We start from the raw sequence: 55,426 nt of genomic DNA, 5'->3' as shown, positions 1-55,426 counted from the left end.
CGGGCATCAATCCGACCGGGACCGGGTCCCTGGGTCGGGTTGCCGACCTGAACTGGGAAATCGTGGCGACGGGCGACTTCAGCGGCGACGGCAGGAGCGACCTCTTCTGGCGCAACAAGGTCAGCGGCGGCAATATCGTCTGGACCATCGACGGGACGAGCGTCAGTTCAATCGCGCAGTCCAGCGTAGTGCCGGAGACCAGCTGGAAGGTGGTGTCCAGCGGTGACTACAACGGGGATGGTCGTGACGACATCTTCTGGCGCCACAGCGGGAACGGATCGAACTACATCCACCTGCTCAACGGCGCGACGCTGCTTGCGGGCAGTGGCGGCACCTCGGGCGTGCCGAACACCAACTGGCAGGTGGCCGGTGGTGCCACCAGCCACTGATTTCCGATCAAGGGCAACCCCAAGGCGGCCGGCTTCATGCCGGCCGCTTTTTTTGCGGGACCTCATTCGCGATCGTATCGTTGCCGGTACGAAAGAGGGGCCACGGCCCGTCACCCTTTGACCACTCAACGGCAGGATGGCGCCCCGAGCCGGGCGAATCTCCAGGACGAGGGCGTGACCATTTCCTTCGGAGATGGCATTTCCCTGTCCGGCTTCCGCTGCTTCATGCGACTGGCATCTGCGGGGCAAACCGATGATCGGTCCCGTCCGTCTCCCTTGTTCAGGCACTGCCTCATCGGCCCCTGTCCATGTCTCCGATCCGTGATTCCCGTCCTGTTTCACGGTGCAGGCATGCCAGATCGTCATGTCCGGCTTTGTCCTCTCGACAGTTCCCGGGTTTAGGATAGGTTCGGGGAAAGACCGTCAGGGACGATGCATACCGGGGGCCAGGGACCCGCCTGGCCGCCACGCCCCGTTCGATGTCCATCTCCACTTCCAGCAGACCGCCATGTCCTTCCATCTCAGAAACACCGTCATCGGCACCGCGTTGCTGACGACCGTCATCGCCGGCACGCTGTTCGCAGCCACGCCGTCCTCCGAGCCCAACGCGCAGTCCCGTGCGCAGCCCCGGGTCAAGAAAGTCAAGGATGGCGATGACCCGGGTGCCCGGGCCCGCTGGATGGACGAGTGGTACAACGAGAACTACCAGCGCACCGGCACGAAGATCAACCGCAACGCCGCCCACCGCGGCGTGTGGTCGCTGCAGTACCAGCGCTACATCATGGATGCCGCGCAGCGCGAGCGCCTGCGCCATGCCGGCAAGATGCCGCTGGCCTCCTCGAAGGCGATGCTGGGCGACGCACCGCTGCTCGCCCGGGCTCCCGGTGACGCTCTCAGCCGCGACCTGCGCTGGACGAACATCGGCCCGACCCGAGCGAACTTCATCCGCAACGGCGTGACCCTGAACGTCACCGATTCCGGCCGCATCAACGAGATCCTCACGCACCCGACCAACCCGAACATCATCTACATCGCGCCTTCGGGCGGCGGCCTGTGGAAGACGACGGACGGCGGTGCTTCCTGGCAGGCGAAGACCGAGACCCTCGGCTCGCTGTCGGTTGGCGCGGTCGCGATGGACCCGAACAACCCCGAGACGCTGTATCTGGGCCTCGGCGACCCCTTCGACGGCACCGGCCTGGGCATCGTCAAGATGACCGCCGGTGGCGACAAGTGGGAGGCGCCGAAATTTCTCGGCATTTCGACTTCGATCCGCGACATCATCGTCGCGCCGAACAATTCGAACATCGTCCTGGTCGCGACCGACCGGAGCCTGTTCCGTTCGACCGACGCCGGCGCCACCTACACGCAGGTCACGATCCCGACCGGGCTGGGTGAGATTCCCTCGCTCTGGTCGATCGCCTGGGGCGGCGGCAATACCATGGTCCTGTCGCTGGAAGGCACGCCGAGTGCTTCGACCAGCGCCCCTGCCTTCCGGCAAGGCCAGATCTGGCGCTCGACCGACAACGGCGCCACCTGGACCCGTGCGAACGGCGTGAACCACAACGCCGGCGTGAACCGCATGGTGCTGGCTTCGGCACCGTCGAACCGCTCGGTCATGTACGCGCTGGCGGCCAAGCCGCGTCCGGCATCGCCGAACTCGACCAAGGACTTCGCGGACATCTTCAAGTCGACCGACGGCGGCGCCAACTGGAGCAGCGTCGGTCGCACTGCCGTGGGCGATGCCAAGCCCTACACGAATCCGAACAGCGACTCCGGCACCCTCGAGGGCATCTTCAACGGCCAGGGCTGGTACGACCTGATGGCGGTCGTCGATCGCGCCAATCCCGATGTCGCCTACTTCGGTGGCGCGCTGCTGTCGGCCAAGACCAGCGATGGCGGCAACACCTACACCATCATCAGCGACTGGCTGGCCGATTTCGGCCTGCCCTACGTCCACGCCGACTTCCACAGCGCGCACATGGCCAGCGACGGCAAGCTCTATTTCGGCACCGACGGCGGCATCTTCATGAGCGCCAACGGCGGCACCAGTTTCACCCACACGCTGAATGAAGGCATCGTCTCGCACCTGGTCTACAACGTCTGTTCGTCGCCGGCCAACACCGACCGCGTGCTGATCGGCCTGCAGGACAACGGCACTCGCCTGCGCGAAACCAACACCAGCGTGTTCAACCAGGTGATCGGCGGCGACGGCTTCGGCTGCAACGTCAACCGCAGCAATGCCAACCAGATGATCGGCACGGTGCAGTATCTCCGGATCCGCCGCAGCGTCGATGGCGGGAACTCGTTCATCAACGCATGCACCGGGCTCCCGGGCTGCGGCGACAGCAGCCCGCATGCGGATGCGCCCTTCCGCGTCTACATCGCGCCCTGGGAGGGCGATGCCACCGGCAATACCTTGTTCACCTTCAACAACAAGGGCGTCTACCGGACGACGGACTATGCCGCCAACTGGACGGCACTGGGGACGACCGGGCTGCCTGCCGACCTGTTCATCCGCGGCGTCGGCGTCGCCAAGACCGGCGTGGGTACGCCCAACAGCAGCAACGTGGTGGGCATCGTCGCCAACAGCGGGCGCGTGTTCCTCACCAGCGATGGCGGTGCGAACTGGGCGCAGGCCGGCGCGCTGCCGAACAACGGTCTGTCGACCAGCTCGATCGCCTTCGACCCGGTCGATCGCAACATCGTCTACGTGACCTCGGTGGCACCGGACTCGACCCGCAGCCACATCTGGCGCAGCACCAACTTCGGCCAGACCTGGGCGGCGATCGACGTCAGCAACGGCTTCCCCTTCGGCATCCCGGTGAACATGGTCACCGTCGATCCGGTGGTGCGCACCACGTTGTATGCGGCAACGCACCTCGGCGTGTACCGCTCCCTCGACAGCGGTTCGAATTGGGAACGCCTCGGCGCCTTCATGCCGCTGGTGAACGTCATGGACATCACCGTCTCGGCCAACGGCAACCAGGTTCGCGCGGCGACCTACGGCCGCGGCGTCTGGGAACTGTCGGCCGTGGGCAACAACGCCGTGCCGACGGCGAACTTCACCACCTCCACCAGCCAGTCGACCGCCAGCTTCACCGACACCTCGACCGACAGCGACGGCACCATCGTCCGCCGCCTCTGGAACTTCGGCGACGGGGTCAGCGCTTCCAGCACCAACCCGACCCACACCTATGCGACACCGGGCACGTACACGGTCACCCTGACGGTCACCGACAATGGCGGCTACAGCCATACCAAGACGGCGCAGGTGGTGGTGGGTGGCGGCAAGGTCCGGAACGATTTCAACGGTGACGGCTTGTCGGAGATCTACTGGCGCGAGAACAGCACGGGCGAGAGCTACATCTGGACCCTGAACGGAACGGCGGTCACTGCGGCTGCCAGTGCGCATCGGGAAGCCGATCTCGGTTGGCGCGTGGTGGGTACCGGTGATTTCAACGCCGACGGCAGGACGGATGTGTTCTGGCGTCACAGCACCACCGGTGCGACCTACATCCACCTCATGAACGGCACGGTCAAGCTGCCCGGCTCCGGAGGCTCACAGACGGTTCCCGACCAGACCTGGCAGATCGTCATGTTCGGTGACTTCGACGGCAACGGGAATTCCGACGTCTACTGGCGCAACACAACCACTGGCCAGTGCCTGGTGTGGTACATGCAGGGATTGCTGCCGTCGCGCACGGCCGTCGTGTACACGGCGCCCGCAGAGTGGAAGACCATCGGCGCCGGCGACTTCAATGCAGACGGCATATCCGACGTGCTGTGGCACAACAGCACGACCGGCGAGGTCTACGTGCACCGGATGTCGAGCACGGGCATCAATCCGACCGGGACCGGCTCCCTGGGTCGGGTTGCCGACCTGAACTGGGAAATCGTGGCGACGGGCGACTTCAGCGGCGACGGCAGGAGCGACCTCTTCTGGCGCAACAAGGTCAGCGGCGGCAATATCGTCTGGACCATCGACGGGACGAGCGTCAGTTCGATCGCGCAGTCCAGCGTGGTGCCGGAGACCAGCTGGAAGGTGGTGTCCAGCGGTGACTACAACGGGGATGGTCGTGACGACATCTTCTGGCGCCACAGCGGGAACGGATCGAACTACATCCACCTGCTCAACGGCGCGACGCTGCTTGCGGGCAGTGGCGGCACCTCGGGCGTGCCGAACACCAACTGGCAGGTGGCCGGTGGTGCCACCAGCCACTGATTTCCGATCAAGGGCAACCCCAAGGCGGCCGGCTTCATGCCGGCCGCTTTTTTGTGGAGTCCTCACTGGAGCCGAACACGGCCATACGCTCTGCACGAAAATGAATGCAGGGCAAACCGGCTGGCAGTCCTCGCTGAGGTGCTCAGGCGGGCGGAGTGGCGTCAGACATGCCTTCCCGACCAGCGATGAGAGGACCATCCCACTGCGACGGAGAAGCGGTTCACCGTGTCCGACGGGCAGGTCTGGCGCCGGCTGCTGACGCTGACGCTGAAGCGCAGACCTTTTGCTGCGACAATGGCATCTGGGCGTGCGCGCGGCGAAAGCGCCACTGCGTACCTGCCCGAGACAGGATCCCCCACACGACATGACTGCACAAACCGCCAATCCGCTGGAAGCTTTCCGCACGGCCATCAAGCATCGCTACCTCATACAACAGCTTGTGGCCAAGGAACTTCGCAGCAAATACCGCAAGTCCACATTGGGCTTGGCATGGCTCATCATGAACCCGCTGCTCCTTGTAGGCGCCTATACGCTGGTATTCGGGGTGTTGCTGAAGGTGCGATGGGGTGGCGCCAGTTCGACGCTGGAGTTCTCGCTGATTCTCCACGCTGGCGTCATGTTCTACATGTTCTTCTACGAAGTCGTCTCGAGGTCGGCCACGCTGATCGCGAACAACCAATCGTTCGTGACGAAGATGGTCTTCCCCCTGGAAGTCTTCCCGTGGGTTGTCGTCATCGTGGCCGCGATCAACTTCCTTGTCACGCTTGCGGTCTGGATAGGCCTCAGCTGGGCGATTCGGGGAACATTTCCTGCAGGAATCATCTGGGTTCCCGTTGTCTTCATTCCCTTCGCGCTTTTTTGCGCGGGCTCTTGCTGGTTCCTTTCTTCACTCGCCGCGTACAAGCCGGATATCGAGCATGCACTGCCGGTGATCCTCCTGATGCTGATGTACATGTCTCCGCTGTTGTTTCCGGTTGAAAAGGCGTCCGACACGTTCAGGATGGTCATCGCACTCAACCCGCTGACCTGGGTACTCGAGAGCGCGAGGAGCGCCCTGATTTCGGGACAGCCGCCCAGCTTGGCTTATGCCTTGGTCGCTCCTGCGATCGGAATGGCTGCCATGTGGCTTGGGTATGCATCCTTCATCGGAAACAAGCGGGGGTTCGCCGATGTCTTCTGACGACATTGAGCCCCAAGCGAACATCACCCCGCCCATCCTGATCGCGACCAGGATCAGCAAGCGGTACAGCTTCAGTCATCGGCACGAATGGAGCATGTTCGGGGCGAACGAGGCCAAGCAGGAAGATCATGACAGTTACCTCGCACTTGACGACATTAGTTTCGATATCCGTCGCGGGGAAACGGTGGGAATCCTGGGTCGCAACGGCGCAGGAAAGAGTACGCTGCTGCAGATTCTGACCGGCGTTCTGCGGCCGACAACAGGCACCGTAACGACCAGCGGACGCGTCGGTGCACTCCTGGAACTCGGCTCGGGGTTCAACCCGGAGCTCAGCGGCCGTGAAAACATGAACCTGTCTGCGGCAGTGCTCGGCATGTCGCGGAAGGAAGCCGAGTCCAAGGCGGCGAGCATCGAAGCATTCGCGGACATAGGAACTTTCATCGACAAACCTGTGAAGACCTACTCCAGCGGCATGCTGGTAAGACTTGCATTCTCGATCCAGGTGCACCTGGAACCGGACATCCTGATCGTTGACGAGGCACTGAGCGTTGGCGACATGTTCTTCCAACAGAAGTGCATCGCCAAGATCCGGGACATCATTTCACAGGGTGTCACCCTGCTGTTCGTCTCTCACTCGATCAACGCCGTGAAAAGCATCTGCAGACGAGCGATCTTCCTCGACAAGGGCAGGATCGCGCTGGACGGACCATCGGAATTGGTCTGCGAAACCTACCAGAACTCGATGTCCAGCACCTCGGACATTGACCTGAGGCATGCCGTCGAGCGTTTTTCGGAGACGGCGGCGAGCGAAGGGGTCCTCCGTCTGGAAGATCATCATGCCAGCCAGACTTTGGATCAATCACAATTCGATGCGATCCTGTCGAACCGCTCAGGAGGCGGAGAAGTCCGCTTCACGGGGTTTGACATCAGCCACGACGGAAAAACACGGGTAACGGGCATCCAGAAGGCAGCAAGAATCACATTGACCCTCCAGTTCGAGGCGAGACAGGACATCGCCGAGGGCGCTGTGATCGGCCTCCTGGTAAGGGACGCCCATGGCGTCGACCTCGTCGCGTACAACATGAATTTCTATGGAAAGCATCTCCCCAACCTCGAGGCTGGCCGCACGTACCATCTCGAGTTGGATGTGGAATTCCCGTTCGCGAAGGGACGTTATTCGTTTCACTGCGGGATCAAGCCCGCGCATGACAGTACTTATTTCTACGACCGCTGTTTCAATACGGCCGTACTGGACATCGAAGAGAATCCCATCCAGTGGGGAGAGTACGGCGGAAGACTTCTCGCCACTCCGCACGCGATGCGTCTTTCAATGAAAAGATAACTCCATATGTATCTGTCATTCCTGATGCCTTACGTCGATCGAGGGTCGGGGCCGCTGTTCCGCTGGGTCATGCTTGCCCAGATGGCCGCCTTCGAGCCCCATGAGATCGCCTTCATTGCTGACGAAAGATACTTCGCCGAAGAAGGAATTCCTTTTGGCGAGAATCTGAGCGTCTCGGGCTATTCGTTTGTCTGCCCCTCCTTGTCGAGATTCCGCTCTTACGCAAGGCACTCGTTGCCGGAAGACGCAAGATCGCAAGTCCATAACGAATCTCACATTGAAACCTTCCATCGGTTGCTGACAACGGAAGACATCGCGCTTTCATCCGCGATACGGGAGGGATCACAGGCGCTCCTCAAGGGCGGGAAGGGGAAGGCATTCCTGACCTGGTGCAATTGCCCCAGCCTGGGCCTTGCGGCCAGAGACCTCGGCTTGCCTGTGATACACAACGAATTCGGCCCACTCAGAGCGCCTCTGTTCTCGAACACGATCTACTTCGACTTCAGGGGCGTGAATGGGAACACCACTCCGGCAAACTGGCGCGAAGAAGCCGAAATACGCAGCCTGATGCAAGGCGCCGAACTGATCGGCCCGGATGCCGTTCGCGAACTGCTCTTCCACGGCGAATTTTCTCCCAGACGATCGGCGGACCGCCGTATCGGCGTTGCCCTACAGGTGGAAGACGACTCCAACGTCATCGCTTATTCCAATGGCGTGGATTCACTTCGACTGCTGCACAAGGCGAGAATGGCAGCTCTCGGCTCCCCGCTTCTCGTCAGGAACCATCCAGGCGCACACTTCGAATACAAAGGATTTCTCGGGGCAAGGGACACATCACCTGATTCTGTTGCATTCCTCGAGAAGGTATGCGAAGTGCACTCGATCAATTCGAGCGTGCTCTGCGAAGCATTCCTGCTCGACTTGCCCTACAGGAGCTACGGGGACTCGGCCATTTCGGCATTCTCCCCCGGAGGCCGTCTTCATTCGCTGGCATGCAGCGATCGAACGCTCGCACTGAATGCTTTTTTTATCGGATATCTTGTCCCCTCGGAGCTACTGTTCAACAAGGACTACTATGAATGGCGCCTCAGCAAGGACAGGACACTTGCAGAATGCCACGAGTACCACTTGACCATACTGCGCGGGCAAAAGCATGAGCTGGAACGCATTCAGTCCGCTCGCCATGACCCTACGATCCGCGCCCCTGATGAGGAAGAAAGCCGGTGCGATGGCGAATGGCTGTCGAACCGACGTCTGGACCTGCAGATGCAGGCCATGAGCAACGAACTCGCCTGGCGAAGAAAATCCGTCGCCTCCCTGGAAGGACAGATCTCGGACCTTTCGACGAGAATCCGCACCCTGGAAGATGAACTATCGATACGTACTGATGCAGTGTCTTGGCTTGAAGCTGCACTGGAGAGGTCGAACCGGTGTCTCGATCAAAGAGACGCCACGATCGTGGAACTCAGGACCCATATCGACGAGAGGAACGATGCGGCGACATGGCTGGAGTCGCAACTGGAGGCGCATCGATCAGAACTTGACGCCAACCGGGAGTCATTATCCGAATTGAGAGCCTACCTCGCCGACAGGCTTGAGGCCATCGAGTGGATTGACTCGCAAAGAAGATCCTTGGCTGAGGCCTGCTCATTAGCGGAAAGACAGCACATGGAGCTGCGCTCCGAAATCGAACGGATGACAGAGACCATCAAGGATTCCGATTCGAAATGCGCTGAGCTTGCAGCAGAGAAAGAAGACCTCCAGAGTGAGCTGCTCCGATTGTCGAAGAATATTTCAGATTTCCGCCTGCAACGAATCGTACGCCTCTCCGAGTCGCTTCGTTTGGCGAAATGGATGGACACCCATGAAAACGAATGACGCCCCTGTTCTGAGCGCCATCATCACTCTCCACCGAGAGGGACGGCTCGCACACACTTCTATCATGTCCTTCGCGGCAGCCAGGGAAATCACCGAGAGGACTCATGGCAAGATCGAATTCGTCTTCGTACTTGATCGCGCCGACGCCATCACGCGCGGAGTCGTGATGGCGCATCCAGCGCGGAGGCCAGATGACATCGTCATTGAAGTCGACCACGGCGACCCAGGGGAAGGAAGAAATGCCGGCATAGCCGCATCCCGTGGCGAATTCGCGTGCATACTCGATGCAGATGATCTCGTGTCGAGCAAGTATTTCTCGTGCCACCTCGATGCACACTCCGGGCGCGGCGAAGACATCATTCTTCATCCGGAGATCGTCGTCTGTTTCGGCATGTACAACACATTCGGCTGGCAAGTCCATCAGCCTGGAAATTTCTTCGACAAGCATGGCTTGTTCAGCGTGAATCCGTGGATATCCGCAGCATCCGCGAGGCGCTCCGTATTCGAGTCGACACCATATGTCTCGCATCACACGCAGGCGACCGGATTCGGCTATGAAGACTGGCACTGGAATTGCGAGACCTACGCCCGTGGACTCATACATGAACTGGCATGGGGAAGCGCATATTTCTATCGAAGGAAGCACTGGGGGTCTCGCAACGAGTCTGCGCATGGCCAGCGAGCCTTGATTTCTCCTTCGGCGTATTTCGAAGCCCTGCACGATCATTACGGCGCAGGCATCCGCCCGGAGACGGCAGAATGAGCAGATCAATCGTCAACTTCGCCGCGCGAGCGCTGCGACATGTCGCCCGGCGCCTCGAAAGCGGCGCGCCCGAAGCCATGAATAACGCGTCCGTGCCTGCAATGCCGGATTGGCTGATCGATGAGATGCATCATGCCGCAAGGTACGACGCCCGACTCGCGCCGGATCATGAAGGATTTTCCAGATTCGCCTTCTATGCAGTGCCTGATCGACCGCAGGCAGGAATCGCCTACGCAGCGCTTGAGAAATCGATCGGTCCGGTCGATTTCAGCCATGTCGTCATCGTGCCGTGGCTGAAGCGCGGCGGTGCCGACCTGGGGGCGCTTCATCACATCAAACTACTGGCATCTCACTCATTCTCGAATGTACTTGTCATAGCGACCGAAGCCTCGGACTCACCATGGTCATCAAGGGTTCCCGATGGCGTGCGTTTCGTTGAATTCGGTTCGATCTGCGGCCAGCTCGCCTTCGACGACCAGGTCCATGTCCTGGCACGACTGCTCATTCAGCGTGCTCCGCGCGTCATTCATATCATCAATTCGCGGGCCGCCTGGGAGGCGGTAAGGCGGCACGGCGTTTCGATTCGGACAGGCAGTCGCCTGTTTGCATCCCTGTACTGTGACGACTATTCGCCATCAGGAATACCTGTCGGATATGCGCGCGAGTACCTTGTCGACTGCGCCGACATGCTCGACAGGCTGATCTGCGACAACGCCGTCTACCCAAGGCTGTGGGAGGCGCAGTTGGGCGTGCCTGCTTCCCGCTTCCTCGCTGTCTATTTTCCGACGGATTTCGCTCACGGCCTAGAATATCGCGCGACCACAGCCGGCAAGGTTCTCTGGGCGGGCAGAATGGATCGGCAGAAACGTCCAGACCTGCTAGCCAACATCGCCCGGCGAATGCCGCATCTCACTTTCGATGTCTACGGCGCCTCCCTGCTCGACGACAGCGCCAAAGCGCATCGCTTCCCAGAGAATGTGCGTCTTCTTGGAGCCTATGACGGGTTCTCGAGCCTGCCTCATTCGCAGTACTGCTGCTTCCTCAACACGTCCGAATGGGATGGGCTTCCCAATGTCCTGCTTGAGGCGACTGCAGCGGGCTTGCCCATTGCGAGTACGGCCGTCGGCGGCATCACGGATTTCCTGAGCGATGAGAACGCCTACCTTGCACCGTTCGATAGCGATGGCGCCGTTCTGTCCTCCATGATTCAATCCATCATTGATGACCCTGAGACAGCTCAATCGCGCTGGCGCGCTGCGGCGGAACTGATCCGGCAGCGCCATACATACGATGCGATGAAAGGCAGTCTCGCCGAACTTCCAGGCTATCTCTCCGATTGATTGGTCGCATACAGACGCCAGGCGACGCGCCAATGAACTCCGCATCGACACAGGTTTCCCTGATCGTGACATTTCACGGCGAGGGAAAGATCGCATCGAAATCGTTGATGGGAATTGCGCGCTGCAGGCAGCATGCGCGCCGTTCCGGGGTACGCTGCGAGATCATCGCGGTTGCCGATCGTGCCGACCGGGCGACGCTGTCGAGTCTCGAAGAAGCCGATGTTCTCGAGGACTCCGACCAGCTGATCGAGGTGAGCGTCGGCGATGTCGGGCTGGCCAGAAACGCCGGCGTTTCGATGTCGCGAGGAGAGTGGATCTCCATCAGTGACGGCGACGATTACCTTGGGGCAGACTGGATCACACGCACGTTAGCCAAGGCAGCAGAGAAAGGCAGGAACCATGTGTTCCATCCGGAATGGGTCGCATATTTCGGCCAGCAGCAAGCCATCTGGAGACAGATCGGCAGCGATCATCCGGATTTCGATCCAGGCATCCTGCTCGTCGCGAACCCATGGAACGCCTGTTCGTTCGCGCATGCAACGATCAGGGACAAGCATCCCTACATCGGCACATCGCGATTGCCCGAGGGATTCGGCTTCGAGGACTGGCACTGGCACTGCCAGACACTGTCGAAGGGTTGCGCGCATTTCACGGTCGACGATACGCTCCACCTGGTGAGGATCAAATCCGAGGGCTCTCTCAACGAATCACACCGACGCAGGAGCGCGATCATACCGAGAACAGATTTTTTCCTTCCTCGCCCGGATCGCATCGCAAATGATTAGGCGCATCCTGCGATCACTGGACGTACACCTCATTTCCCGACTGCCTGCTCGAATGCAGTTGTTGATCAAGCGCACCTTGATCGATTCCGCACGACTGCTCGTTCCGGGATCGGTTCCGGAGCATGTGCCGAATGGCGCATTGGTCAGATATCGCCAACCTCATCGCAAGCCGTATCGATTGCCGGAATCGGCCATCGAGGAAATCGCGAACATTTCTTCGGACTGCGGAGAAGAACTGCACGCAGAAGCTTATCGCCTCCGCAGCATCGAGTGCCATCACACGCCATTCCACAGGGCGACAGCAGGCCACGCATACCGCAGGATCATAGATTCGATGCCGCCGCGGGCGGATGCCATGCTCATATGCGGGGATCTCGGCGATCCACGCAATGTTGCGCAATGGCATGCCAGAGCGCTGTCCGAAGCACATGGCCGATCGCTGGTCGTTATGATGACCGAAGGTCGTCGTGAATACCTGGAGAGACTGGGAGAGCACCTTGATCTGACTATCATAGACATGGAGACAGCCACTTCCGTGCTGCATCATGCTCCACACGACAGGTTGATGGTACTGACACACCTGATCCTGCACATGAGGCCTGCGATGGCGCATGTGATCGGCTCCAGGCTGGGGTACGACATGGTCCAGCACTACGCAGGCCAGCTTTCGACCCATACCAAGCTATTTCTCAGCCTGCCCACGCGGGAATGGGACGAATCACTGGCGCCGGCGGTTCCCCTTCAGATCGAAACGGCAAGCTTCATTTGCCATTCGCCTTCCACTGCCGATCTGCTTGGTTTGGGCCTGGGTGACCAGCAGGAGCGATTGCACATCGTTCCATCGCCTCCTCACGGGGAGAAGGCCTGGATTCCCTTTTTGCAAGATGGCGAGGAATGGCAGATGTTCAAGGATGGGCTCGCGCGCATCGCCGGATACCTCGAACAGCACGGCGTGGGCGAAGCCGTGCCGCCTCCCTGACGGAGGCCCCAGGAGGGGAGGAAGACCGGGGTGAAGTATACTGACGGGATCGCAACATGATCCCAGGCGGCCTGGAATGACTCCGATCCCACTGAACGACCTCGGGCGGCGCACGAGCCCATTTCGCGAACAACTCGCAGCGGCCTCCGACGCCGTCGTGCGCAGCGGCTATTTCGTTCTCGGGCCGGCTGTCGCCAACTTCGAGCGTGAGTTTGCCGGGTATTGCGGCGTGGAACACTGCATCGGCGTGGCGAATGGTACGGATGCACTCGAGATCGCGCTCAAGTCGGCGGGCGTTTCCCCAGGAGACCGGGTCGCGCTCTGCGCGAACGCAGCGATGTATGGCACCAGCGCGGTAATCGCTTCGGGGGCCATTCCATGTTACGTGGATATCGAACCAGGCCGCTCGACGATGGATCCTGCCGAACTCGAACGCATCGCCTCCGGCCCCGACAGCCTGCGGGCAGTCATCGTCACGCATCTCTACGGGCAGATGGCCGACATGGACGCAGTGTCAGCCTGCGCCGCCAGACACGGGCTCTCCGTGATCGAGGACTGCGCACAGGCGCACGGCGCGATCGATCAGAAAGGGCGCCGGGCTGGCAGCATCGGTGATGCTGCCGCCTTCAGTTTCTATCCCACCAAGAACCTGGGCGCGATCGGAGACGCCGGTGCAGTGGTGACCCGTAGTGAGCGGGTCGCGAATCTCGCGCGCCAGTATCGCCAGTACGGCTGGGCAGGCAAGTACGACAACAGGCTGCCAGGAGGCCGCAACAGCCGGCTGGACGAAATCCAGGCGAGCTTTCTTTCCATCATGCTGCCCTCTCTCGACGCTTGGAACCAGAGACGCAGGCATATCGCCATGCGCTACTCGCGGGAGATCCTCAACTCCAGAATAGACATTCACCCCTGCGAGGGCAGCGATTATGTTGCACATCTCTACGTGGTGCGGTCCCGGCATCGCGACGCCTTGAAAGCACATCTCGCATCCCATGGTATCGCCTCCGATATTCACTATCCGATCCCCGACCATCGCCAAGCGTGTCATGCAGGTCGTTTCGACGACGTGATCCTGCACGTCACCGATCGCGACTCGGAAACGGTGCTTACCCTGCCTTGCTTCCCGGAGCTGACTGACGATGAAGTCAGTCATGTCATCGACGCATGCAACCTGTTCTGACAGAAGACCACGATCTTCCACGACACAGTCTCGTCGTACCGATTTACGCAAACGAATCCGGCATTCCTGCCCTGATCGATGCGATAGCATTCATTGCGCGCGAGCTCGGCGGCGATTTCGAAGCCGTCTTCGTCGTCGATGGCAGTCCGGACCAAAGTTACGCACGCCTCAGGGAACGACTCCCGGATGCCTCGTTCGATTCGCAGCTCGTCGCGCTCAACAGGAATTTCGGGGCGTTCGCAGCGATACGGGCGGGGCTTGGCCTCGCAAGAGGCGCGCATATCGCAGTGATGGCGGCCGACCTCCAGGAACCGCCGGAACTGGCATTGACGTTTTTCCGGGAACTCGCGAAGGGAGAGCACGACGTCGCTTTCGGCGTTCGACTTTCGAGAGATGACCCTTGGCATTCGAAATTGATGTCATCGCTTTTCTGGTCGGCTTACCGTCGATTGGTCATGCCAGACATTCCTCCTGGCGGTGTGGACATCTTCGCGCTTCAATCGCACTTCCGCGATGACCTGCTTTCGCTCCGGGAGTCGAACTCGAGCCTGCTCGCCCAATTGTTCTGGCTCGGCGGCCGCAGGCTGAATGTCGGATATCAGCGAGTCAAACGCCAGCACGGCAAGAGCGCCTGGACCCTGAAGAAGAGATTCCGCTATCTCACCGACAGCATTTTCTCTTTCACGAACCTGCCGATCCGTGTCATGACCATCGTCGGCGCATTCGGCATGATCGCCGCATCGATTCTCGGATGCATCACCCTGATAGCGAAAGTCACCGGGACCATCGATGTCCCCGGCTATGCGGGGATCGTCATCGCCGTGCTTTTTTTCGGCGCGCTCAACAGCCTGGGCATCGGCATCGTCGGAACATACGCTTGGCGAGCCTTTGAAAACACCAAAGCGCGCCCACTCGCCATCATCCAGACGAAAACCTCCTTCAAGGCAAAGTCATGAACCCTCCATTCATCCACGAGAAGGCCATCTGCGAATCGACGGACATCGGCGAGGGGACGCGTGTCTGGGCATTCGCCCATGTGCTGCCCAAAGCCAAGATCGGCAAGGACTGCAACATCTGCGACGGCGTGTTCATCGAGAATGACGTCGTCATTGGAAGCCGCGTCACGATCAAGTGCGGTGTGCAGATCTGGGATGGCCTGCGCATTGAAGACGACGTTTTCATCGGACCGAACGCGACTTTCACGAACGACAGGTTCCCGAGAAGCAAACAGTATCCCGCCGAGTTTCCCATTACCCGTATCGGAAAGGGCGCCTCGATCGGCGCCAATGCGACAATCCTTCCGGGATTGACTGTCGGAGCAGGCGCCATGATCGGCGCAGGCTCGGTCGTCACGCGATCTGTCCCCCCGAATGCCATCGTGGTCGGCAATCCTGCACGGATCACGGGTTACGTGACCGACAGCGCCGATGGCAAACGACAGTCGGCTGTTGGGCAGGAGCGGGCTTCACTCACCGACATCCATTGCCGAGGCGTGTCGCTGATGAGGATGCCCCGCTACAACGATATTCGAGGATCACTGAGCGTAGGTCAGTTCCAGCAAGACTTGCCGTTCATGCCTGCCCGCTATTTTCTCGTTTTCGATGTCCCATCGCAGGAAACGAGGGGCGAGCACGCCCACAAGGCATGCCATCAGTTCCTCATGTGCGTGAGCGGTTCGGTCCGCGTACTGGCCGATGATGGTGCCCACAGGGATGAGTTCACCCTCGACTCCCCGGATTGCGGCCTCCATCTGCCGCCGATGATCTGGGGAACTCAGTATCGCTATTCTGCCGACGCGGTACTGCTCGTCTTCGCTTCGCACGAGTACGATCCGGACGACTACATTCGCGACTACGGCGAGTTCCAGCGCCTCGCCTCGCAGAGACCTGAATGAAACCGCTTCTTCGCCAGCTCGTCGATGGCAGAAGATCCGAATTCGTTCGATTCCTGATCGGCGGAATCGCGAACACCGCTTTCAGCTATGCGATCTATCTGCTGTTGCTGATCCTCCTGCCGGCGATGCACGCCTACGTCATCAGTTTCATCATCGGAATCGTCTCCGGTTATCTGATCAACAGCATTTTCGTTTTCCCCTCGAAACTCGACCTGAAACGATTCGCTGCCTTTCCGCTCGTGCACCTGGTGAACCTATCCGCAGGCAGCGCGATACTATGGCTCGCAATCCATGTATTCGGATGCGACGCCAGGATTGCGCCGCTACTCTCGATTGCGGCCACGATCCCGATCAACTTCGTCCTGTCCAGAATCGTCGTCAAGCATTGACATGCCTGCCCACACTGCACGCCGCACACTTCCGGAAGACCAGTCGCCGTGAACTTGAATACCCTTCGCCCTGATGCTGTCGCAGACGACTGGCAGCGCGTTTTCAGATGCATGCTTTTCGTCGGAGTCGCATCTTTGGCGCTGAGAGTGCCGTTCTGGGTCGATCCGGGCTTTTCCGTGGATTCATACACGAATGCAAATGGCTTCCCGCCGCTCGCTTTCTTCATTGCTCAAGGCAGGGTCGGGCAATTCCTGATGATCCATGCAGTCGAGTCCATCGGAATCAACTACCAGGCGTCGTCCCTGCTGCTGCAGGCAACTGGAATCTTCATGCTCGGCGCCGCTTCCGTACTGTCGATCTCGGCCTTTTTCCGGGTCGACGCCAGCACGCAGAAGGCGATTTGCCTCGCGTGCTTGCTGTTCGTCGCACACCCTTTCAATGCCGAGATCCTGACATTCCCCGAAGCGTCGTTCTACCCAAACTTCGCGACCTTCGTGTCTTCGCTTGCCCTGTTCCTTGCGGCCAGGCGGATCATTCCCCTTGTATTGGCCATCGCTGCGATCGCATTTTCCCTGTCGATCTACCAGATCAGCATCAACATCCTCCTCGTCGCATCGACGCTGGGCCTCATCGGCGTTCTATGCCGTCTGCCTGCATGCGTTGTCGACGAGCGAAACATCATCAGGATCGGCGGGGTCGTCTTCATCGCAGCCCTGACCTATCTTCTTGCCGCCAAGGCATTGGCGTACGCGTTGGGCAACGGCATGGAAGGCCGCGGGACCATGCTGAGCCTGGACGCGATCCCTCGTCGCCTCGACGAACTCCATCAACTCGGATTGCAGCTGCTCGATCGTTTCTATGTGTTGAAGCGCCCGCTCCTGGCGATTCTCGCCGCAAGCCTGATCGCAGCAGGATACGCTTGCGCCTTCATGCGCTCAGGCAAAGCGTTTTTGCGGCAGGCAGCACTGGCTGGATCCTATCTTGCATTCGCTGCATGCGGCATCGGGATTGTCGCGATCGCGAATGTCTGGTGGCCCGTCCCCCGCGTGCTGATCGGCCTGCCCTTCGCCATGGCCGCCGCCGCGCTGCCAGCACTGATGCATCCGGGACGATTGACGCACGCCTATGCTGTCTGCTGTTCCATTCTCCTGATTCTGGGCGGCACATCGGTCGGACTCGGTATTCATGCAGACCAGAAGCGCATCAATGCATGGGACGACGATCTCGCCGAACGCCTTTACGAAGACGCCAGCGCGCTCGCGGGCACGAGCACCCCTCGAATCGAAATCGCGAACGTCCACATGAAGTGGACACATGCGGTGGGCGTCGAATCCCTCTGGGGCGACATGAACATGTCGGCATTCGCAGTACCCGGCGCATTGCCGGGGCTATTCCAGGAAAGCCTTGGCGCCAAAGTCGAGATCATCGAGACGACACCGGCGTGGATGACGACCTGCAACACGCTGCCGGGCTGGCCGGACAAACGATCGATGCGACTTCAGAACGAGGTCGTGCAGATCTGCATCTGAGAATCAGAGGCATGCCGTTCGCATGCCCTGATTTCCTCGCCATCAATCGAATGTGCTGTTGAGCGAATCGAAATCGCCCAGTTCAAGCGAGCGCGACAGCCAGATCCCGCCGCAGATCCTCCACCGACTCCACCCCCACGCTCAGGCGCACGAGGTCATCGTGGATGCCGAGCGCGGCGCGGCGTTCGACCGGCACGGAGGCGTGGGTCATGACGGCGGGATGGTTGACCAGGCTTTCGACGCCGCCGAGGGATTCGGCGAGGGTGAACAGTTCGGTGCGTTCGCAGAAGCGCTGGGCACCGGCGTAGCCGCCCTTGATGCGGACCGAGACGATGCCGCCGAAGCCGTCCATCTGCCGCGCGGCGAGCGCGTGGTGCGGGTGGGTCTTCAGGCCGGGATAGATCACCTGCTCGACGCCGTGATGGGTCTGCAGCCATTCGGCCAGCGCGAGGGCGTTCTCGCAGTGGGCCTTCATGCGCAGGTGCAGGGTCTTCAGCCCGCGCAGGGCGAGGAAGCTGTCGAACGGGCCCTGCACGGCGCCGACGGAGTTCTGCAGGAAGGCCATCTGCTCGGCGAGTTCGGCGTCATCGCCGACCACCGCCATGCCGCCGACCATGTCGGAGTGGCCGTTGAGGTACTTGGTCGCCGAGTGCATGACGATGTCGGCGCCGTGCTCCAGCGGGCGCTGCAGGATCGGCGAGGCGAAGGTGTTGTCGACGACCATGCGAAGGCCGTGCTTCTTCGCGACGGCGGACACGGCCTGCAGGTCGACGATCTTCAGCATCGGGTTGGTCGGGGTTTCGACCCACACCATCCGCGTGTTCGGACGGATCGAGGCCTCGAAGGCAGCGGTGTCGGTCAGGTCGACGAAGCTGAAGTCGAGGCCGGCCGAGCGACGGCGGACGCGCTCGAACAGACGGAAGGTACCGCCGTAGACATCGTCCATGCAGACGACGTGACTGCCGCTGTCGAGCAGCTCCAGGATCGTCGACGTGGCCGCGAGCCCCGAGGCGAAAGCGAAGCCCCGACGACCGCCTTCCAGGCCGGCGACGCAGCGCTCATAGGCGAAGCGCGTCGGGTTGTGGGTCCGGGAATACTCGAAGCCCTGGTGCACGCCCGGGCTGCTCTGGGCGTAGGTCGAGGTGGCGTAGATCGGCGGCATCACCGCCCCGGTGGACGGGTCCGGCGATTGCCCGGCATGGATGGCCCGGGTGCCGAGTCCCCATTCTTCCGGGACGTCGGGGGTCTGCGCGGGAGCATGCTCGGTCATGGGGAACTCCTTGGACGACCGGCGATTTTACACCGACCCTCCGCCCCCCCCTAGCGCACCCGGTCGCGATTACTGAACGCGGCGGCGCAACCAGTTCAGCAAGTCGATCCGGGTGATCAGGCCGAGGAAGCGGTCGCCGTCCATCACGATGGCCACGTGGCCGCGGTCGAAGACCGGCAGCAGGGCCTCGACCGGCGAGCGCACGTCGAGGATGTCGAGCTTGCTGACCATCGCAGTGGACACCGGGTCGCGGAACCGCGCCTCGTCGCCGTAGACGTGCAGCAGCACGTCGCTCTCGTCGAGGATGCCGACGATGCGGTCGCCGTCCATCACCGGCACCTGCGAGATCTCGTACAGCTTCATGCGCGCGTAGGCGGTGACCAGCAGGTCGCGCGGGCCGACGACGACGGTATCGCGCTGGGTGTAGGGGCGCAGGATCAGGTCGCGCAGGTCGCCGTGGCTGTCGCGCTCGATGAAGCCGTTGTCGAGCATCCAGTAGTCGTTGTACTGCTTCGACAGGTACTTGTTGCCGGTGTCGCAGACGAAGACCAGCACGTTCTTCGGCGTGGTCTGCTCGCGGCAGTATTTCAGGGCCGCGGCGAGCAGCGTGCCGCTGGAGGAACCGCCAAGCACGCCCTCGCTGCGCAGCAGTTCGCGCGCGGCCAGGAAGCTTTCCTTGTCGGTAATGGCGTAGGCCTTCTTCACCCGGGTGAAGTCGGAGATCGACGGCAGAAAATCCTCGCCGATGCCCTCGACCATCCAGCTGCCCGACTTCTCGCTCAGCGTGCCTTCGTTGATGTACTCGGTGAGGATCGAACCGACCGGATCGGCCAGGATCAGCTCGGTGTGCGGCGAATGTTCGGCGAAGCAGCGCGACAGGCCGGTCATGGTGCCGGAGCTGCCGCAGCCGAAGACGATGGCGTCCAGGCCGCCGGCTTCGGCCATCTGGCGCAGGATCTCCGGGCCAGTGCCGAACTCGTGGGCAGCCGGGTTGTCGGGGTTGCCGAACTGGTTGATGAAGTACGCACCCGGGGTTTCCTCCGCGATGCGCTTGGCCATGTCCTGGTAGTAGTCCGGGTGACCCTTGGCCACGTCGGAGCGGGTCAGCACGACCTCGGCGCCCATTGCCTTGAGGTTGAAGATCTTCTCGCGGCTCATCTTGTCGGGCACGACCAGGATCAGCTTGTAGCCCTTCTGCTGCGCGACCAGGGCCAGGCCGATGCCGGTGTTGCCGGCGGTGCCTTCGACCAGCGTGGCGCCGGGCTGGATATCGCCGCGCTGCTCGGCGGCTTCGATCATGCGCAGGCCGATGCGGTCCTTGATCGAGCCGCCGGGATTCTGGCTTTCCAGCTTCAGGAACAGCCGGCAGACGCCGGTGTCGAGTCGCTGCGCACGGACGATCGGGGAGTCGCCGATCAGGTCGAGGACGGAGTCATGGATCGAAGGTGCGTTCGACGAGGGCGAATGCGACGAGGGCTGCGACATGCCGGCTTCCGGTGCGTGGGACAGGCCGGGATTATGGCATCGAACGGGGAATCGCCCTCGCGTGCGGGGCGTGGCCACACCGATCGGCGGGATGCGCATACCGTATGCGCGAGGGTGCTGCGGACGACGGCGGTCTGACGAGGACGCCGCCGCCGTCCGCAGGGAAAACGCGTCCGGACGATCCGGGCGTCAGTGGTGCAGCGCGTCGTACATGCGGGTCAGTCGATCCTTCGCCGCAAGCTTCTCGCGCTTCATCTTGTTCAGACGGACATCGTCCACCGGCAGGACGCCGAGCTCGGCGTCGAGCACCTGCTTGTCGAGCTCCTTGTGTCGATGGTAAAGCTGACGGAACTCGGCGTTCGCCTTCATCAGCGCTTCGACTTCGGACTGGGGTTGCCCTTCGAACATGGAGACCTCCTCACACGGGTGATGATGGGTCCGGCGCAGCGCACCGGCCCCGGGGATCGGGCGTGTCGACGACCCCGCACCGGCCACGCACGAGCCGTGCCGCACACGAAAGCGCCCCGGCCGGCAGGCACGGGGCGCAGTGGTGTTGGACCGGGTTGGCGGGACTTGCGCGAAGCGGGCGCTCCATCGCGGAGGCCCGCAAGCCCCTGGCTTGCGGCGGCAGTCTCCGGGGACGGATCGGGCTTGACGGTCATCGGCTCCGCTCTTGCGCCGGCGAGCACGACGCGCGCCGGTTGAATTCGACCCTACTCCTGTCCCCCCGGCCCCGGCAAGCGTCCAGCACGGGCACTGCGCGAATCGACGACGAGCGGACAGGTCCCTGAACAGAGAGTCGCCCACAACCCGATGATTTTCATCGGAAAAACGAAAAAATCACGGCTGCCTTCGTTCAGCGGGCGGGCGGCTTGGGCTTGGCTTTCGGCTTGGTCCTGGGTTTGGGCGCGGGCTTGGGTTTGGGCGGCGTGGCGGTGCCCATCAGCTCGGCCTCGCGGCGTGCCAGTTCGGCCTCGCGCTCGCGGGCCTGGCGGAGTTTTTCGGCCTCGCTGCCGGCGACCGTGTCGAGCAGGCCCTCGGCCTCCTCGCGGCTGCGGGCCTCGGCGGCGATGGCCTCGCGCAGGCGCGCGGCCTCCTCGGCCTGGATCTTCGCTTCGAGGCGGACACGCTCGGCCTCGGCGCGCGCGCGCTCGGCATCGCGGCGACTGGCTTCGACCAGCAGCTCGCTGCGTTCGGTCTCCAGGCGCTGCAGTTCGGCGCGGCGGGCCTCTGTCGCGGAGGCGATCTCGGCGGTCTCGACCCGGATCCGGGCAATGCGCAGCGCCATCGGCCGCTGCTTGCGCTTGGCCGACACCAGCGCCTGCACGGCCTGGCGGGCCTGCAGGCGCTCGTAGGCGGCATGGGCGTTGCGCGCGGGGTCGGTGTCGATGGCCTGCAGACGCTGCGCCAGCGGCGCGGCATCGGGGTCGGGGTTGGCGGCCTGCGTCGTCCAGACGACGAGCAACAGCGCGGTGGCGGCGATCAGGCGCAGCCTCATGGCGCAGCCTCCACGCCGAGACGCTGGCGCAGCTCGGCGATCTCGCCCTTGCGCTGCTGCAGGTCGCTGGCCAGACGCACGTCCAGGCTGCGCGCATGCGCGTAGTCGGCTTCGGCGGCGGCCAGCTGCGCCTGGGCGATGGCATCGGCGGTCTTCTTCGCGGCGAGCAGGGCCTGCGCCTGGGTCAGGGCCATGCGCGCGCGGAGCAGGCCCTCGGCGGCGTACTGGTCGGCATCGGCACGTTCGGCCCGCAGCACGGCGGCCTGCGCGGTGTCGATCTCCTGCGCGGGAAGCGGGCCGCGGGCGGCAGCGAAGGAGGAAAGCGTGAGAAGGGTCACGAAGGCCATCGCTGCGGAACAGCGCGTCCCCCGCGCGGGGTGCTGCGTGACGCAACGAAGATATGCGAAGCTTGCAGGCATGGGGTCCGTGTCCGGTGATCGCGATGCGCGTGATCGGTCGCAGGCCATTGTCATCACCCTGTGGGGCATGCGCAACGCCGGCGGCGGGCGTGCGCCGCGCGGGCATTCAGCAATCGCATCCTGTACCCGGGGAGGTACGCAATGGACATCGGCTATTTCCTCAAGCTGATGACGGACAAGAACGCCTCGGACATGTTCCTGACCACCGGCGCGCCGGTGCATATCAAGGTCGAAGGCAAGCTCTACCCGCTCGGCAACACCGGCCTGCCGCCCGGCATGGTCAAGAAGATCGCCTACTCGCTGATGGACGAAGGCCAGGTGCCGGAGTTCGAGCGCGACCTGGAACTGAACATGGCGATCTCGCTGGCCGACGCCGGCCGTTTCCGCGTGAACGTGTTCAAGCAGCGCGGCGAAGTGGGCATGGTCATCCGCGCCATCCGCAGCGTGATCCCGACCATCGAGGAACTGCAGCTGCCGCAGGTGCTGAAGAACGTGATCATGGCGCCGCGCGGCCTGGTGCTGATCGTCGGCTCCACCGGTTCGGGCAAGTCGACCTCGCTGGCCGCGATGATCGACTACCGCAACAGCACCGCCGCCGGCCACATCCTCACCATCGAGGATCCGATCGAATACCTGCACAAGCACAAGAAGTCGATCGTGAACCAGCGCGAGGTCGGCCTGGACACGCACGCCTTCCACAACGCGCTGAAGAACGCGATGCGCGAAGCGCCGGACGTGATCCTGATCGGCGAAATCCTCGACGCGACGACGATGGAGGCGGCGATCGCCTTCGCCGAAACCGGCCACCTGTGCCTGGCGACCCTGCACTCGAACAACGCCGACCAGACCATCGAGCGCATCCTCAACTTCTTCCCGGAAAGCGCGCACAAGAACGTGCTGATGAACCTCGCCCTGAACCTCAAGGCCGTCATCAGCCAGCGCCTGGTGGTCGGCACCGACGGCCGCCGCATCCCGGCGGTGGAAGTGCTGATCAACACGCCGATGATCCGCGACCTGCTGCGTCGCGGTCAGGTGCACGAGATCAAGGCGGCGATGGAGGAAACGCTGGAGGAAGGCATGGAGTCCTTCGACCAGTGCCTGTTCCGCCTCACCAAGGAAGGCAAGATCGACATGGAGCAGGCGCTGCGCGCCGCGGACTCCCGCGACGGCCTGGCACTCAAGTTCCGCCTGTCCGAAGGCGGCAGCAACGAGCACGACCCGTACGCGGTCGCGTTCGACGGCGGGGACGGCACGTCGTCGTTCTCGCACTGATCGCCTCGTCCTGCCCGCAACCGCGCGGGAAACGAAGACGCCCCGGTCGAAAGCCGGGGCGTCCTGCATTTCGGGATCGATCGGAATCGACCGGCGCTCAGTCGTTGCGGGGCGCGTCGGGCTGCACTTCCGGCCGGGCGGCGTCGAACTCGGGGCGGGCGAGACAGGCGGCCTCGATCTGCCGGATGTTCGGGAACGGCGCCAGGTCCACGCCGAAGCGGCGGGCGTTGTAGACCTGCGGGATCAGGCAGCAGTCGGCGATGCTCGGGAGGTCGCCTTCGCAGAATTCGCCGCGTCCCAGGTCCTCGACCAGCATCGCCTCGAACGCGGTGAAGCCCTCGACGATCCAGTGCCGGACCCAGGCATCGCGTTCGCTCTGCGGCGCGTTCCATTCGCGCTCCAGGTACTGCAGGACGCGCAGGTTGTTGAGCGGATGGATGTCGCAGGCGACCAGTTGCGCCAGGGCCCGGGTGCGCGCGCGGTCGCGCGGCGTGACCGGCAGCAGGGCCGGCTCGGGCCAGAGTTCTTCGAGGTATTCGAGGATCGCCATCGACTGGCGGATCTTGCGCTCGCCATGCACGAGCACCGGCACCAGCTTCTGCGGATTGGTGGCCGCGTAGTCCGGCGCGTGCTGCTCGCCGCCGTCGCGGACCAGATGCACGGGCACCTGCTCGTAGGGCAGGCCCTTCAGGTTCAGGCCGATCCTCACCCGGTACGCGGCGCTGGACCGCCAGTAACCGTAGAGCTTCAGGGTTTCGTTCATGGCCTTGCCCTCGCCTGCAGGTTGCGCCCGGATGGCAGGCACGATACGCCCCCCGCGCCCGCGCTGGAAGCGGTCAGCGCCTCGATGCCTGCCAGCGCAGCAGCGCACCGGTCGCGAGGTAGGCCAGCAGCAGGACCGTTGCGTTCGCGAGGACACGCGGATACCCCAGCGTCGCGACATCGATGAAGGGATACGGATACAGCGCCAGCCATTCTCCGCGCACCAGGGCATACGCGAAGTAGGCAAGGGGATACAGCGACCACATCAACGGCGCCCGGACCGGTAGCGGCTCGCGCGGCCGGAACCACAGCCAGTGCGCCAGCGCGGCGATCGGCACGGCGTAATGCAGGAGGTTGTCGGCGACGCGCTGCCATCCCTGCGGGTCCCAGATCTCGCGCAGCAGCAGGTGGTAGCCCAGCCCGACGAGCACGATCGCGGTGGTCGCGCAGCCGCGCAGCGATGCACCGGCCAGGCGCGATCGCGGCACCCATGCCTGCGCGCTGGCGCAGAGGGCGACGAAGAGATTGGTCAGGATGGTGAAGAACCCGGTGTAGAGCACCAGCGCTTCGCCGGTAGTGCCGCCCCGCGCAAGGGTGGCGTCGAGGGTCAGGCGCAGTTGCAGCAGGAGGGCCGTCCAGGCCAGCAAGGCCAGCAGGACGGCAGCAGCGCGGGCGCCGCGGCGTTCAATCGCCACATTTCACCTCCATCGGACCGGGATGACGGCGCCAGCATAGCGGCGCGCGTCAGGCGATGGCAGCGAGCCGCTCGCGGACGACCATCAGGGCGAAGCCGAGCAGGTTGAGGCCGGTCCACTGCGCCGGCTCGGTCGCGCGCGGGTCCGCAGCCGCCAGGCCGATGCCCCAGATCGGATCGACCGGGCTGGCTTCGACCAGCACCCGGTCGCCGGTCGACAACAGGAAGCGCCGCAGGTCGGGATGCTGCGAGAACTTCGCGAGGTTGCCCTCGACCACCAGGTCGAAGCGATGAGCAGACCAGCGGGCCTCGTCGAAATGGCGCACACCGCGCCCGGCGGCCTTGGCGGCACCCGGATCGTCGTTCGCCAGCACCTTCGCAAGCGCGGACTCGTCACCGAACAGGCGCGCCTTGCCGGCCATCATCCAGTGCTCGGCGGTGGCGTAGCGCACGCCGTCGACCGTGAAGGGCGACGGGTACCACTGGCTGAAGCACGATGCGGAAGGCGCACCGTCCGCACGCGGACGATGCCCCCAGAAGCACAGGAAAGCGAAGCGCTCGCCGGCCGTCGCGCGGGCGCGCAGGGCGTCCACGTCGAGCGGCAGGCGACGCGTCATGCCGGGCGGTCGATCCGCTGCTCGATCGCGCCGAAGATGTCGACGCCGTCGCGGCTGCGCATCTCGATCCGGACCACGTCGCCGTACTTCATGAACGGGGTCTGCGGCTTGCCGGTTTCCAGCGTTTCGACCGTGCGCCGCTCGGCGAAGCAGGACGCGCCCAGCGAGGTGTCCTCGTTGGCGACCGTGCCCGAGCCGACGATGGTGCCGGCGCTCAGCGGACGGGTCTTGGCGGCATGCGCGACCAGCTGCGCGAAGTCGAACTGCATGTCGACGCCGGCTTCCGGCGCACCGAACCATTCGCCGTTGATGTGGGTGAGCAGCGGCAGGTGCACCTTGCTGTCCAGCCAGGCCTCGCCGAGTTCGTCGGGCGTCACGAACACCGGCGATAGCGCCGAGCGCGGCTTGGACTGCAGGAAGCCGAAGCCCTTGGCCAGTTCGTTCGGGATCAGGTTGCGCAGCGAGACGTCGTTGACCAGGCCGATCAGCTGGATGTGCGCGGCAGCGTCTTCCGGCGTCACCGCCATCGGCACGTCGTCGGTGACGATCACGACTTCGGCTTCCAGATCGATGCCGTAGTCCTCGCTGGGCACGCGCACCGGATCGCGCGGGCCGTAGAAGCCGGCGCTGACCGCCTGGTACATCAGCGGATCGACGTAGAAGCTCTCCGGCACCTCGGCGCCACGCGCGCGGCGCACGCGTTCGACGTGCGGCAGGTAGGCGGAGCCGTCGACGAACTCGTAGGCGCGCGGCAGCGGCGCGGCCAGCGCGGTCATGTCGAGGTCGAACGCGCCCTCGGCGGTGCCGGCGTTCAGCGCTTCGGACAGCGCGTTGAGGCGCGGCGCGGCGTTGGACCAGTCTTCCAGCGCGCGCTGCAGGGTCGGCGCGATGCCGTCCGCACGCACGGCGCGGGTCAGGTCGCGGGAGACCACGATCAGGGTGCCGTCACGGCCACCGTCCTTCAGAGAGCCCAGCTTCATCGGAACCTCGATTGCCTGTTGCGAAATTGGTTTCAATTGTAACTGAATTGGATCCGCGCGCCCTCACCCCTCGGCCTGGAAGCCACCGGCCCGGAAGGTCAGGACCAGGGTGTCACGATGGCCGCCGTCCTCGCGCCCGGCCAGGGGCTGGATCGGCGTGGACTCGTGGATCACCCGGGTGTCGTCGAGCAGCAGCAGGCTCCAGGGCTCGGTCAAAGTGAACCGCTGGCCGTCCGGACCATCGGCCTGGAAGACCCGGGTCTCGCCGCCGCGAATGGCATGGCGATCGACCAGGAACACGGCGACGAAATCGACGCCGTCGCGGTGCGCGCCTTCCGGCGTCGGCCGGCCGATGCCATCGCGGGTGTCGATGCGGAACTGGTGCGCCTCGACGTACCAGGCGTCCACCGGCCGCACCTCGCGCAGGCAGGCGCCGAGCGAGGCGAGCATCGCCCGCCAGCCCTCGCCCGTCGCGACGGCGTCGTCGACCGGCGCGAACCAGCGCTGGATGCCGCCGTGCAGGGCGTTGTAGTCGACCGGCTGGTAGTGGGCGCGGTGCGGGGCACGGGTCACGCCATCGGCGGTCACGGTGAAGCAGGCATGCCGACGGCTGCGGTAGCGACCACCGTCGCGGAGATATTCGTCCGGCGGGAGGTCGTTCCAGGAGGCAGCCAGCGATCCCAACGCCTCGGCGGTGATGCCGCACAGCGCATGCACGTCCCGTGGAGGCAGCACGGCATAGCCGCGCGTGCGCAGGTCGGCGAGCAACGCCTCCGGCGGGGTGTAGGGGGCGGGAAATGTGGCGACCATGGCATTCGGACCGGAAAAGGAGGACGTACCGCAGGAGCCGCTGCGGCGCACCGCGCATCCCGTGCGGATTCGCGGCTGTCCACTTGGCGCGGAAGCCTGCTACTTTAACGCGTCGGCCACGGTCGACGGAGCGCGCCGCCGCGAGACAGCCACGCAAACGGCATCGCCGACGGCAGGGGGCAGGGACAGGACACTGCAGGGCAGCACGCAGTCTTCGAATCGGGAACAGGGGTCATGGGTGGCAGGACGCTGATCGACATCTCCCGGATGCGCGCGCTCGAGCGCACGTCGAGCATGGACGCGCTGAGCAACGAGATCGATGCCGTGCTCGGCCCTCTGGCCATCACGTCCTGGTTCTACGCCGTCGACCTGCCGCTGGTGAACGACCACGCGCATCAGGTGAGGATGGGCACCTATCCGGAAGCGTGGGTGGAACACTACTTCGCGCAGGATTACATCAGCATCGATCCGATCATCAGCCATTGCCACGACCATGCCACGCCGCTGGCCTGGGACGATGCGCAACAGCTCGATCGCCGCGTCGTCGATCCGCATCTGCAGAAGATCCGCCTCCTGTTCGGGGAAGCGCGCGAATTCGGCCTGGGATCCGGGGTCAGCGTGCCGCTGCACGGACCCGGCGTGTCCTGGGGCCTGATGTCCTACGCATCCGACACTCTTACCGCGAAGGACTTCAACGAGATGTTGCCCGAGCTGCACCTGCTCGCGCACTTCGTGCATGAAGCCGCGCGCCGCTTCGCGCGGTCGAAGACGCCCGCGCAGTTGCCCGCGCTGACCAAGCGCGAGCGGGAATGCCTGTCGTGGGCGGCCGAAGGCAAGACCAGCTGGGAGATCGGCCAGCTCCTGAACATCAGCGAGCGCACGTCGATCTTCCACCTGCAGAACGCGACGCACAAACTCGGCGTCAGCGGTCGCCAGGCCGCCATCGCACGCGCCGTCTCGCTCGGACTGATCGTCTCCACCTTCCGCAACTGAGCGCCTGAGCCCGCGGGCGCGATCGCCCGCGATCCACCCGGTTCGCGCAAACCCGGTCGACAACCATGAATTGATTGTCGTCGATTGCTTTCGATTGCAGCCGCCTGTGCGCAAGCCCATGGGAGATCGGCGTCGATCGCCGGCGATCGGCACGTTTGAGAACACGATTACCCGGCAAGGATCAACCTGTCAGGTCGATCAGCTGCAAGAACCGACAGGGCATCCGCTCCACTGGCGTCTCCTCACCACACCAAGGAGACACCATGACCCGTATTGCCATCGGCCGCGCAGGCGAACCCGACCTCAACGCCACCCTTCTGGACAGCATGTACCGGCTGCGCAGCGAGATCTTCCACGAACGCCTGGGCTGGGAGGTCCGGGTGGAACACGGACGCGAGCACGACTGGTTCGACCTGATCGGCCCGCACTACCTGATCGCGCACGAGGACGGCATGCAGGCGCTCGGCTGCTGCCGGCTGCTGCCGACCCTGGGGCCGAACATGCTGCGCGACATCTTCCCGTCGCTGCTCGACGGGGCGCCGGCGCCGGCCGCAGCGTCGACCTGGGAAATCAGCCGCTTCGCGATCAGCACGCGCTGCGCGGGCGACGGCTTCGGCTTCGGCGACCTGCCCGCCGCGATGCTGGCGGACCTGTTCCATTTCGCCGACTCGCGAGGCGTCGAAGAGATCGTCGGCGTGACCAGCGCGCCGATCGAGCGGATGCTGCGCCACCTCGGCCTGCACGTGGAGCGACTCGGCGCCCCGCGCCGGATCGGCCGGGTACTCAGTCTCGCTTTCCGGATGTCTGTCGGCGACAACCTGCCGGTCGCCGCACGCATCAGCGGCAGCGCGCCTGCACTCGACATCGCCCGCGCAGCCTGATCGAAGCGCGGCGACGCACGCGCCCTCGCCCGCCGACGACGCAGGCAGGCACGCAGACGGCCCACGACGGTCCTTGGGGAGACACTCGACGCACGCCGGCTGCGCAGGCAGCCGGCGACGTCGGGGGCATCGGCGTCATGCCATGGCGTCGCGCAGGCCCAGACGTGCCTGCGCGGCGCACCCTGCCTCAGGCGACCTGCGCGACCTGGTGTGCCGGCGCCATCGGGGCCGCTTCGCCATGGCGCTCGCGGAGCAGGGCCGCCGTGCCGTCCCACAGCGCGCGCCGGGCCGCCATCGCCTCCCGGGCGGCCTCGCGGGCATGCGCCAGTCCGTCGGAATCGCGCGCAAGCTCGGCCTGGATCAGGCGGCTTGCGGCCGGGCCATGGCTGTCGCCGTCCAGCTCGATGTGGCGCTGCAGGTAGTACACGAAACCCGGCGCCTGGCCCTCGCTGAGGCCCCAGCGGTCGAGCAGGCTCTGGAACATCGGGGGAATGACGTTCTCGCGCCCGTAGAAAAAGCTCGACATGACCTCCAGCGTGCTGCCACGCAGGCAGGTGCCGATCGTGTGCCCGACGAAATCGCGCACGAACTGCGGCACCTCGGCGCGGGCGAACGCGTCGTCCAGGGAAGCGCCGCTGCGCAGCACGGACAGGAAGTGCTCGAACTGCGCGGTCGGCGCCCCAACATCGCGCATCGCCTTCAGGTAGAGATCCAGATGACTCGCCGGACGCCCGTCCGCATCGACATCGCTTTCCTCGGCGAGCACGATGTCGTTGATCAGCCGCGCGGCTTCCGGATTGCTCGGCGGCATCCACGGCAATTCGACGCAGGTCAGGTCGCGCTGCAGTCGCTTCGCCAGCGACATGAAGTCCCAGACCGCGAAGACATGCACCTGCATGAACGAACGCAGGGCCTCGACATGCGCGATCTCCGCGAACACCGGGTGCGTCTCCAGCTCGTGGCGAAGACGGCGCATTGCCGGGGTCAGCACCACATCCACTTCCTGTTTCATGTGTTCTCTCCTGATCCGATCATGGTGTGAAAACAGACGGGAATGCCCGATATCGACCATCCATGGCCGACCGGACCGCCGGACCGGCGCCTGCGCCGGTCCCTGTCCCGCGGAAAGCCGGCAAAGGCCTCCCGCAGGCGATACATCCATGTGTCGCCAAACCTGTCGTGATCGTTGGAGAGCCGGGGCCTCGCCCCGACCGGTCGTCAGACCGGGTGGTAGAGCGGATACAGACTGCCTTCCTCGCGCTGGATGCGCTGGGTGAGCAAACCGCCTACCGTCTTGTAGTCGTTCATGAACTCGTCGCGCAGCTTCTGGTCGAAGGTCTCGACCTGATACTTCTTCACGAAGTCCACCACGCCGCGGGCGATCGCGTTCATTTCGCGACGGAAGCTGCGCACCAGGGCGGAGCTTTCCGGGTCGTGCTGCATCGCGTTTTCGACGTAGTTGTAGAAGCGCACGTTCTCGGCGATCAGATGCCCTTCCAGGTGCACCTTGAACGCATTGAGCATCTGCGGAATGGACTGGAAATCGCCCTGCTGGGCAGTTTCGCCGATAGCGCCGAAAAGCTTCACGAGATCGACGTGGTCGCGCTTCAGCGCCGGGACGAGTTCTGGATCGTAAGTGATGCCGAATCCGGTTCGGCGTTGTTCCTGGCTGGGAATGCCCTGCGGCAGGGCCTGCGACCTCGGTCCCTGACCACCACCCAGCAACTTCCTGATGAAATCGAGCACAACTTCCCCTGTATGTTCATTGCCGGCATCCACCAGCGTTGGCGAACATAGCCGCAGGCCACGGGGGTCGGGTACCTGTAAGGAATGACAGGTACGACGAATGCCCGCTCGGGAGTGATTACAAGGTCATGGAATGCTCGTCATTCTGCGAGCAAGTGCGTATCCGCTACATCCCGCCATCAGGCCATGGACGGACTGTGCCGCCTGTGGAACGACAGCATGCGCACGCTCTTCCCGAGACAGGCCCGTCATTGCGGGACCACGAAACGAAAAAAAGCCTGCCGTGAAGGCAGGCTTTTCGAAGATGGCAGCCCCGGATGGATTCGAACCACCGAATGCCTGAGTCAGAGTCAGGTGCCTTACCGCTTGGCGACGGGGCTGTAGTGCTGCGGGGGCGCATTGTAACGCCAAACAGGCGAAACAAGGAACTCCCCCGCAGGGGCCGGGAGCGGACTCCCGGCATGTTCCGAAGCGATCAGCGCTTCGAGAACTGGGTGGCGCGACGTGCCTTGTGCAGACCGACCTTCTTGCGCTCGACCTCGCGGGCGTCGCGGGTCATGAAGCCGGCCTTGCGCAGCTCGGACTTCAGGGTTTCATCGTACTCGACCAGCGCGCGGGCGATGCCCAGGCGGATCGCACCGGCCTGGCCGGTGGTGCCGCCGCCGGTGGCGGTGACGACGATGTCGAACTTGTCGGTCGTCTTGGTCAGTTCGAGCGGCTGGCGGACGATCATGCGGGCGGTTTCGCGACCGAAGAATTCGTCGAGCGGACGCTCGTTGACGGTGATGTTGCCGGTGCCCTTGCGCAGGAAGACGCGGGCGACGGAGGACTTGCGACGGCCGGTGCCGTAATTCTGCTGAGTAGCCATCGTTTAGATATCCAGGACTTGCGGCTGCTGGGCGGCGTGCGGGTGTTCGGAACCCTTGTACACCTTGAGCTTCTTGTACATGGCGCGGCCGAGCGGATTCTTCGGCAGCATGCCCTTCACGGCGATCTCGATCACGCGCTCCGGGTGGCGCTCCAGCGCCTGGGCCAGGTTCTCGGTCTTCAGGTTGCCGATGTAGCCGGTGAAGCGGTGGTACTTCTTGTCCAGCAGCTTGTTGCCGGTCACCACGATCTTCTCGGCGTTGATCACGACGAAGTAGTCGCCGGTGTCGACGTGCGGGGTGTAGACGGGCTTGTGCTTGCCGCGGAGGCGGTAGGCGAGCTCTGCGGCAAGGCGACCGAGGGTCTTGCCGGAGGCGTCGACGAGGTACCAGTCGCGCTGGACGGTCTCGTTCTTGGCGATGAAAGTCTTCATGGAGAACTCTGAGGAATGGGGTGCCTGGTCGGGCTGGTTCCGGCCGCCCCCGTGCTGCCGGGACGACTGAACTTCACCGCGCGTTGTCTTGCGTGAAGCGCTTCGCGAGCCGCAGGCGCGGGCCGCAAAGAGGCGGAATGATAGCCCCCGCCCCGGGGCGCCGCAAGTCCGGGCAGCGCCCGCCCCTGGATCACGCCATCCGGGGCCCGCCCGACTCGCGTGGGCGCCGGGCATGCCGGAAGATGTGCGGGTGACCGACGCCCTGCCCTGCCCCGATCCCGACACCCCGTCCCTGCAGGCGCTGACGGACCGTTGCGTGCAGTGCGGGCTGTGCCTGCCGACCTGCCCGACCTACACCCTCGACGGCCTCGAAAGCGAGTCGCCGCGCGGCCGGATCGCGCTGGCGCGGGCGTTGGACGACGGCCGTCTCGTGCCGACCCCGGCCACGGACGCGCACCTGGACCATTGCCTCGGCTGCCGGCGCTGCGAGGCGGTCTGCCCGGCACGGGTGGAGTTCGGCGCGATCCTCGTCCGCGCCCGCGCCGGCCAGCGGGCTCGGCGACGCCCCGGGCTTCGGCAGCGCGGTGCGGAATGGCTGGCTGCGCGCCCGCAGACCCTCTCGTCGCTGCTGGGACTCTATCGTCGGGCCTGGCCCCTGCTTCCGGAAGCGGCCCGGCCATTGCCCCGGCCGCCTGCCCGACCGATGCGCGCGATGGAAAAGGCGGACGGCCCGGCGGTGGCGATCTTCACCGGCTGTGTCGCACGTAGCTACGAGACCGGCCTGCATGCCGCCATCGCCCGCCTGCTGGCGGCGCTCGGCCAGCGCGCGGTCTTCCCCGATGGCCAAGGCTGCTGCGGCGCCCTGCATGCGCACGCCGGGGATGCCGACACGGCCGCCGCACTCGCCGCACGCAACCGCGCGGCCTTCGCCGGTATCGCCACCGTGCTGACCCTGGCCAGCGGCTGCCACGAGGCGGTCGCCGGGGCTGTGCCGGGGGCCCGCGATGCGATCGACCATCTGGCCGAGCATGCCGACAGCCTGCGCTTCGTCCCGCGCCCGGAGCGCGTCGCCCTGCACCTGCCCTGCAGCCAGCGCAACGTCGTCGGCAGCGACGCCACGCTGCGCCGCCTGCTGGCGCGCGTGCCCGGACTGGAGATCGTCGTCCTCGACGCCGGCTTCGGCTGCTGTGGTGCCGCCGGGACGCAGATGCTGACCAACCCGGAGCGCGCGGACCGGTTCCGCCAGCCGCTGCTGGCGCAGCTGGCCGCCAGCGGCGCGACCCGGCTGCTCAGCGCCAACATCGGCTGTCGTCTGCACCTCGGGAGGGGCATCACGCTGCCGGTCCAGCATCCGCTCGAACTGCTGGCCGACGGCCTGGCATGACCTGCCTGGTGTGACACGCTTCCGGCGAAGTTCGGCATGGTTTGGACGATAATGCCGGCATGACCACGACCCGCCGCCTGTCCCCGCTCGATCGCCTGATCGTCGACGCCCAGAACGCACTCGACACCGTGGCCGGCTCGCCCCGCGCCGCGCGCCCCAATCCCGGCGATGCCGAGGCCGAGGTCGTGCTGGACGAGGCCGAGCGCCGCCATGCCGCCGGGCTGATGCGCATCAACCACGTCGGCGAGGTCTGCGCGCAGGCGCTGTACGTCGGCCAGGCGGCGGTGGCCCGCGACGAAGGCACCCGTGCGCAGCTGCTGGCTGCGGCGCAGGAAGAAACCGACCACCTCGCCTGGTGCGCCGACCGCCTGCGCGAGCTGGACAGCCGCCCCAGCCTGCTCAACCCGGTGTGGTACGCCGGCAGCTACGCCATCGGCGTGCTCGCCGGGCTGCGCGGCGACGGCTGGAACCTCGGCTTCGTGGTCGAGACCGAGCGCCAGGTGGAAGCCCATCTCGAAGAGCACCTGCAGACCCTGCCGGCCGCCGATGGCCGCAGCCGCGCCATCCTGCGGGTCATGAAGGACGACGAAGTCCGCCATGCCGAGCATGCCCGCGAGGCCGGGGCGAAGATCCTGCCGCCGCCGGTGCCGACCGTGATGGCGCTGGCGTCGAAGGTGATGAAGACGGTCGCCTACCGGCTCTGACCTGCGCCAGGCACGGTCAGCGCGAGAGCAGCTTCAGGCCGGCCACGCCGGCGACGATCATCGCCAGGCAGGCCAACCGCGCAGGCGAGGCGCTCTCGCCGAACGCGGTCATGCCGACCAGGGCTACGCCGATCGCGCCGATACCGGTCCAGACCGCATAGGCCGTGCCCAGCGGGATGCCCTCAAGGGCACGCGTGAGCAGCCAGAAGCTGATCGCGGCGGCCAGCGCGGTGAACAGGGTCGGCCAGGGGCGGGTGAACCCCTCGGTGTGCTTGAGGCCCAGGGCGAAGGCGATCTCGAACAGTCCGGCCAGGAACAGGTGCATCCACGACATGGTCGTCTCCAGGTGAATCCGGAGCCGTCGCGCTTTCGGCATGCCGAAAAGCGAAACGGCGGCCCGGAAGGTCCGGACCGCCGTCGGTCGTTCGGTTCGCGCATCGTCGAGATGTCGCGTGCGGGTCGTCCCGCGAGGTGGCGCAGGGTGGCACGGGTGCGATGACCCGTGCCTGACCCGTCACTCGGCCAGGTTGCGGCCGTGGTAGAGCTCTTCGATCTCCCGCTTCAGGCGCGCCTCGATCTTCATGCGTTCCTTGAAGGACAGGTTCTTGGCCTTCTCCTCGAACAGATAGGTGTCGAGGTCGAATTCCTTGAGATGCATCTTCGTGTGGAAGATGTTTTCCTGGTAGACGTTCACGTCGAGCATCTCGTAGCGCGACTTGATGTTCTTGGCCAGGTAGTCCTGGATCGAGTTGATCTTGTGGTCGATGTAGTGCTTCTTGCCCTTCACGTCGCGGGTGAAGCCGCGCACGCGGTAGTCCATGATGACGATGTCGGACTCGAAGCTCTCGATCAGGTAGTTCAGCGCCTTCAGCGGCGAGATCACGCCGCAGGTGGCGACGTCGATGTCGGCGCGGAACGTGGCGATGCCGTTGTCCGGATGGGTTTCCGGATAGGTGTGCACAGTGATGTGCGACTTGTCCATGTGCGCGACCACCGCGTCGGAGATCAGCTCCTTGCCGGCATCCTTCTTGTCGATCACCGGCTCCTCGGAGATGAGGATGGTCACCGACGCGCCCTGCGGGTCGTAGTCTTGGCGGGCGATGTTGAGGATGTTGGCGCCGATGATCTCGGCGACGTCGGTCAGGATCTGCGTCAGGCGGTCGGCGTTGTACTCCTCGTCGATGTACGCGATGTAGCGCTGGCGCTCCTCCTCGGAGACCGCGTAGCAGACGTCGTAGATATTGAACGACAGCGCTTTGGTCAGGTTGTTGAAGCCTTGCAGCTTCAGACGCGGCAGCGGCTTGACCACGGCATCGGTTCCTTGGGGTACGGAGGTAGGGGGCGCGATTATGCGGCAGAGGGGGGGGCGGCGCCACCGTTTGCCGGGCCGGCCCCGGGAATCCGCAGCCCGGGCTGACGGGCGGGCGGGCCGGGACGCGGGCCGGGGGCTGAAAGCCACGGTTTGCCCGGAACCGAACAAAAGCCTACTCTTGCCCATTCCTTCGCTCTGGCTCGCATGAACACATCCCCCGTGGCCACGCTGACACCTCTCCGCCGAAACGCCAACCCGCTCGCTCCGACGGTCGCGACCATCGAGCGTTTCCTGTCCCACTGCCACCGTCGCCGCTACCCGCCGCGGACCGAGGTGTTCCGCCCGGGGGATCCGGCCGGCACCTTGTATTACGTGATCTCCGGTTCGGTCAGCATCATCACGGAGGAAGACGACGGGCGCGAGCTGGTCCTGGGCTACTTCGGCCCGGGCGAATTCGTCGGCGAGATGGGCCTGTTCGTCGAGAGCGACCGCCGCGAGGTGGTGCTGCGCACCCGCACCCGCACCCAGTGCGAACTGGCGGAAATCGGCTACGAGCGCCTGTACCAGCTGCTGGAAGGTCCGCTCGGCAACGACGCCGCCCAGCTGATCTACGCCATCGGCGCCCAGCTGTCCCGGCGCCTGCTGGACACCAGCCGCAAGGCCGGCCGCCTGGCCTTCCTCGACGTCACCGACCGGATCATCCGTGCCCTGCACGACCTGACCCGCGAGCCGGAAGCCATGAGCCACCCGCAGGGCACCCAGCTGCGCGTGTCCCGCCAGGAGCTGGCGCGCCTGGTCGGCTGCTCGCGCGAAATGGCCGGCCGCGTGCTCAAGAAGCTGCAGGCCGACGGCAAGCTGCACGCCCGCGGCAAGACCGTGGTCGTCTACGGCACCCGCTGACCGGCCTCGCCTCCCGGTGACGCACCCCGCCATGCCCGGCCCGCCGCCGGAGGACATCGACCTCCGCGGTGCTATCCCCGGCGATGCCGGGGACGTGGCGGCGCTGCTCACGCAGCTTGGCTACCCCTGCGAGCCCGACGACGCCGCCGAGCGCATCAGCACCGTCCAGCACAACGACCGCCAGGCCCTGATCCTGGCCCGCAGCCGTGGCGTCGCCTGCGGCCTGCTCGCCCTCGACTTCATGTACTACCTGCCGCTGGGCACCACCACCTGCCGGGTCACCGCCCTGGTGGTGGCCGAGGATGCCCAGGGCCAGGGCGTCGGTCGCCTGCTGCTGCGCGACGCCGAACGCCGCGCCCGCCTCGGCGGCGCCGCCCGCCTGGAAGTCACCAGCGCCGGGCACCGCACCGAGGCCCATGCCTTCTACCGCGCCTGCGGCTTCACCGAGGGCGCCGTGCGCTTCGTGAAGCTGCTCGGCGACTGACCCGAGCACGACCCGAGCCCCACGCCCATGTCCGACACGACCACATCGATGCACTGCCCGAAGTGCCACGCCGCCATGCACGCGCTGGAAGGCTTCGAGGAAGCGGTCGTCCATCGCTGCGAAAGCTGCCGGGGCATGTGGTTCGAGATCATGGCGCACGAACAGCTGCGCGAGGATGCCGCACGCATCGACCTGGGCGAACCCGCCGCGCCGGCCGAGGGCGAATACTTCGACCCGACCGCGCCCGCCGCGACCCGACTGCTCTGCCCGGCCTGCGAACACTATCCGCTGGTCCACATGGTCGATCCGCACCAGCCGCACATCCGCTTCGAAAGCTGCAAGTTCTGCTACGGCCGTTTCTACGACGCGGGCGAATTCAAGGACTTCGTCGACGACAGCGAATACGACAGCGCCTTCGACAAGCTGCTCAAGAAAGTCTCGGCCGCGCTCGCGGACTGACGTTATCGCCGACGCCATTTTCGGGGACGAAAAACGGCGGCGATCAGCCCCGCTCCAGCACCGGCGGCAGCGGACAGTGCAGGACGGCGCAGACGGTGCGCAGCAGTTCGGATTCGGCGACGCCGATGCGGCCGTCGTGGCTGACCGCCGCGGTCACCGCTTCGACCAGCAGCTGCTTGGCGTGCGGTTCCAGCGCATCGAGCACCGGCCACACCGGCTCCAGCGCCGTCACGCCCTCGCTCGGTACGACCAAATCGAGGTCGTCGCGCGGCAGCACGCGCTGCATGCCGGCGAGATAGGCACGCTGCGCGTCCTGGCCATCGTCGTGGCCGGCCCGCGCGACCACCGAGAGCAGGGTCGCGATCTCGCGGCGGGCGTCCGCGATGCGGCGACGCCCGAACTGCCGCTGCCGCGAGGGATCCAGCGATGCGCGGACCTGCATCCTCAGCAGCGTGCCGAGACAGTACTCGAACACCGAGACGCGGGCGTCGGCGTTGACCGCGGCATGGATGGCATCCAGCACGCGACTCATCTCCGGCCGCGGCCTGCGGCACAGCACCGGAAAGCACAGCGAGGCCAGCGGCAGGCGCAACATCGGATGCAGGTCGACCAGATGCTCGTCGCGCAACGCCGTCGCCATCACCGCGCGATCGCGCCCCAGGCGCGCGGCGATCTCGGCATGCTGCCTGTCGCGCACGGATGCATCGGCGTCGAGCAGCAGCGCGAGCACCAGCGTGACCACGTCCTCGCGCTGCGCCGCCAGCGCACGCAACGCTTCGGGCAGTTGCGCGGCGATGATGTCGGCACGACGGTAATCGTCCGGCTGCGGCTGCGCGACCTGCGCCGCGACCAGCGCCGGGGCGACCTGCATCGCGCCATGCGTCGGCGGCAGCACGCCGGTCGCGGCACCGGCCAGGCCCAGGCGCAGGTCTTCCTCCAGGCCATGCGGCGGTTCGCTGCGCCAGCGTAGCGACAGCTGGCCCAGCTGTTCGCTGCCGAAGCCCGGTTCCAGCGCCTGGATGCGCTGCAGCAGCGGTGGATGCGTCGCGAACAGCCCGCGCAGGCCCACGCCGTCGCCGAACAGCATGTGGCTGACTTCCTCGGCGTCGCCGGCATGTTCGAGCTTCGCGCCCTCGTGCAGGCCCGCGATCTTCTTCAGCGCGCCGGCGAGGCCCGTGGTCTGCCGCGTGAACTGCACGGCAGATGCATCAGCGAGCAGCTCGCGCGATCGGCTGACACCGGCCTTGATCATGCGTCCGAAGAACAGACCGAGATAGCCGATCGCCATCGCGACCAGCGCCGCGACCACCACGGCCGCGGCATCGCGACCGCGTCCGCCGAAGCGGCCGTGTTCGAGGATCCTGCGGCCGATCAGCGCGATCATCAGGATGCCGAACAGCACGCCGATCAGGCGGATGTTCAGGCGCATGTCGCCGTTGAGCACATGACTGAACTCATGCGCGATCACGCCCTGCAATTCGTCGCGATTCAAGCGCTCCAGCGCACCGCGCGTGACCGCGACGGCGGCATCGGCGGGCGTGTAGCCGGCGGCGAAGGCGTTGATGCCGGCCTCGTGCTCCAGCACGTACAGCTGCGGCATCGGCACGCCGGAGGCGATCGAGATCTCCTCGACCACGTTGCGCAGCCGGCGCAGCTGCGGATCACGGCTCTGCTCCGGCACCGGTGTGCCGCCCATCTGCAGCGCGATCGCCGCACCGCCGCCGCGCAGGCTGGCGATACGGTACAGCGAGCCCAGGCCGATCACCGCCACGGTCAGCACCGACACGGCGACGAGGACCGCGCCGATCTGCGCGGGCGTGCGCACATCGCTGCCCGCGAGGGCGATCCACACCACCAGGTCGATGGCGCAGACGATGCCGAGCACCGCGAACGAGAACAGCAGGACGAGGCGGAAGGAGGCCCTGCGCGCGGTGGCCTGGCGTTCGAAGAAATTCATGGGCGGAAGCGTGCCCGGTCCAGCGCCTGCATCGTGCTCAGAACTGCACCTTCGGCGCTTCGCGTACCGCTTCGAGGCGATCAGCCGGGATGGCCAGCTGCACGGCGGGCACGAAGTCGAACATGCCTGCGACCAGGCTGGACGGGAAGACTTCACGCCGGTTGTTGTAGGCCATCACCGCGTCGTTGAAGGCCTGCCGGGCGAACGCGACCTTGTTCTCGGTGCTGGTCAGCTCCTCGGTGAGCTGCATCATGTTCTGGTTGGCCTTGAGGTCCGGGTAGGCCTCGGCCACGGCGAGCAGCCGGCCCAGCCCCGCATTCAGCTCGCCCTGCGCGGCGGCGAGCCGGGCCATGGCTTCGGGATCGCCGGGGTGGGACTTGGCGGCGGCAAGCCCGGACTGGGCGGCGGCGCGCGCGGCGACCACGGCATCCAGGGTCGCGCGCTCGTGCTGCAGGTAGCCCTTGGCGGTCTCGACCAGGTTCGGGATCAGGTCGAAGCGACGCTGCAGCTGCACGTCGATCTGGGCGAAGGCGTTCCTGTATCCGTTGCGGGCGGTCACCAGGCCGTTGTGGATGGCGACGACGGCCAAGGCCAGCACGACAAGAATTGCGAGCAGGATCAACAAAATAAGCATCGAAGCTCCCCTTGTTCATGCAAATCGCGGTGCAGGCGCTATGATCGCCCGAAGGCCGAGCCGCGACCCGCGGCCCGGCCCGTGCCCGGGCCGCCGTTGGTTACGCCGAAGACGCGCCCCGACTTCCGCTACAGACATGACCCGCAGGCGAAGCATACGCAGGGGGGGCGCACGATGAAAGCCAGACACAGACCGACCACGCGCAGGCCGCATCGCATCCGTGGCGTCGTCGCCGCGAAGGCGGGCCTGATCGCCCTGCTGCTGCCGATGGCCGCAGGCCTCTCGGCGCAGACGCCGCTGCACTGGGACGGCGGCCAGCAGCCGAACGCGGGCAGCGCGGGCATGAACGGTGTGTATTCGCCGAAGGCGACGATGGCCCGCATGTATCCCGGCGCCGGGCTGCGCATCGCGCCGCTGGCCGAGGGCTTCGATGTCGCCGAATTCGAACGCCTCGCGCAGGGCCTGGTCGACAGCAGCAAGGTGCCCGGGCTCGCGATGACCATCGTGCAGGGCGGTCGCGTCGTCAGCGCGCGCGGCTACGGCATCACCGACGTGAACCAGCCGGAAGTCGTCGACGCGCATACCGTGTTCCGACTCGCCTCGCTCTCGAAATCCTTCGCCTCCACCGCCGCCGGCATGCTCGTGAGCAACGGCCGCCTGCGCTGGGACAGCTCGGTGATCGACTACTACCCGTCGCTGCGGTTCTCCGAACCGCGCGCGGCCTACCAGCTCACCCTCGCCGACGTCCTGAGCCACCGCGTCGGCATTACCTCGAACGCGTTCGACCGCGACCTGGAGCGCAACGCGGAATACGCGTCGCTCGTGCAGAAGATCGCCTATGCACCGATGAAGTGCGCGCCCGGCGAATGCTATGCGTACCAGAACATCGCCTACAGTCTGGTCGGCGACGTCGTGCAGGGCGCGAGCGGCCTGCGCTTCGAGGACTGGGTGTCGCGGAACCTGTTCAAGCCGCTGGGCATGCATGACGCCAGCTACGGCCTCGACGGCATCACCGGCAGTCCGCGCTGGGCCAAGCCGCACGTGCGCGCCAAGGCCGGCTGGAGCCCGGTGTTCCCGAAACCGACGTACTACCGCGTCGCACCGGCCGCCGGCGTGAACGCGAGTGCCACCGACATGGCGCAGTGGCTGCTGGCGCACAACGGCTACCGCCCCGACGTGCTGCCGCCGTCGCTGCTGGCCACGCTGCACGCCCCGCTGATCGACACCCCGGCCGAGCTGCGCGGATCGTCCTGGCGTCGCCAGCGCCTCAACGCCGCAGGCTACGGCCTGGGCTGGCGGATCTTCGACTACGCCGGCCATCGCGTGGTCTTCCACGGCGGCGCGGTGCAGGGCTATCGCGGCGTGGTCGCACTGATGCCCGAGCGCGACCTCGGCGTCGCGATCATGTGGAACGCCAACAGCAACGCGCCCTCCGGCCTGCTGCCGACCATCCTCGACCGCGCCATCGGCGTGACGCCGCAGACCTGGATCGAAGGCGAATCCGAACCGCTCGAAGAGGGCCTCTACGTACAGGGCCTGCCGAAGCTGCCGGACAGCGACACGCGCAGCGGCGGATCGGAAGCGTCGGTCTCGAACGCCAAGCCGCACTGAAGCACAGGTCCAGCGAAACCACGACGGCCGCGGAGCGATCCGCGGCCGTTCCTTTTGCGGCGACCACGGATGCACAGCGGACCGACAACGACCAGGAGGCGCACGTCTCCCGACGCCGCGCATAAAAAAACTCCCTCTCCGCCTGGGCTATCGCGGAGAGGGAGTTTCGGTGTACCGCTAATCGGGGTGTTGCTTACATCATCGGCGCCGGAGCGGCCGGAGCAGCCGGAGCGGCCTTGCGGGCGCGCTTGACAACCTTCTTCTTGGCGGCCTTCTTGGTGGCCTTCTTTGCAGTCTTCTTGGCAGTCTTCTTGGTCGCCTTCTTGGCGGCCTTCTTCGCGGTCTTCTTGGCAGCCTTCTTCGCCGTCTTCTTCACGGCCTTCTTTGCGACCTTCTTCTTCGCGACCTTCTTGGCGGCCTTCTTGGCGGTCTTGCGGACGGCCTTCTTGGCGGCAGCCTTCTTCACGGTTTTCTTGGCCGCCTTCTTGGCGGTTTTCTTGGCAGCTTTCTTAACAGCCATGGTATGGCTCTCCTCGTCAGTGGACTTGCGTTGGGTCACGCCCAGACAACAACAGGATCGCGGGAGTCGGACCCGCCACCCACCGCCGGCGCACAAGGCAAGCCGGTACGGATTCCTTCCGGGTCCGCGCCTGCGGCGCCCGGGTAATGAGAGAGACCTGTCGCCGACGCCGGTGTCGCCGCCGCCATCCCGTGCGGGGCAAGAGAAAACCCGGGACCGGTTCGGTCGCGGGTTCGGCGATGCGATCGTGGTCGATCGGATGCAGCTTGGTTTTTCGCAGAGGAGACGAAGCCTGTTTCCATCGGACCGGTTTCGTTCGAAACCCGGACCCGGACGGAAGATCGGATTGTGCTTCGCGTTGTTGTCTTGAGGGGACTCACTCGCTTCTGCAATGACGACACTTGGGGCGAAACCTAATCACGGTTTTTTCAACTGTCAACACCCCGCACCGGGAAATCCGCGCGAGCGCGCGCGCTGTTCGCGTCGCACCCGACCTGCGGCGCGCGCCTGCGCGTATCGGCACGGATGCGCACGCCGTGCGCATGCGTCTGTTCCTTCGGATCAAAACATCTTTTTTTCAGCGGTTTCGTGTTTCACGCGGGAAACATCGACGGAAGAACACAGGCGGCGGCGACGGCACGGCGGGCATGCCGGGGCGCGACGGAACGGTGGTGAACGGCGGCTGCATTTTTTTTCGTCGAGCGGTCGCTTTTCGGCGCCGCACAACCCCGATTGCGCGAAATTGCGCGAGCCGTTCGGCAGCGTGCGACGGCGATCGACGCATGCCGGAGCGACGACGACGCACATGTTCGGGCAACGAACCGGGCGACGAATCGGTACGACCGGAGGCATCCGCGATGCACGATCGATGCACGCCATGATCGGCATGGCGTCGCCGTGCCGACACCGTGTCGCGACGTTCGCATCGCCCACCGCGTCGACGATCGGTGGTGCGCAGCAGCGATCGTCGGCGGCATCGGCGACCGACGAACGGCACGATGCGCGACGCATCCGTCTGCCGGAAACGAAGAAGCCGCCCGCGTTTCCGCGGACGGCTTCTGGTTGCGCCAGGTCGGGCGCGATGTCGCGATGCGATCAGTGCTCGTCGTCTTCGAGCAGCTCGGCGTAGTCGTCCGGGCCGAGCAGTTCGTTGAGCTGGTCGGGTTCCTCGGCCTCGAGGACGTAGAGCCAGCCTTCGCCGTAGGCGTCTTCGTTGATCGTTTCGGGCTTGTCGGCCAGCGCCGCGTTGACGGCGACGACGGTGCCGCTGACCGGGGCGTAGACGTCGGAGGCGGCCTTCACCGACTCGACGACGGCGCAGGCGTTGCCGGCTTCGACGCGATCGCCGACGTTCGGCAGCTCGACATAGACCAGGTCGCCGAGCAGGCCCTGGGCGTGGTCGGAAATGCCGACGGTGATCTTGCCGTCGCCTTCGACGCGGGCCCATTCGTGGGACTTCATGAATTTCAGGTCGCCGGGGATCTCGCTCATCGGGGGGCTCCGCAGGGGGTAGTGGAAGTAGTGGGGATGGGGAATGGGATTAGTGTAGAAGCGCGGCGGCGGCGGTCAAACACTTTCCTGCGCCTTGCCGTCGCGGACGAACGGAAATTTCACGACGCGCACCGGCACTTCGCGGCCGCGGATGTCGACGCGCACGTCGCCGAGTTCACCGGCCGGCACGCGGGCGAAGGCGATGGCCTTGCCGAGCGTCGGCGAGAAGGTGCCGGAGAGGATCTCGCCGTTGCCGGCGGCGGTGAGCACGGTCTGGCCGTGGCGCAGCACGCCCTTCTCGTCCATCACCAGGCCGACCATCTGGCGCGGCACGCCGGCGGCCTTCTGCGCTTCGAGCGCGGCGCGGCCGGTGAACGCCCGGCCTTCGTCGAGCGAGACGGTCCAGGCCAGCGCGGCCTCGTACGGCGACACGGTCTCGTCCATGTCCTGGCCGTAGAGGTTCATGCCCGCTTCCAGGCGCAGCGTGTCGCGCGCGCCGAGGCCGGCCGGCTTCACGCCCACGGCGAGCAGCGCATCCCACAGCGCGACGGCATGCTCCTGCGCGACGACGATCTCGAAACCGTCCTCGCCGGTGTAGCCGGTGCGGGCGACGAACAGCGGCACGCCGTCCTGCGTCACCGCCTCGGTGGCGACGAACTTGCCGATCTTGCGCGCGGCCGGCGCGGTGTCGGCGGAGAGCAGGCCGATGACCTTGTCGCGCGCGTTCGGACCCTGCACCGCGATCATCGCCAGTTCGGGACGCTCGGTGACGCTCACGTCGAACGGCGCGGCCTGGGCGTTGATCCACGCCAGGTCCTTCTCGCGGGTGGCGGCGTTGACGACGAGGCGGAAGAAGTCCTCGGCGAGGAAATAGACGATCAGGTCGTCAATGACGCCGCCGTCGGCGTTGAGCATGCAGGTGTAGAGCGCCTTGCCGGGCTTCTGCAGCTTGTCGACCGAGTTGGCGACGAGCGTGCGGAGGAAGGCGCGGGTCTGGTCGCCGCGCAGGTCGACCACGGTCATGTGCGAGACGTCGAACATGCCGGCGTCGCGACGGACCTGGTGGTGCTCGTCGATCTGCGAGCCGTAGCTGATCGGCATGTCCCAGCCGCCGAAGTCGACCATCTTCGCGCCGAGGGCGCGGTGGGCGTCGTTGAGAACGGTCTTCTGGGTCATGCGCGTTGCCGGGATGTGGGGAGGGGTCGGCATTATCCCAGAGCGGGCCAGCCCCTGTGCGGGCTCATGACGATTGGTCACAAGACGGGGGCGCATGGTGGCGCCCCATCAGGTCAGAGACCGAAGCCCTCGTTGATGCAGTCGACCTTCCCGGGCGCCACGGCGACCAGCCTGCCCGTCGCGAGGTCGTATCGCCGCGCCCAGCGCACGTCGCGGGAGATCTCGTCGTCCCGGTGACGGACGGAAGCAATGACGCCAGGCGCATCCACGCCGTCGATCCGGCACGTGCCGATATGGAGGTCATAGCCCGCGCGCGGCTTCGGCACGGCGACCGCATCGGTCACCTCCCAGCGCGCCTGCGTGGCTCCGCTGTCGATGTTGCGGGACGCCACGATCCACTGCGGGACAGACGAGCGTTCGGCGTCGGACAACCGATGCCCGAGCACGGCGATCGAGTGATCGCACACATGCGCGAGGCCCGGCCCACCGGCGATGCAGCTCCCCTGCAGTTCGTCCAGCCCGCCGGGATACGGCGGCAGCGTCCTGCCGACGAGGCTTGCGCCGTCGATCCGTTCGGCAGCGACGATGGACGAGGCCGGGAGGAGCATGGCGGCAAGAACGATGACGACACGTGGCAACAGCGAAGGCATGGCGGTTCTCCGGCAAGGGGGATCAGTCGACCGCTTCCACCTGCAGCGTCATGCCGTCGGCGCCGACGATGCGCACGCTGGCGCCGGCCGGGAGGTCGGGACCGCGGACGGTCCAGTAAGCATCGGCGATCTGCACGCGGCCAGTGCCGCGTTCGATCGGCGACACCAGCGGCACGATCTGGCCGATCAGCTGCGCGGCGCGACGATTGAGCGCGGGTTGATCGCTCTCGGGCTCGTCCCTGCGGAACCAGGTGCGGTAGACCTGGATCGACACCAGGCCGAGTACCACGAACAGGATCGCCTGGAGCAGGAAACTCAGGCCGGGGATCAACCAGACCACGATCATCACCGCGCTGGCAGCGAACGCGAGCCAGAGCATGAATGCGCCCGGCGCCAGCACTTCCAGGCCGAACAGCACCAGGGCGAACACCGCCCACGCGGCGACGTCGAAACGCAGGTCCAGGTCCATCCCTCAGCCTCCGCGCGGCATCGACGGCGGCTTGCCGCCGGACTGCTGGTGGCTCAGCGCTTCCTTCGCCAGTTCGGTGATGCCGGCGAGCGAGCCGAGGATGCCGGCGGATTCCATCGGCAGCATGACGAACTTCTGGTTCGGCGCCTCGGCCAGCGCCTTGAAGGCTTCGATATACTTCTGCGCGATGAAGTAGTTGATGGCGTTGACGTTGCCGCTGGCGATGGCGTCGGACACCATCTGCGTCGCCTTCGCTTCGGCTTCGGCGAGGCGTTCGCGGGCCTCGGCATCGCGGAACGAGGCTTCGCGCCGGCCTTCGGCTTCCAGCACCGATGCCTGTTTCTCGCCTTCGGCGCGGAGGATTGCCGACTGGCGCACGCCCTCTGCTTCGAGCACGGCGGCGCGCTTGTTCTGCTCGGCCATCTTCTGCTGCTGCATCGAGGCGATCAGGTCGCGCGGCGGCTGGATGTCCTTCAGCTCGATGCGGTTGACCTTCAATCCCCACGGGTGGGTGGCGTGGTCGACGGCGGCCAGCACGCGGCTGTTGATCTCGTCGCGCTTCGACAGCGATTCGTCCAGGTCCATCGAGCCGATGGCGGTGCGGATGTTGGTCATCACCAGGTTGAGGATCGCCACTTCGAGCTGGGCGACCTCGTACGCGGCCTTGGCGGCGTCGAGCACCTGGAAATAGACCACGCCGTCGACCTTGACCACCGCGTTGTCCTTGGTGATCACGTCCTGGCTGGGGACGTCCATCACCTGTTCCATCATGTTGATCTTGCGGCCCACGCCGTAAAAGATCGGGATCAGGAAATGCAGGCCCGGACTGAGCGTGCGGGTGTACTTGCCGAAGCGTTCGACCGTCCATTCGTAGCCCTGCGGCACCATGCGCACGGCCTTGAAGAAGATGATGACGCCGACGATGACGAGGACGACTGCGAGGAACTGACCCATCTGGAACCCTCCCTGCTGGAATGGGGTCAGTATAGGCCCGGACCGTGGCGGGACCACGGCGCCCCCGCGACCGCCTGCGACCCTTTTCCGTTCCGGCGCATCCAGACCATGAGATGAGCCCTTCCGCCGCCCGCTCCAGCTTCGCCATCGAGGTGCCCGACAGCCTGCTCGTCCGGCTGCGCGGCGGCGAGCGCGCGGCGTTCGAGCAGGTCTACCGCTGGTTCGAGCGGCCGGTGTTCACCCTGGCGCTGCGCGTCTGCGGCGAGCGCGAACAGGCTGCCGACGTGCTGCAGGACACCATGCTCAAGGTGTTCCATCGCATCGGCGATTTTCGCGGCACGGGCGGCCCACGACAGGAGGGCACCGAGGCCAGTCCGTTCTGGGGCTGGCTGCGGCAGATCGCGGTCAACGAGGCGCTGATGTCGCTGCGCCGCAACAAACGCCACGACGACATCCTGCCGCTGCCGGACAGTCACGACACCGCAGGCGAGCTGATCGACGAACGCAGCCCGCCACCACCGGCTGCCGCCGATGCCGCGACCCTGCAGCGCGCGCTGGACCGGCTGCCGGCGGTCACCCGCTCGGTGCTCTGGCTGTATCACGCCGAGGGCTACACGCACGAAGAGATCGCGTTGCTGATGGCGCGCACGCCGAGTTTCTCGAAATCACAACTGTCGCGCGGCACGAAACGCCTGCGCGAACTGCTCGAACCCGCCGGCGGCTGCGCGCTGCCGGCCTCCACTCGCGAGGCCGCCCATGGCTGACGCATCCCGAGACACCGCGCCCTCCGGCTGGGGCGACGCCTTCGCGGCGCTGCCGCTGGAGACACCACCGGCATCGCGCTGGCCGGCGATCGAAGCCGCACTGGACGCACGCAACGACGACGGCCGGCATGACGAACAGGCCGGCATGACTCCGACATGGCCGCGCCGCGCCGCCTGGGCGGCCGTGCTCGTGGTCGCCGCGCTGCCCGCGCTGTTCTGGCTGCGGCCGACGACCGACCCCGCGCCGTCGCGCTCGCCCTTCACCGCCGCACCTGCGGTCGAACCTGCCGCGCCGGCATCCAACGCTCCGCAGCGCGTTGCCGTTGGGCCGGCCAGCGAGGCACCCGCACGCACGCCGCCTCGCACGGCCACATCGACATCGGCGTCCCGATCGACCGTACCGCCGAACGCGGCTCGCATCGCACGCGCACCCGTTACAGCTGTCGCTACCGATGCGCGAGCCACGGCAGCGCAGCCGAAGCCCTGGCCGCGTGCGCGGATGGCATCCGATCATGAAGACGGCGCATCGATGCAGGCGGCGCTCGAGCCGTATTACAAGGAATCCGCACGTCTGGAACGGGTGATCGCCGCGACCCGCGATCCGCGCGTCGGCAGCGGCCCGGCGGCGTCCCTCGCCGGTGCGCTGGATGCCGAACTGGCCGCCGTCGATGCCCGCCTCGCCCAGTCGGGCCTCGATGCCGATCAGCGCCTCGCACTGTGGCGCGAGCGCGTCGACCTGCTGCGCACCTCCGCCGAGCTCGAAAGCCAGCTGCGACTGCTCGCTGCGGAAGGCGATGCGCTCGACGGCGCACTGGTGCGCGTGGATTGAGCCGCCGCCATCACCGACATCACCCATCTCGCCGATCTCGTCGATCTCTTCCTGCCGATCGACACCACCCAATCGACGCACCGTTCCGCACATCCAACCCCGAGGTTCGCATGACCACGCTCCGCACATCGCTCACCACCCTCGCCCTCGCCTGCATGCTGGCGCCCGCCTTCGCGGCCTCGGCGCAATCGACGACCGGCGCGAAACCGGCGGGCCCCACGCCCGAGCAGCGCAAGGAACTCGACGCCGCGCGCGACGAACTGCAGCGAGCCGCAAAACGACTCGCCGAGCTGTCCAGCCGCTACGGCGGTGCGGGCTTCGGCGGTGCAGGCTTCGACATGGAGACCTTCGCGCCCAGCCGCCCGGTCGTCGGCGTCCTGCTCGCACCCGAGCCGCAGGGCGGCGTGCGCATCAGCGGCGTCACGCCCGGCGGTGCCGCCGCAAATGCCGGCCTGCGCAGCGGCGACCGCCTGCTGCGCGTCAACGGCAAGGCCATCAACGGCGACAGCGCAGAGGCGCGTGTCGACGGCGCGCGTGCGCTGCTGCAGGACCTGGACGAAAAGACGCCGGTCAAGCTGACCTTCGCACGCGACGGCCGGGAGCAGGAGGTCAGCGTCACGCCGAAACGCGACGCGCGGGTCATGGTGTTCTCCAGCGACGGCAAGCAACCGGGCGAGCGCGTGGTGATCCGCCGCATCGGCGACGGCAAGCTCGACATCGATGGCGAGACCATCGATCTCCCCGGGTTTGCCGAGCGAGCGGGCAAGGCCGGCACATCGCAGGTGTTCGCCTTCGCCCACGGCGACGAAGCGGGGCCGAACATCGAACGCCGCGTCATCCGCATCGAATGCAAGGACGGCAAGGGCGACTGCGCGACGCGGCTCGGCGCAGACGGCGGCACGCGCGAGATCCGCAGCATCTCCGTCGGTGCGCCGTGCAAACCGGGCGAGGACTGCAAGGGCGGCCACCTGCTCGCCGAAGCCTTCCGCTGGAGCGGCCTGAACCTGGCCTCGGTCGATGCGCAGCTGGGTCGCTATTTCGGCACCGACAAGGGCGTGCTGGTGCTCAGCGCCGGGCCGGTGCTGGACACGCTGCAGCCGGGCGACGTGATCCTGCGCGTCGACGGCAAGGCGGTAGCGACGCCGCGCGAGGTGATGGATGCGCTGCGCGGCAAGCCGGCGGACAGCACAGTCCCCGTGGACTACCTGCGTGACCGCGCGCCGGGCAGCGCGAAGATCAAGGTGCCGGATCAGGCGCGCCTGCCGGCGTTCGGTGCCGTCGATGTCGGTGCCATCGATATCGGTGCGATCGACCTGGACATCGATGCCCTGCGCGCGATGCCCGGCGCGCGCGTGCAGCGCCACGTGATGATGGTCGACAAGGACGGCAAGGTCACCACGTTCCAGGATGGCGACAAGGCCGACGACAAGGCCGAGTGAGGTTCCGGGCGGAAAGCCGCCCCATCCCGACCTTCCCCCGCCCACGGGGGAAGGCGAAAGCGGCAGGCGCCGAACGGATTCAATGCGCAGTCGCGACCCGCCAGGGCATTGCGGCGACGTCTTCGAAGCGCGCGCCGAGGTCGATGTCCTCCAGGCGCGCGATGCGCTGCAGCATGTCGGTGCCGAGCGGCGAGAGCGCCGCGAGACTGGCGGCCAGCGTGGTGCTCGGCCCGCCCTGCGGCGAGGCCAGCGCATGCAGGCGGAGCGCGCTCAGCTGCCAGCGCTCGCCGCCGAGATGCAGCGACAGGCGCCGCCACAATCGACCGGCGACGCCGTCGTCGCGGCCGAGACCGCAGTCGCGGCAGGCCGCATGCGGCGCGTCCACGCGCGGCAGCGCCTGCTGCAGGCGTTCCCAGGCGAGGAAATCGCTGTCCGGCAGCAGGTACAGCCGCCAGCAGCAGTCGCCGGATCGATCGCGGAACTGCAGGCATTCCTGCCAGCCGTCGCTGTCGATGCCGCACCACGCTTCGGCGCGCACCGCCTGCTGCCAGCCGCCGAGTTCGCCGCCCAGCCCATCGCCGCAACGGCTGCGGTACACGCACAGCACCGTGCCCAGCGCGGCGAGAGCCTCGGGCGTGGGCAGCGCGTTCGTGCAGGAAGACGTGCGAGTGGGACGCATGGCGGACTCGTGTTCGTGAACGACACAAGGCGGCTGGCGTCGGGCAGGGCCCGGGTGGCTCGCGTGCCTGGAGGAGAGAGAAGGCAGTCGGGCGACGATCGCATCGCACCGCCTGCGGATTACTTCGTGAGGATCAGCTTGTCGTTGCGGGTGTGGCGCAGGCGATAGCACTCGTCGCCGTGGCGGATCAGCACCTCGCGGCCACCGTTGAGCAGCAGGCGGCTGTCGAGCACCGGCATCGCGGAAGAGGCGGCAGGTTCGGCGGTCGTCGCGGCGACGACCGGAAGATCGGGGGAGTTCAGTCGCGCATTCATCCGTTGACCATCCCAGGCGAGATGATCAAATGATAACGATTATCATTTGCACGTCAACCCGTCCGCGCAGACAGGGTGGGCAAGCGGACCGCGCCCGGCTCAGGCCGCCGTTGCCGCCTCGATGCGCCGCCACAGGGCGTCGTCGACGCGTTCGGCAAGATCCAGCGCTTCGAGGTTCTGCAGCAGCTGCTCGACGCGGCTGGCGCCCAGGATGACCGTCGACACGTGCGGGTTGCGGAGGCACCAGGCGATCGCAAGCGGCGCCGGCGGCAGGCCGGCTTCGGCGGCCAGCGCGACGTAGCGCCGCGCGCGCTCGCGGCGACGGCCGTTCTCGGCGTCCAGCACCATCCGCTGAAGCCAGCCCTGCCCTTCCAGGCCGAGGCGCGCATCGCCGGGAACGTCATCGTTGTACTTGCCGGTGAGCAGGCCCGAGCCCAGCGGCGACCAGGTCGTCGTGCCCAGGCCGAGTTCGCCGTAGAGCGGCGCGTATTCGAGTTCGACGCGGTCGCGATGCAGCAGGTTGTACTGCGGCTGCTCCATCGACGGCGCATGCAGGCCGTGCTGGCGCGCGATCTTGGTCGCTTCGCGGATCTGCGCCGCCGACCACTCCGACGTGCCCCAGTACAGCACCTTGCCCTGGCGGATCAGCACGTCCATCGCCCACACCGTCTCCTCGATCGGCGTATCCGGGTCGGGGCGATGGCAGAAGTACAGATCGAGATAGTCCACGCGCAGGCGCTTCAGCGCGGCGTCGCAGGCATCGCGCACGTGCTTGCGCGACAGGCCTTTCTGCATCGGCCCGGGATCCTTCGCAGAACCGAACATCACCTTGCTCGACACCGCGTAGCCGTCGCGCGGCAGGCGCAGGTCGGCGATCACGTCGCCCATCACCCGTTCGGCTTCGCCGTTGGCGTAGCCCTCGGCGTTGTCGAAGAAGTTGATGCCGTGGTCCCACGCCGCAGCGATAAGGTCGCGCGCGGTGCCGCGCCCGATCTGCTGGCCGAAGGTGATCCAGGCGCCGAAGGACAGGGCGGACACCTGCAGGCCGGTGGAGCCAAGGCGACGGTAGAGCATCGGGACATCCATGGAGTGCGACGGGGGAGCGCCAGTGTACCCGGGCGATTCGTATAGAATGCCGCCACTCTTCCTCCGGGGAGTAGCCCACCGGCTGCGGCGCACGCTCTGTTCGAGCGCCTTCGCACCGGGTTCCGCGTCAACAGACTTGGCCGGCAGGCCGTGGCGCGGAAGCATGCACCGTCGAGGCGGCGCATCGGGCAAGACCGAAGGCAGACGTTGCGCCACCCGGGCCGGGCTGCGCGGCGTTTGCCTTCGCGTCCACGCGAAGCCCGGCCCTGGAGTTTTCATGGATGCGTCCACGCTGTTCGCCGGCGACCTCTCGTCGGCCCTGCCCACCCTCGGCGTCTCCACGCTCGCCGTGGCCATCGCCGAGATCGGCGACAAGACCCAACTGCTCGCCCTGCTGCTCGCCGCGCGCTTCCGCCGGCCCTGGCCGATCATCGCCGGCATCTTCGTCGCGACCGTGCTCAACCACGCGCTCGCCGGCTGGATCGGTGCCTGGGTCGCGAGTTACCTGTCGCCCGAGGTGCTGCGCTGGCTGGTCGCCGGCAGCTTCCTCGCGATCGGCCTGTGGACCCTGATCCCCGACAAGATCGACGACGACGGCGAACGCCTGCCCGCGCGCAGCGCGTTCATCGCCACGACCATCGCCTTCTTCCTCGCCGAGATCGGCGACAAGACCCAGATCGCGACCGTGGTGCTGGCCGCGAAATCGACACTGCTCTGGCCGGTCGTGCTGGGCACCACGCTGGGCATGCTGCTCGCCAACGTGCCGGTGGTGCTGCTGGGCAGCCGGTTCGCGGCGAAACTGCCGCTGAAGGCCGCGCGCATGGCGGCGGCCGCGCTGTTCATCGCACTGGCGCTGTGGGTGGCCTGGCGCGGCATGCCGTCGACGGAAGGCGTGCCGGCGACGCCAGCCGTGCCGGCCGCCACGCGGGCGACCGGCTGAAGCGATGCCATGAAGCGACCGGCTTCGATCAGAGCCTGTTCAAGGTCGCGCCATGCCTCTCGCCGGTCCTGTCGGGGCGCGGGGCAAGGAAGAGAGAGGGAGTGGATGTGTCGATCCACGACCGAACGATGACGCTGCACCGCGCCCCGACAGGGCCGGCCCTCCGGGTTGTGTCGCAGCGGGCCGCTGCGACACGACGAGAGGCGTGGAGAGACCTTGGACAGGCTCTCAAAAGCTGGTCTGCGGCCAGTCGGGGACCGACACGCGTTCGAAACGCTGCCACGAAGCCGTGCCGCAGACCTCGGTGCGCAACTGCACGCCGGTGTTCAACGTGCCGTTGGGCACCGTCGCGCAGTAACTGGTGTTGTGCCGGCTGCGGAAGCGGCCGTCGGTGGTGATGAACCATTTCTCCGAATCGCCGCCGTCGCAGTCCCACAGGTGCATCGCCTTGCCGGCGCCGGCGCTGCCGCCGGAGATGTCCACGCACTGCGCGTTGTTGCCGCGCGGGCGGAGCTGTCCCTCGGCGGTGTAGACGTACTGCTGGTCGTAGCCGCCGCTGCACAGCTCCTGGTCGAGCGCGCTGCCGTTGCCGTAGGCGTTGTTGCTGGTGCCGACGCAACGCGTGCCCGAGGCGCTGAGCGGACGCAGGGTGAAATAGCCCGGCAGGCCGCGACGGAGACCGACCAGCGGGATGTTCGCGGTCCATGCCGGGACGGTCACGCTGCCATCGCTGAGCGAATCGGTCACGTCCATGCCGATCGCCGACACCCCGTGCGCCACCGCGATGTAGGTGGGCGCGAAATCGGTGCTGACGAAGTCGCCGGCCGCGCCCCACAGGTGCATGAGTTGGCGGTATTCCGCAGCACGGTTGGCGACGAGCTGGTAGTGGTCGCCGGCCTGCACGTTCGCGCAGAGCATCTGTCCGGACGCCGAGGCGGACATGCCGTCGACCGTGCCGGAGATCTCGCCCGGGTCCGGCGCATCCACGTCCGGGCACAGGAACGCGGACATCGCGCTGCCGCGCAGGGCGATCATGGCGTCCATGCCCTGGTTCACCGCACCGATGCGCCCGCCGGTGAACGCGACGATGATGCGGCCGCGCAGCGCGTTCGCGCTCGGCCAGCCGACGGCGCCGAGCTTCTCTCGCGCGGTGGCGCCGGGCGCCCCGGCAATCGCGCTGCGCAAATCGGCATAGCGATACAACCGCGACCCGAGATAGCCGGAGACGAAGCGATCGAGCGCGTCGATCTTCGACACGTCCCAGGCGCTGAGCAGGTTGCCGGTGCGGGTCTTCATGTCGACGAACACGACGATCGGCAGTTCACCGGGATGCGCGTCCTGCCAGGCGACGATGTCGTCGAGGCAGTCGGCCAGGCGATCGGCGGTGCCGCGGCAATTGCTGTTGGTCGGGCCGCCATCGTGGGCGACATACGGCCCCCGGGGATTCGTCGAGCCGTCGTCCTGGTCCTGCACGTCGAGTTCGAGGGTGCGATATCCGGCATCGAGCCAGAGCGTCAGTTGCGCACCATGCTCGTAGCTGTTGTGCGGCTGCAGCATGTACAGCTGGTCCAGGCGCGGATCGGACTGGGCCTGCACGGCGGCGAACGGCAGGGCCAGCAGCGCGAGCGCGGCGGCCTGCAGCCCGCGCGCGACGCGTCGGCGGGCCGTGGGGAAACGGAACGACATGGGACTCCTCCTTGGATGATCGCGCTCCTTCGCAGCCCGGCAACGCGCGCGGGCGCCGGGCCGGTCCCGCCCTGGGCGTCGGCGGCGGACGGCGGCCCGGGACCGCAGCCAGCGCCTGCGAGGCTATCCTGTAGCAGGACCGAACGCACGCGGCACGCATGACATGAGCATCACCGGCGACTGGAAACGAGACCTCGTGCGGACGCTGCTGGCGCGGCCGGACGAGGTCATGCTCGACCTCGGCGCTGGCGGCGAACTGCTGGTGGCGCGTATCCGCGCGCTGCTGTCGGCGCTGTCGCTGCTGCTCGCGCCGGTGGCACTGATCGGCAACCAGGGCGCGGGCAAGCTCACCGAACTGATGATCGGCCTGGGCGCGACGGTCTTCA

General features: G+C 66.0%; 57 protein-coding genes and 1 tRNA gene (2 of these 58 only partly in view). 28 read left to right on the top strand and 30 right to left on the bottom strand.

All coding sequences use genetic code 11. From position 1 onward, the window contains the following. The 14 genes from ACFQ0E_RS06850 to ACFQ0E_RS06785 all read left to right on the top strand — a co-directional run. Positions 1-389: the end of an FG-GAP-like repeat-containing protein gene (locus ACFQ0E_RS06850; protein ID WP_386822932.1), read on the top strand. Its footprint begins 1,987 nt before the window's first position; 389 of the gene's 2,376 nt are visible here — the last part of the coding sequence; the start codon falls outside the window, past its left edge; the stop codon is at positions 387-389. A 508-nt stretch (positions 390-897) separates the two neighbouring features. Continuing rightward, positions 898-4,611 (top strand): FG-GAP-like repeat-containing protein, encoded by a 3,714-nt coding sequence (locus ACFQ0E_RS06845; RefSeq protein WP_386822931.1) that lies wholly within the window; start codon positions 898-900, stop codon positions 4,609-4,611. A 364-nt stretch (positions 4,612-4,975) separates the two neighbouring features. Next, positions 4,976-5,791 (top strand): ABC transporter permease, encoded by an 816-nt coding sequence (locus ACFQ0E_RS06840; RefSeq protein ID WP_386822929.1) that lies wholly within the window; start codon positions 4,976-4,978, stop codon positions 5,789-5,791. Next, positions 5,781-7,133: an ABC transporter ATP-binding protein gene (locus ACFQ0E_RS06835; protein ID WP_386822928.1), complete on the top strand. Its 1,353-nt coding sequence runs from the start codon at positions 5,781-5,783 to the stop codon at positions 7,131-7,133. The genes ACFQ0E_RS06840 and ACFQ0E_RS06835 overlap by 11 nt, the downstream gene beginning before the upstream one ends. A 6-nt stretch (positions 7,134-7,139) precedes the next feature. Then, a complete protein-coding gene (locus tag ACFQ0E_RS06830) occupies positions 7,140-9,011 on the top strand; it encodes a GT99 family glycosyltransferase N-terminal domain-containing protein (protein ID WP_386822927.1) in 1,872 nt (623 codons plus the stop codon). Continuing rightward, entirely contained in the window at positions 8,998-9,774 is a 777-nt protein-coding gene (locus tag ACFQ0E_RS06825; protein ID WP_386822925.1) for a glycosyltransferase, read from the top strand. The genes ACFQ0E_RS06830 and ACFQ0E_RS06825 overlap by 14 nt, the downstream gene beginning before the upstream one ends. Continuing rightward, entirely contained in the window at positions 9,771-11,114 is a 1,344-nt protein-coding gene (locus ACFQ0E_RS06820) for a glycosyltransferase family 4 protein (protein ID WP_386822924.1), read from the top strand. Before ACFQ0E_RS06825 ends, ACFQ0E_RS06820 begins: the two co-directional genes overlap by 4 nt. 32 nt (positions 11,115-11,146) lie before the next feature. Beyond that, positions 11,147-11,899, top strand: coding sequence for a glycosyltransferase (locus tag ACFQ0E_RS06815; RefSeq protein ID WP_386822922.1), 753 nt, complete (start codon positions 11,147-11,149; stop codon positions 11,897-11,899). Positions 11,900-11,960: 61 nt separating this feature from the next. Beyond that, the gene (locus ACFQ0E_RS06810) at positions 11,961-12,878 is read left to right on the top strand and encodes a hypothetical protein (RefSeq protein ID WP_386822921.1); all 918 of its coding nucleotides are present in this window, start codon (positions 11,961-11,963) and stop codon (positions 12,876-12,878) included. A 76-nt stretch (positions 12,879-12,954) separates the two neighbouring features. Next, on the top strand, positions 12,955-14,058 hold the full coding sequence (locus ACFQ0E_RS06805; RefSeq protein WP_386822920.1) for a DegT/DnrJ/EryC1/StrS family aminotransferase: 1,104 nt from the start codon (positions 12,955-12,957) through the stop codon (positions 14,056-14,058). Then, complete coding sequence (locus ACFQ0E_RS06800; RefSeq protein ID WP_386822918.1) at positions 14,043-15,014, top strand: glycosyltransferase family 2 protein; 972 nt, start codon at positions 14,043-14,045, stop codon at positions 15,012-15,014. Before ACFQ0E_RS06805 ends, ACFQ0E_RS06800 begins: the two co-directional genes overlap by 16 nt. Continuing rightward, positions 15,011-15,952: a WxcM-like domain-containing protein gene (locus tag ACFQ0E_RS06795; protein WP_386822917.1), complete on the top strand. Its 942-nt coding sequence runs from the start codon at positions 15,011-15,013 to the stop codon at positions 15,950-15,952. The genes ACFQ0E_RS06800 and ACFQ0E_RS06795 overlap by 4 nt, the downstream gene beginning before the upstream one ends. Beyond that, positions 15,949-16,341: a GtrA family protein gene (locus tag ACFQ0E_RS06790; RefSeq protein ID WP_386822916.1), complete on the top strand. Its 393-nt coding sequence runs from the start codon at positions 15,949-15,951 to the stop codon at positions 16,339-16,341. Before ACFQ0E_RS06795 ends, ACFQ0E_RS06790 begins: the two co-directional genes overlap by 4 nt. A 48-nt stretch (positions 16,342-16,389) precedes the next feature. Continuing rightward, positions 16,390-17,871: a glucosyltransferase domain-containing protein gene (locus tag ACFQ0E_RS06785; RefSeq protein ID WP_386822915.1), complete on the top strand. Its 1,482-nt coding sequence runs from the start codon at positions 16,390-16,392 to the stop codon at positions 17,869-17,871. Positions 17,872-17,953: 82 nt separating this feature from the next. Here the strand turns inward: ACFQ0E_RS06785 and ACFQ0E_RS06780 are convergent, their stop codons facing one another. The 5 genes from ACFQ0E_RS06780 to ACFQ0E_RS06760 all read right to left on the bottom strand — a co-directional run bounded on the left by ACFQ0E_RS06780 (position 17,954) and on the right by ACFQ0E_RS06760 (position 22,462). Then, the gene (locus ACFQ0E_RS06780) at positions 17,954-19,141 is read right to left on the bottom strand and encodes a cystathionine gamma-synthase (protein WP_386822914.1); all 1,188 of its coding nucleotides are present in this window, start codon (positions 19,139-19,141) and stop codon (positions 17,954-17,956) included. A gap of 69 nt (positions 19,142-19,210) precedes the next feature. Continuing rightward, positions 19,211-20,626, bottom strand: a complete 1,416-nt coding sequence (locus ACFQ0E_RS06775; RefSeq protein ID WP_386822913.1) for a pyridoxal-phosphate dependent enzyme — start codon at positions 20,624-20,626, stop codon at positions 19,211-19,213. A 189-nt stretch (positions 20,627-20,815) separates the two neighbouring features. Continuing rightward, positions 20,816-21,034 carry a YdcH family protein gene (locus ACFQ0E_RS06770; RefSeq protein ID WP_386822912.1) on the bottom strand — a complete coding sequence of 73 codons (219 nt, stop codon included), beginning with the start codon at positions 21,032-21,034 and terminating at the stop codon, positions 20,816-20,818. A 448-nt stretch (positions 21,035-21,482) separates the two neighbouring features. Then, positions 21,483-22,124: a hypothetical protein gene (locus tag ACFQ0E_RS06765; protein WP_386822911.1), complete on the bottom strand. Its 642-nt coding sequence runs from the start codon at positions 22,122-22,124 to the stop codon at positions 21,483-21,485. Next, positions 22,121-22,462, bottom strand: a complete 342-nt coding sequence (locus ACFQ0E_RS06760; RefSeq protein ID WP_386822910.1) for a hypothetical protein — start codon at positions 22,460-22,462, stop codon at positions 22,121-22,123. Before ACFQ0E_RS06760 ends, ACFQ0E_RS06765 begins: the two co-directional genes overlap by 4 nt. 222 nt (positions 22,463-22,684) lie before the next feature. Between ACFQ0E_RS06760 and ACFQ0E_RS06755 the strand changes: the two genes are divergently transcribed. Further along, a complete protein-coding gene (locus tag ACFQ0E_RS06755; protein ID WP_386822909.1) occupies positions 22,685-23,815 on the top strand; it encodes a PilT/PilU family type 4a pilus ATPase in 1,131 nt (376 codons plus the stop codon). Positions 23,816-23,912: 97 nt separating this feature from the next. On the opposite strand, the gene maiA is transcribed toward ACFQ0E_RS06755, so the two are convergent. The 5 genes from maiA to ACFQ0E_RS06730 form a co-directional block, all read right to left on the bottom strand. Continuing rightward, positions 23,913-24,578, bottom strand: coding sequence for a maleylacetoacetate isomerase (gene maiA, locus ACFQ0E_RS06750; RefSeq protein WP_386822908.1), 666 nt, complete (start codon positions 24,576-24,578; stop codon positions 23,913-23,915). A 73-nt stretch (positions 24,579-24,651) separates the two neighbouring features. Next, the gene (locus ACFQ0E_RS06745; protein WP_386822907.1) at positions 24,652-25,272 is read right to left on the bottom strand and encodes a Pr6Pr family membrane protein; all 621 of its coding nucleotides are present in this window, start codon (positions 25,270-25,272) and stop codon (positions 24,652-24,654) included. Positions 25,273-25,321: 49 nt separating this feature from the next. Continuing rightward, positions 25,322-25,888, bottom strand: coding sequence for an NADAR family protein (locus tag ACFQ0E_RS06740; protein ID WP_386822906.1), 567 nt, complete (start codon positions 25,886-25,888; stop codon positions 25,322-25,324). Then, positions 25,885-26,868, bottom strand: a complete 984-nt coding sequence (locus ACFQ0E_RS06735) for a fumarylacetoacetate hydrolase family protein (protein WP_386822905.1) — start codon at positions 26,866-26,868, stop codon at positions 25,885-25,887. The genes ACFQ0E_RS06740 and ACFQ0E_RS06735 overlap by 4 nt, the downstream gene beginning before the upstream one ends. A 63-nt stretch (positions 26,869-26,931) precedes the next feature. Further along, on the bottom strand, positions 26,932-27,678 hold the full coding sequence (locus ACFQ0E_RS06730) for a 2OG-Fe dioxygenase family protein (protein ID WP_386822904.1): 747 nt from the start codon (positions 27,676-27,678) through the stop codon (positions 26,932-26,934). A gap of 234 nt (positions 27,679-27,912) precedes the next feature. On the opposite strand from ACFQ0E_RS06730, the gene ACFQ0E_RS06725 reads away from it, so the two are divergent. Both ACFQ0E_RS06725 and ACFQ0E_RS06720 read left to right on the top strand, forming a co-directional pair. Then, positions 27,913-28,671: a LuxR family transcriptional regulator gene (locus ACFQ0E_RS06725; RefSeq protein ID WP_386822903.1), complete on the top strand. Its 759-nt coding sequence runs from the start codon at positions 27,913-27,915 to the stop codon at positions 28,669-28,671. A gap of 263 nt (positions 28,672-28,934) precedes the next feature. Then, on the top strand, positions 28,935-29,552 hold the full coding sequence (locus ACFQ0E_RS06720) for an acyl-homoserine-lactone synthase (RefSeq protein ID WP_386822902.1): 618 nt from the start codon (positions 28,935-28,937) through the stop codon (positions 29,550-29,552). A gap of 187 nt (positions 29,553-29,739) precedes the next feature. Here the strand turns inward: ACFQ0E_RS06720 and ACFQ0E_RS06715 are convergent, their stop codons facing one another. From ACFQ0E_RS06715 to rplM, 5 genes are all read right to left on the bottom strand, one after another. Beyond that, complete coding sequence (locus ACFQ0E_RS06715; protein ID WP_386822900.1) at positions 29,740-30,564, bottom strand: DUF3050 domain-containing protein; 825 nt, start codon at positions 30,562-30,564, stop codon at positions 29,740-29,742. Positions 30,565-30,770: 206 nt separating this feature from the next. Beyond that, entirely contained in the window at positions 30,771-31,298 is a 528-nt protein-coding gene (locus ACFQ0E_RS06710) for a hemerythrin domain-containing protein (RefSeq protein WP_386822898.1), read from the bottom strand. Between the two features lie 305 nt (positions 31,299-31,603). Continuing rightward, positions 31,604-31,678 (bottom strand) — tRNA-Gln (locus ACFQ0E_RS06705). Between the two features lie 95 nt (positions 31,679-31,773). After that, complete coding sequence (gene rpsI, locus ACFQ0E_RS06700; protein WP_386822897.1) at positions 31,774-32,166, bottom strand: 30S ribosomal protein S9; 393 nt, start codon at positions 32,164-32,166, stop codon at positions 31,774-31,776. 3 nt (positions 32,167-32,169) lie between these two features. Beyond that, positions 32,170-32,598, bottom strand: coding sequence for a 50S ribosomal protein L13 (rplM, locus tag ACFQ0E_RS06695; RefSeq protein ID WP_137852662.1), 429 nt, complete (start codon positions 32,596-32,598; stop codon positions 32,170-32,172). 250 nt (positions 32,599-32,848) lie between these two features. Here rplM and ACFQ0E_RS06690 point away from each other — a divergent pair, with 250 nt between their 5' ends. Further along, positions 32,849-33,982 carry a (Fe-S)-binding protein gene (locus ACFQ0E_RS06690; protein ID WP_386822896.1) on the top strand — a complete coding sequence of 378 codons (1,134 nt, stop codon included), beginning with the start codon at positions 32,849-32,851 and terminating at the stop codon, positions 33,980-33,982. A 59-nt stretch (positions 33,983-34,041) separates the two neighbouring features. Further along, on the top strand, positions 34,042-34,686 hold the full coding sequence (coq7, locus tag ACFQ0E_RS06685) for a 2-polyprenyl-3-methyl-6-methoxy-1,4-benzoquinone monooxygenase (protein ID WP_386822894.1): 645 nt from the start codon (positions 34,042-34,044) through the stop codon (positions 34,684-34,686). Positions 34,687-34,702: 16 nt separating this feature from the next. On the opposite strand, the gene ACFQ0E_RS06680 is transcribed toward coq7, so the two are convergent. Together ACFQ0E_RS06680 and speD are read right to left on the bottom strand one after the other, a co-directional pair. Further along, positions 34,703-35,020, bottom strand: coding sequence for a DMT family transporter (locus ACFQ0E_RS06680; protein WP_386822892.1), 318 nt, complete (start codon positions 35,018-35,020; stop codon positions 34,703-34,705). 180 nt (positions 35,021-35,200) lie between these two features. Then, the gene (speD, locus tag ACFQ0E_RS06675; protein ID WP_137852666.1) at positions 35,201-35,995 is read right to left on the bottom strand and encodes an adenosylmethionine decarboxylase; all 795 of its coding nucleotides are present in this window, start codon (positions 35,993-35,995) and stop codon (positions 35,201-35,203) included. 207 nt (positions 35,996-36,202) lie between these two features. On the opposite strand from speD, the gene crp reads away from it, so the two are divergent. The 3 genes from crp to ACFQ0E_RS06660 are packed head-to-tail and all read left to right on the top strand — an operon-like array spanning position 36,203 to position 37,841. Continuing rightward, positions 36,203-36,898, top strand: a complete 696-nt coding sequence (gene crp, locus ACFQ0E_RS06670; protein WP_386822891.1) for a cAMP-activated global transcriptional regulator CRP — start codon at positions 36,203-36,205, stop codon at positions 36,896-36,898. A 31-nt stretch (positions 36,899-36,929) separates the two neighbouring features. Continuing rightward, a complete protein-coding gene (locus tag ACFQ0E_RS06665; RefSeq protein ID WP_386822890.1) occupies positions 36,930-37,382 on the top strand; it encodes a GNAT family N-acetyltransferase in 453 nt (150 codons plus the stop codon). A 27-nt stretch (positions 37,383-37,409) separates the two neighbouring features. Beyond that, positions 37,410-37,841, top strand: coding sequence for a zf-TFIIB domain-containing protein (locus ACFQ0E_RS06660; RefSeq protein ID WP_386822889.1), 432 nt, complete (start codon positions 37,410-37,412; stop codon positions 37,839-37,841). 43 nt (positions 37,842-37,884) lie between these two features. On the opposite strand, the gene ACFQ0E_RS06655 is transcribed toward ACFQ0E_RS06660, so the two are convergent. Together ACFQ0E_RS06655 and ACFQ0E_RS06650 are read right to left on the bottom strand one after the other, a co-directional pair. Continuing rightward, positions 37,885-39,798 carry a M48 family metallopeptidase gene (locus ACFQ0E_RS06655; RefSeq protein ID WP_386822887.1) on the bottom strand — a complete coding sequence of 638 codons (1,914 nt, stop codon included), beginning with the start codon at positions 39,796-39,798 and terminating at the stop codon, positions 37,885-37,887. Between the two features lie 37 nt (positions 39,799-39,835). After that, complete coding sequence (locus ACFQ0E_RS06650) at positions 39,836-40,432, bottom strand: LemA family protein (RefSeq protein ID WP_386822886.1); 597 nt, start codon at positions 40,430-40,432, stop codon at positions 39,836-39,838. Between the two features lie 267 nt (positions 40,433-40,699). On the opposite strand from ACFQ0E_RS06650, the gene ACFQ0E_RS06645 reads away from it, so the two are divergent. After that, positions 40,700-42,043: a serine hydrolase domain-containing protein gene (locus ACFQ0E_RS06645; RefSeq protein ID WP_386824066.1), complete on the top strand. Its 1,344-nt coding sequence runs from the start codon at positions 40,700-40,702 to the stop codon at positions 42,041-42,043. 193 nt (positions 42,044-42,236) lie between these two features. Here the strand turns inward: ACFQ0E_RS06645 and ACFQ0E_RS06640 are convergent, their stop codons facing one another. From ACFQ0E_RS06640 to ACFQ0E_RS06610, 7 genes are all read right to left on the bottom strand, one after another. After that, the gene (locus tag ACFQ0E_RS06640; RefSeq protein WP_386822885.1) at positions 42,237-42,563 is read right to left on the bottom strand and encodes a hypothetical protein; all 327 of its coding nucleotides are present in this window, start codon (positions 42,561-42,563) and stop codon (positions 42,237-42,239) included. Between the two features lie 561 nt (positions 42,564-43,124). Next, positions 43,125-43,574, bottom strand: coding sequence for a hypothetical protein (locus ACFQ0E_RS06635; RefSeq protein WP_386822884.1), 450 nt, complete (start codon positions 43,572-43,574; stop codon positions 43,125-43,127). Between the two features lie 84 nt (positions 43,575-43,658). After that, on the bottom strand, positions 43,659-44,054 hold the full coding sequence (gcvH, locus tag ACFQ0E_RS06630) for a glycine cleavage system protein GcvH (protein WP_386822883.1): 396 nt from the start codon (positions 44,052-44,054) through the stop codon (positions 43,659-43,661). 75 nt (positions 44,055-44,129) lie between these two features. Then, on the bottom strand, positions 44,130-45,230 hold the full coding sequence (gene gcvT, locus ACFQ0E_RS06625) for a glycine cleavage system aminomethyltransferase GcvT (protein ID WP_386822882.1): 1,101 nt from the start codon (positions 45,228-45,230) through the stop codon (positions 44,130-44,132). 113 nt (positions 45,231-45,343) lie between these two features. Then, positions 45,344-45,880, bottom strand: a complete 537-nt coding sequence (locus ACFQ0E_RS06620) for a hypothetical protein (RefSeq protein ID WP_386822881.1) — start codon at positions 45,878-45,880, stop codon at positions 45,344-45,346. A 22-nt stretch (positions 45,881-45,902) separates the two neighbouring features. Next, complete coding sequence (locus ACFQ0E_RS06615; RefSeq protein ID WP_386824064.1) at positions 45,903-46,337, bottom strand: NfeD family protein; 435 nt, start codon at positions 46,335-46,337, stop codon at positions 45,903-45,905. Positions 46,338-46,352: 15 nt separating this feature from the next. Continuing rightward, the gene (locus ACFQ0E_RS06610; protein WP_386822880.1) at positions 46,353-47,303 is read right to left on the bottom strand and encodes an SPFH domain-containing protein; all 951 of its coding nucleotides are present in this window, start codon (positions 47,301-47,303) and stop codon (positions 46,353-46,355) included. Between the two features lie 113 nt (positions 47,304-47,416). Between ACFQ0E_RS06610 and ACFQ0E_RS06605 the strand changes: the two genes are divergently transcribed. From ACFQ0E_RS06605 to ACFQ0E_RS06595, 3 genes are all read left to right on the top strand, one after another. Continuing rightward, entirely contained in the window at positions 47,417-48,067 is a 651-nt protein-coding gene (locus ACFQ0E_RS06605) for an RNA polymerase sigma factor (protein ID WP_386822879.1), read from the top strand. Next, on the top strand, positions 48,060-48,896 hold the full coding sequence (locus tag ACFQ0E_RS06600; protein WP_386822878.1) for a hypothetical protein: 837 nt from the start codon (positions 48,060-48,062) through the stop codon (positions 48,894-48,896). The genes ACFQ0E_RS06605 and ACFQ0E_RS06600 overlap by 8 nt, the downstream gene beginning before the upstream one ends. 110 nt (positions 48,897-49,006) lie before the next feature. Beyond that, on the top strand, positions 49,007-50,335 hold the full coding sequence (locus ACFQ0E_RS06595) for a PDZ domain-containing protein (protein WP_386822877.1): 1,329 nt from the start codon (positions 49,007-49,009) through the stop codon (positions 50,333-50,335). A gap of 79 nt (positions 50,336-50,414) precedes the next feature. Here ACFQ0E_RS06595 and ACFQ0E_RS06590 read toward each other — a convergent pair whose 3' ends face one another. From ACFQ0E_RS06590 to ACFQ0E_RS06580, 3 genes are all read right to left on the bottom strand, one after another. Next, entirely contained in the window at positions 50,415-51,014 is a 600-nt protein-coding gene (locus ACFQ0E_RS06590; protein ID WP_386822876.1) for a Hemin transport protein, read from the bottom strand. Positions 51,015-51,133: 119 nt separating this feature from the next. Next, positions 51,134-51,328, bottom strand: a complete 195-nt coding sequence (gene hemP, locus ACFQ0E_RS06585; protein ID WP_386822875.1) for a hemin uptake protein HemP — start codon at positions 51,326-51,328, stop codon at positions 51,134-51,136. 99 nt (positions 51,329-51,427) lie between these two features. Then, positions 51,428-52,402, bottom strand: coding sequence for an aldo/keto reductase (locus tag ACFQ0E_RS06580; RefSeq protein ID WP_386822874.1), 975 nt, complete (start codon positions 52,400-52,402; stop codon positions 51,428-51,430). Positions 52,403-52,691: 289 nt separating this feature from the next. On the opposite strand from ACFQ0E_RS06580, the gene ACFQ0E_RS06575 reads away from it, so the two are divergent. Continuing rightward, positions 52,692-53,354 carry a TMEM165/GDT1 family protein gene (locus tag ACFQ0E_RS06575; RefSeq protein ID WP_386822873.1) on the top strand — a complete coding sequence of 221 codons (663 nt, stop codon included), beginning with the start codon at positions 52,692-52,694 and terminating at the stop codon, positions 53,352-53,354. A 228-nt stretch (positions 53,355-53,582) separates the two neighbouring features. Here ACFQ0E_RS06575 and ACFQ0E_RS06570 read toward each other — a convergent pair whose 3' ends face one another. Then, the gene (locus ACFQ0E_RS06570) at positions 53,583-55,040 is read right to left on the bottom strand and encodes a Ca2+-dependent phosphoinositide-specific phospholipase C (protein WP_386822872.1); all 1,458 of its coding nucleotides are present in this window, start codon (positions 55,038-55,040) and stop codon (positions 53,583-53,585) included. A gap of 163 nt (positions 55,041-55,203) precedes the next feature. On the opposite strand from ACFQ0E_RS06570, the gene ACFQ0E_RS06565 reads away from it, so the two are divergent. Beyond that, positions 55,204-55,426, top strand: partial view of a GGDEF domain-containing protein gene (locus tag ACFQ0E_RS06565; protein ID WP_386822871.1) — the 5' end (the start) only. The gene runs 923 nt beyond the window's last position; only the first 223 of its 1,146 coding nucleotides appear in the window; the start codon lies at positions 55,204-55,206; its stop codon lies beyond the right edge, outside the window.

This window comes from Lysobacter brunescens (assembly GCF_042677005.1).
In the GTDB taxonomy this organism is placed as follows: Bacteria; Pseudomonadota; Gammaproteobacteria; order Xanthomonadales; family Xanthomonadaceae; genus Lysobacter_I; species Lysobacter_I brunescens.
Note: the sequence above shows the minus strand (reverse complement) of the source record. Positions and strands in the feature narration are given on the sequence as shown.

Excerpts from the sequence above, each read along its gene's own strand:
- ACFQ0E_RS06780 (WP_386822914.1), bottom strand. The coding sequence starts at position 19,141 with ATGACCGAGCATGCTCCCGCGCAGACCCCCGACGTCCCGGAAGAATGG.
- ACFQ0E_RS06735 (WP_386822905.1), bottom strand. The coding sequence starts at position 26,868 with ATGAAGCTGGGCTCTCTGAAGGACGGTGGCCGTGACGGCACCCTGATC.
- ACFQ0E_RS06820 (WP_386822924.1), top strand. The coding sequence starts at position 9,771 with ATGAGCAGATCAATCGTCAACTTCGCCGCGCGAGCGCTGCGACATGTC.
- ACFQ0E_RS06580 (WP_386822874.1), bottom strand. The coding sequence starts at position 52,402 with ATGCTCTACCGTCGCCTTGGCTCCACCGGCCTGCAGGTGTCCGCCCTG.
- rplM (WP_137852662.1), bottom strand. The coding sequence starts at position 32,598 with ATGAAGACTTTCATCGCCAAGAACGAGACCGTCCAGCGCGACTGGTAC.
- ACFQ0E_RS06825 (WP_386822925.1), top strand. The coding sequence starts at position 8,998 with ATGAAAACGAATGACGCCCCTGTTCTGAGCGCCATCATCACTCTCCAC.
- ACFQ0E_RS06595 (WP_386822877.1), top strand. The coding sequence starts at position 49,007 with ATGACCACGCTCCGCACATCGCTCACCACCCTCGCCCTCGCCTGCATG.
- ACFQ0E_RS06640 (WP_386822885.1), bottom strand. The coding sequence starts at position 42,563 with ATGGCTGTTAAGAAAGCTGCCAAGAAAACCGCCAAGAAGGCGGCCAAG.
- ACFQ0E_RS06795 (WP_386822917.1), top strand. The coding sequence starts at position 15,011 with ATGAACCCTCCATTCATCCACGAGAAGGCCATCTGCGAATCGACGGAC.
- ACFQ0E_RS06635 (WP_386822884.1), bottom strand. The coding sequence starts at position 43,574 with ATGCGTCGCGCATCGTGCCGTTCGTCGGTCGCCGATGCCGCCGACGAT.
- ACFQ0E_RS06590 (WP_386822876.1), bottom strand. The coding sequence starts at position 51,014 with ATGCGTCCCACTCGCACGTCTTCCTGCACGAACGCGCTGCCCACGCCC.
- ACFQ0E_RS06575 (WP_386822873.1), top strand. The coding sequence starts at position 52,692 with ATGGATGCGTCCACGCTGTTCGCCGGCGACCTCTCGTCGGCCCTGCCC.
- ACFQ0E_RS06610 (WP_386822880.1), bottom strand. The coding sequence starts at position 47,303 with ATGGGTCAGTTCCTCGCAGTCGTCCTCGTCATCGTCGGCGTCATCATC.
- ACFQ0E_RS06730 (WP_386822904.1), bottom strand. The coding sequence starts at position 27,678 with ATGGTCGCCACATTTCCCGCCCCCTACACCCCGCCGGAGGCGTTGCTC.
- ACFQ0E_RS06805 (WP_386822920.1), top strand. The coding sequence starts at position 12,955 with ATGACTCCGATCCCACTGAACGACCTCGGGCGGCGCACGAGCCCATTT.
- ACFQ0E_RS06600 (WP_386822878.1), top strand. The coding sequence starts at position 48,060 with ATGGCTGACGCATCCCGAGACACCGCGCCCTCCGGCTGGGGCGACGCC.
- ACFQ0E_RS06800 (WP_386822918.1), top strand. The coding sequence starts at position 14,043 with ATGCAACCTGTTCTGACAGAAGACCACGATCTTCCACGACACAGTCTC.
- ACFQ0E_RS06790 (WP_386822916.1), top strand. The coding sequence starts at position 15,949 with ATGAAACCGCTTCTTCGCCAGCTCGTCGATGGCAGAAGATCCGAATTC.
- ACFQ0E_RS06660 (WP_386822889.1), top strand. The coding sequence starts at position 37,410 with ATGTCCGACACGACCACATCGATGCACTGCCCGAAGTGCCACGCCGCC.
- ACFQ0E_RS06835 (WP_386822928.1), top strand. The coding sequence starts at position 5,781 with ATGTCTTCTGACGACATTGAGCCCCAAGCGAACATCACCCCGCCCATC.
- ACFQ0E_RS06570 (WP_386822872.1), bottom strand. The coding sequence starts at position 55,040 with ATGTCGTTCCGTTTCCCCACGGCCCGCCGACGCGTCGCGCGCGGGCTG.
- ACFQ0E_RS06620 (WP_386822881.1), bottom strand. The coding sequence starts at position 45,880 with ATGCCTTCGCTGTTGCCACGTGTCGTCATCGTTCTTGCCGCCATGCTC.
- ACFQ0E_RS06770 (WP_386822912.1), bottom strand. The coding sequence starts at position 21,034 with ATGTTCGAAGGGCAACCCCAGTCCGAAGTCGAAGCGCTGATGAAGGCG.
- ACFQ0E_RS06830 (WP_386822927.1), top strand. The coding sequence starts at position 7,140 with ATGTATCTGTCATTCCTGATGCCTTACGTCGATCGAGGGTCGGGGCCG.
- ACFQ0E_RS06815 (WP_386822922.1), top strand. The coding sequence starts at position 11,147 with ATGAACTCCGCATCGACACAGGTTTCCCTGATCGTGACATTTCACGGC.
- ACFQ0E_RS06775 (WP_386822913.1), bottom strand. The coding sequence starts at position 20,626 with ATGTCGCAGCCCTCGTCGCATTCGCCCTCGTCGAACGCACCTTCGATC.
- gcvH (WP_386822883.1), bottom strand. The coding sequence starts at position 44,054 with ATGAGCGAGATCCCCGGCGACCTGAAATTCATGAAGTCCCACGAATGG.
- hemP (WP_386822875.1), bottom strand. The coding sequence starts at position 51,328 with ATGAATGCGCGACTGAACTCCCCCGATCTTCCGGTCGTCGCCGCGACG.
- ACFQ0E_RS06740 (WP_386822906.1), bottom strand. The coding sequence starts at position 25,888 with ATGACGCGTCGCCTGCCGCTCGACGTGGACGCCCTGCGCGCCCGCGCG.
- ACFQ0E_RS06720 (WP_386822902.1), top strand. The coding sequence starts at position 28,935 with ATGACCCGTATTGCCATCGGCCGCGCAGGCGAACCCGACCTCAACGCC.
- ACFQ0E_RS06715 (WP_386822900.1), bottom strand. The coding sequence starts at position 30,564 with ATGAAACAGGAAGTGGATGTGGTGCTGACCCCGGCAATGCGCCGTCTT.
- ACFQ0E_RS06605 (WP_386822879.1), top strand. The coding sequence starts at position 47,417 with ATGAGCCCTTCCGCCGCCCGCTCCAGCTTCGCCATCGAGGTGCCCGAC.
- ACFQ0E_RS06725 (WP_386822903.1), top strand. The coding sequence starts at position 27,913 with ATGGGTGGCAGGACGCTGATCGACATCTCCCGGATGCGCGCGCTCGAG.
- coq7 (WP_386822894.1), top strand. The coding sequence starts at position 34,042 with ATGACCACGACCCGCCGCCTGTCCCCGCTCGATCGCCTGATCGTCGAC.
- ACFQ0E_RS06645 (WP_386824066.1), top strand. The coding sequence starts at position 40,700 with ATGGCCGCAGGCCTCTCGGCGCAGACGCCGCTGCACTGGGACGGCGGC.
- ACFQ0E_RS06755 (WP_386822909.1), top strand. The coding sequence starts at position 22,685 with ATGGACATCGGCTATTTCCTCAAGCTGATGACGGACAAGAACGCCTCG.
- ACFQ0E_RS06845 (WP_386822931.1), top strand. The coding sequence starts at position 898 with ATGTCCTTCCATCTCAGAAACACCGTCATCGGCACCGCGTTGCTGACG.
- ACFQ0E_RS06680 (WP_386822892.1), bottom strand. The coding sequence starts at position 35,020 with ATGTCGTGGATGCACCTGTTCCTGGCCGGACTGTTCGAGATCGCCTTC.
- ACFQ0E_RS06840 (WP_386822929.1), top strand. The coding sequence starts at position 4,976 with ATGACTGCACAAACCGCCAATCCGCTGGAAGCTTTCCGCACGGCCATC.
- ACFQ0E_RS06650 (WP_386822886.1), bottom strand. The coding sequence starts at position 40,432 with ATGCTTATTTTGTTGATCCTGCTCGCAATTCTTGTCGTGCTGGCCTTG.
- ACFQ0E_RS06665 (WP_386822890.1), top strand. The coding sequence starts at position 36,930 with ATGCCCGGCCCGCCGCCGGAGGACATCGACCTCCGCGGTGCTATCCCC.
- maiA (WP_386822908.1), bottom strand. The coding sequence starts at position 24,578 with ATGAACGAAACCCTGAAGCTCTACGGTTACTGGCGGTCCAGCGCCGCG.
- rpsI (WP_386822897.1), bottom strand. The coding sequence starts at position 32,166 with ATGGCTACTCAGCAGAATTACGGCACCGGCCGTCGCAAGTCCTCCGTC.
- ACFQ0E_RS06765 (WP_386822911.1), bottom strand. The coding sequence starts at position 22,124 with ATGAGGCTGCGCCTGATCGCCGCCACCGCGCTGTTGCTCGTCGTCTGG.
- gcvT (WP_386822882.1), bottom strand. The coding sequence starts at position 45,230 with ATGACCCAGAAGACCGTTCTCAACGACGCCCACCGCGCCCTCGGCGCG.
- crp (WP_386822891.1), top strand. The coding sequence starts at position 36,203 with ATGAACACATCCCCCGTGGCCACGCTGACACCTCTCCGCCGAAACGCC.
- ACFQ0E_RS06655 (WP_386822887.1), bottom strand. The coding sequence starts at position 39,798 with ATGAATTTCTTCGAACGCCAGGCCACCGCGCGCAGGGCCTCCTTCCGC.